The 55,712-nt window shown below is 54.9% G+C and carries 56 protein-coding genes and 6 pseudogenes (1 of these 62 running past the window's edge); 19 read left to right on the forward strand and 43 right to left on the reverse strand.

Translation table 11 applies throughout. The features are described 5' to 3' along the window. From Q5Y75_RS21395 to Q5Y75_RS21425, 7 genes are all read right to left on the reverse strand, one after another. On the reverse strand, positions 1–362 hold a 362-nt coding region (locus tag Q5Y75_RS21395; protein WP_306201404.1), incomplete at its 3' end, for a hypothetical protein. Between the two features lie 198 nt (positions 363–560). After that, a complete protein-coding gene (locus Q5Y75_RS21400) occupies positions 561–2,021 on the reverse strand; it encodes a cytochrome-c peroxidase (RefSeq protein WP_306201406.1) in 1,461 nt (486 codons plus the stop codon). A gap of 332 nt (positions 2,022–2,353) precedes the next feature. Further along, positions 2,354–2,740 carry a hypothetical protein gene (locus Q5Y75_RS21405; protein WP_306201407.1) on the reverse strand — a complete coding sequence of 129 codons (387 nt, stop codon included), beginning with the start codon at positions 2,738–2,740 and terminating at the stop codon, positions 2,354–2,356. A gap of 8 nt (positions 2,741–2,748) precedes the next feature. Further along, on the reverse strand, positions 2,749–3,072 hold the full coding sequence (locus tag Q5Y75_RS21410) for an alpha/beta fold hydrolase (RefSeq protein ID WP_306201409.1): 324 nt from the start codon (positions 3,070–3,072) through the stop codon (positions 2,749–2,751). 305 nt (positions 3,073–3,377) lie between these two features. Next, positions 3,378–4,073 carry a calcium-binding protein gene (locus tag Q5Y75_RS21415; protein ID WP_306201411.1) on the reverse strand — a complete coding sequence of 232 codons (696 nt, stop codon included), beginning with the start codon at positions 4,071–4,073 and terminating at the stop codon, positions 3,378–3,380. Positions 4,074–4,224: 151 nt separating this feature from the next. Then, positions 4,225–4,893 carry a calcium-binding protein gene (locus Q5Y75_RS21420; protein WP_306201413.1) on the reverse strand — a complete coding sequence of 223 codons (669 nt, stop codon included), beginning with the start codon at positions 4,891–4,893 and terminating at the stop codon, positions 4,225–4,227. A 498-nt stretch (positions 4,894–5,391) separates the two neighbouring features. Next, positions 5,392–6,345, reverse strand: a complete 954-nt coding sequence (locus tag Q5Y75_RS21425; protein WP_306201415.1) for a LysR family transcriptional regulator — start codon at positions 6,343–6,345, stop codon at positions 5,392–5,394. A 120-nt stretch (positions 6,346–6,465) separates the two neighbouring features. On the opposite strand from Q5Y75_RS21425, the gene Q5Y75_RS21430 reads away from it, so the two are divergent. Further along, positions 6,466–7,500, forward strand: coding sequence for an alpha/beta hydrolase (locus Q5Y75_RS21430; RefSeq protein ID WP_306201417.1), 1,035 nt, complete (start codon positions 6,466–6,468; stop codon positions 7,498–7,500). Between the two features lie 98 nt (positions 7,501–7,598). Beyond that, complete coding sequence (locus Q5Y75_RS21435) at positions 7,599–8,474, forward strand: hypothetical protein (protein ID WP_306201418.1); 876 nt, start codon at positions 7,599–7,601, stop codon at positions 8,472–8,474. Between the two features lie 230 nt (positions 8,475–8,704). Here the strand turns inward: Q5Y75_RS21435 and Q5Y75_RS21440 are convergent, their stop codons facing one another. Together Q5Y75_RS21440 and Q5Y75_RS21445 are read right to left on the reverse strand one after the other, a co-directional pair. Next, positions 8,705–9,088, reverse strand: coding sequence for a RidA family protein (locus Q5Y75_RS21440; protein WP_306201419.1), 384 nt, complete (start codon positions 9,086–9,088; stop codon positions 8,705–8,707). Then, positions 9,070–10,266 carry an MFS transporter gene (locus Q5Y75_RS21445; RefSeq protein WP_306201421.1) on the reverse strand — a complete coding sequence of 399 codons (1,197 nt, stop codon included), beginning with the start codon at positions 10,264–10,266 and terminating at the stop codon, positions 9,070–9,072. Before Q5Y75_RS21445 ends, Q5Y75_RS21440 begins: the two co-directional genes overlap by 19 nt. Positions 10,267–10,332: 66 nt before the next feature. Here Q5Y75_RS21445 and Q5Y75_RS21450 point away from each other — a divergent pair, with 66 nt between their 5' ends. Further along, positions 10,333–11,160: a LysR family transcriptional regulator gene (locus Q5Y75_RS21450; RefSeq protein WP_306201422.1), complete on the forward strand. Its 828-nt coding sequence runs from the start codon at positions 10,333–10,335 to the stop codon at positions 11,158–11,160. Positions 11,161–11,582: 422 nt separating this feature from the next. On the opposite strand, the gene Q5Y75_RS21455 is transcribed toward Q5Y75_RS21450, so the two are convergent. The 3 genes from Q5Y75_RS21455 to Q5Y75_RS21465 are packed head-to-tail and all read right to left on the reverse strand — an operon-like array spanning position 11,583 to position 14,225. Continuing rightward, on the reverse strand, positions 11,583–12,932 hold the full coding sequence (locus Q5Y75_RS21455) for an ATP-binding protein (RefSeq protein WP_306201424.1): 1,350 nt from the start codon (positions 12,930–12,932) through the stop codon (positions 11,583–11,585). Next, positions 12,932–13,591, reverse strand: coding sequence for a response regulator transcription factor (locus Q5Y75_RS21460; RefSeq protein ID WP_306201426.1), 660 nt, complete (start codon positions 13,589–13,591; stop codon positions 12,932–12,934). Before Q5Y75_RS21460 ends, Q5Y75_RS21455 begins: the two co-directional genes overlap by 1 nt. A gap of 37 nt (positions 13,592–13,628) precedes the next feature. Beyond that, on the reverse strand, positions 13,629–14,225 hold the full coding sequence (locus Q5Y75_RS21465) for a PepSY domain-containing protein (RefSeq protein ID WP_306201427.1): 597 nt from the start codon (positions 14,223–14,225) through the stop codon (positions 13,629–13,631). A gap of 101 nt (positions 14,226–14,326) precedes the next feature. Here Q5Y75_RS21465 and Q5Y75_RS21470 point away from each other — a divergent pair, with 101 nt between their 5' ends. Further along, on the forward strand, positions 14,327–15,496 hold the full coding sequence (locus Q5Y75_RS21470; RefSeq protein WP_306201429.1) for a hypothetical protein: 1,170 nt from the start codon (positions 14,327–14,329) through the stop codon (positions 15,494–15,496). A 245-nt stretch (positions 15,497–15,741) separates the two neighbouring features. Here Q5Y75_RS21470 and Q5Y75_RS21475 read toward each other — a convergent pair whose 3' ends face one another. The 9 genes and pseudogenes from Q5Y75_RS21475 to Q5Y75_RS21515 form a co-directional block, all read right to left on the reverse strand. Continuing rightward, on the reverse strand, positions 15,742–15,927 hold the full coding sequence (locus Q5Y75_RS21475) for a hypothetical protein (protein WP_306201431.1): 186 nt from the start codon (positions 15,925–15,927) through the stop codon (positions 15,742–15,744). Between the two features lie 231 nt (positions 15,928–16,158). Next, complete coding sequence (locus Q5Y75_RS21480) at positions 16,159–16,536, reverse strand: hypothetical protein (RefSeq protein ID WP_306201433.1); 378 nt, start codon at positions 16,534–16,536, stop codon at positions 16,159–16,161. A gap of 854 nt (positions 16,537–17,390) precedes the next feature. After that, positions 17,391–17,860, reverse strand: a pseudogene (gene tnpA / locus Q5Y75_RS21485) (IS200/IS605 family transposase). Positions 17,861–18,125: 265 nt separating this feature from the next. Next, on the reverse strand, positions 18,126–18,812 hold the full coding sequence (locus Q5Y75_RS21490) for a D-lyxose/D-mannose family sugar isomerase (RefSeq protein WP_306201435.1): 687 nt from the start codon (positions 18,810–18,812) through the stop codon (positions 18,126–18,128). Next, entirely contained in the window at positions 18,809–20,086 is a 1,278-nt protein-coding gene (locus tag Q5Y75_RS21495; protein ID WP_306201438.1) for an amylo-alpha-1,6-glucosidase, read from the reverse strand. Before Q5Y75_RS21495 ends, Q5Y75_RS21490 begins: the two co-directional genes overlap by 4 nt. 12 nt (positions 20,087–20,098) lie before the next feature. Next, the gene (locus Q5Y75_RS21500; RefSeq protein WP_306201440.1) at positions 20,099–21,139 is read right to left on the reverse strand and encodes an ABC transporter ATP-binding protein; all 1,041 of its coding nucleotides are present in this window, start codon (positions 21,137–21,139) and stop codon (positions 20,099–20,101) included. A 23-nt stretch (positions 21,140–21,162) separates the two neighbouring features. Continuing rightward, positions 21,163–21,999, reverse strand: coding sequence for a carbohydrate ABC transporter permease (locus Q5Y75_RS21505; RefSeq protein WP_306201441.1), 837 nt, complete (start codon positions 21,997–21,999; stop codon positions 21,163–21,165). Continuing rightward, the gene (locus Q5Y75_RS21510; RefSeq protein ID WP_306201443.1) at positions 21,996–22,841 is read right to left on the reverse strand and encodes a carbohydrate ABC transporter permease; all 846 of its coding nucleotides are present in this window, start codon (positions 22,839–22,841) and stop codon (positions 21,996–21,998) included. The genes Q5Y75_RS21505 and Q5Y75_RS21510 overlap by 4 nt, the downstream gene beginning before the upstream one ends. Before the next feature lie 74 nt (positions 22,842–22,915). After that, a complete protein-coding gene (locus Q5Y75_RS21515; RefSeq protein ID WP_306201444.1) occupies positions 22,916–24,184 on the reverse strand; it encodes an ABC transporter substrate-binding protein in 1,269 nt (422 codons plus the stop codon). Between the two features lie 212 nt (positions 24,185–24,396). Between Q5Y75_RS21515 and Q5Y75_RS21520 the strand changes: the two genes are divergently transcribed. Beyond that, the gene (locus Q5Y75_RS21520) at positions 24,397–25,407 is read left to right on the forward strand and encodes a LacI family DNA-binding transcriptional regulator (RefSeq protein WP_306201446.1); all 1,011 of its coding nucleotides are present in this window, start codon (positions 24,397–24,399) and stop codon (positions 25,405–25,407) included. Positions 25,408–25,581: 174 nt separating this feature from the next. On the opposite strand, the gene Q5Y75_RS21525 is transcribed toward Q5Y75_RS21520, so the two are convergent. The 4 genes from Q5Y75_RS21525 to panB are packed head-to-tail and all read right to left on the reverse strand — an operon-like array spanning position 25,582 to position 29,550. Next, on the reverse strand, positions 25,582–26,439 hold the full coding sequence (locus Q5Y75_RS21525; RefSeq protein WP_306201448.1) for an HpcH/HpaI aldolase/citrate lyase family protein: 858 nt from the start codon (positions 26,437–26,439) through the stop codon (positions 25,582–25,584). Then, positions 26,439–27,569: a dimethylsulfoniopropionate demethylase gene (locus tag Q5Y75_RS21530; protein ID WP_306201450.1), complete on the reverse strand. Its 1,131-nt coding sequence runs from the start codon at positions 27,567–27,569 to the stop codon at positions 26,439–26,441. Before Q5Y75_RS21530 ends, Q5Y75_RS21525 begins: the two co-directional genes overlap by 1 nt. Positions 27,570–27,602: 33 nt before the next feature. Then, positions 27,603–28,688: a Rieske 2Fe-2S domain-containing protein gene (locus Q5Y75_RS21535; protein WP_306201452.1), complete on the reverse strand. Its 1,086-nt coding sequence runs from the start codon at positions 28,686–28,688 to the stop codon at positions 27,603–27,605. Position 28,689: 1 nt separating this feature from the next. Next, positions 28,690–29,550: a 3-methyl-2-oxobutanoate hydroxymethyltransferase gene (gene panB / locus Q5Y75_RS21540; RefSeq protein ID WP_306201453.1), complete on the reverse strand. Its 861-nt coding sequence runs from the start codon at positions 29,548–29,550 to the stop codon at positions 28,690–28,692. Positions 29,551–29,669: 119 nt separating this feature from the next. Here panB and Q5Y75_RS21545 point away from each other — a divergent pair, with 119 nt between their 5' ends. Continuing rightward, complete coding sequence (locus tag Q5Y75_RS21545) at positions 29,670–30,155, forward strand: MarR family winged helix-turn-helix transcriptional regulator (RefSeq protein WP_306201455.1); 486 nt, start codon at positions 29,670–29,672, stop codon at positions 30,153–30,155. A gap of 278 nt (positions 30,156–30,433) precedes the next feature. Here Q5Y75_RS21545 and Q5Y75_RS21550 read toward each other — a convergent pair whose 3' ends face one another. Further along, entirely contained in the window at positions 30,434–31,318 is an 885-nt protein-coding gene (locus tag Q5Y75_RS21550; RefSeq protein WP_306201457.1) for a LysR family transcriptional regulator, read from the reverse strand. A gap of 95 nt (positions 31,319–31,413) precedes the next feature. Here Q5Y75_RS21550 and Q5Y75_RS21555 point away from each other — a divergent pair, with 95 nt between their 5' ends. From Q5Y75_RS21555 to Q5Y75_RS21585, 7 genes and pseudogenes are all read left to right on the forward strand, one after another. Then, complete coding sequence (locus Q5Y75_RS21555) at positions 31,414–31,740, forward strand: DUF2218 domain-containing protein (protein ID WP_306201459.1); 327 nt, start codon at positions 31,414–31,416, stop codon at positions 31,738–31,740. A 13-nt stretch (positions 31,741–31,753) separates the two neighbouring features. Next, a complete protein-coding gene (locus tag Q5Y75_RS21560) occupies positions 31,754–32,032 on the forward strand; it encodes a hypothetical protein (protein WP_306201461.1) in 279 nt (92 codons plus the stop codon). Positions 32,033–32,047: 15 nt separating this feature from the next. Next, positions 32,048–32,224, forward strand: a pseudogene (locus Q5Y75_RS21565) (ester cyclase); the annotation flags it as partial. Positions 32,225–32,290: 66 nt separating this feature from the next. Next, positions 32,291–32,782: a nuclear transport factor 2 family protein gene (locus Q5Y75_RS21570; RefSeq protein WP_306201463.1), complete on the forward strand. Its 492-nt coding sequence runs from the start codon at positions 32,291–32,293 to the stop codon at positions 32,780–32,782. A gap of 24 nt (positions 32,783–32,806) precedes the next feature. Then, positions 32,807–33,349 carry a luciferase domain-containing protein gene (locus Q5Y75_RS21575; RefSeq protein WP_306201465.1) on the forward strand — a complete coding sequence of 181 codons (543 nt, stop codon included), beginning with the start codon at positions 32,807–32,809 and terminating at the stop codon, positions 33,347–33,349. Positions 33,350–33,589: 240 nt separating this feature from the next. Next, positions 33,590–34,075: a protein-methionine-sulfoxide reductase heme-binding subunit MsrQ gene (locus tag Q5Y75_RS21580; protein WP_306201467.1), complete on the forward strand. Its 486-nt coding sequence runs from the start codon at positions 33,590–33,592 to the stop codon at positions 34,073–34,075. Positions 34,076–34,089: 14 nt separating this feature from the next. Continuing rightward, complete coding sequence (locus Q5Y75_RS21585; RefSeq protein WP_306201469.1) at positions 34,090–34,383, forward strand: PepSY domain-containing protein; 294 nt, start codon at positions 34,090–34,092, stop codon at positions 34,381–34,383. A 371-nt stretch (positions 34,384–34,754) separates the two neighbouring features. On the opposite strand, the gene Q5Y75_RS21590 is transcribed toward Q5Y75_RS21585, so the two are convergent. The 5 genes and pseudogenes from Q5Y75_RS21590 to Q5Y75_RS21605 form a co-directional block, all read right to left on the reverse strand. Beyond that, positions 34,755–36,203 (reverse strand): alanine/glycine:cation symporter family protein, encoded by a 1,449-nt coding sequence (locus Q5Y75_RS21590; RefSeq protein ID WP_306201471.1) that lies wholly within the window; start codon positions 36,201–36,203, stop codon positions 34,755–34,757. 427 nt (positions 36,204–36,630) lie between these two features. Next, positions 36,631–36,714: pseudogene (locus tag Q5Y75_RS21595) on the reverse strand (ATP-binding protein); the annotation flags it as partial. Then, positions 36,693–36,794 (reverse strand): annotated as a pseudogene (locus Q5Y75_RS28660) (IS6 family transposase); the annotation flags it as partial. The pseudogenes Q5Y75_RS21595 and Q5Y75_RS28660, both read right to left, overlap by 22 nt. Before the next feature lie 67 nt (positions 36,795–36,861). Further along, positions 36,862–37,146, reverse strand: a complete 285-nt coding sequence (locus Q5Y75_RS21600) for a DUF2934 domain-containing protein (protein WP_306201473.1) — start codon at positions 37,144–37,146, stop codon at positions 36,862–36,864. 527 nt (positions 37,147–37,673) lie between these two features. Beyond that, positions 37,674–38,597, reverse strand: coding sequence for a LysR family transcriptional regulator (locus tag Q5Y75_RS21605; protein ID WP_306201475.1), 924 nt, complete (start codon positions 38,595–38,597; stop codon positions 37,674–37,676). A gap of 101 nt (positions 38,598–38,698) precedes the next feature. Between Q5Y75_RS21605 and Q5Y75_RS21610 the strand changes: the two genes are divergently transcribed. From Q5Y75_RS21610 to Q5Y75_RS28565, 3 genes are read left to right on the forward strand one after another with little or no spacing between them, the layout of a single operon-like run. Beyond that, positions 38,699–38,989, forward strand: a complete 291-nt coding sequence (locus tag Q5Y75_RS21610) for a putative quinol monooxygenase (RefSeq protein ID WP_306201478.1) — start codon at positions 38,699–38,701, stop codon at positions 38,987–38,989. 23 nt (positions 38,990–39,012) lie between these two features. After that, positions 39,013–40,026 carry a zinc-binding alcohol dehydrogenase family protein gene (locus Q5Y75_RS21615; RefSeq protein ID WP_306201480.1) on the forward strand — a complete coding sequence of 338 codons (1,014 nt, stop codon included), beginning with the start codon at positions 39,013–39,015 and terminating at the stop codon, positions 40,024–40,026. Position 40,027: 1 nt separating this feature from the next. Further along, positions 40,028–40,240 (forward strand): VOC family protein, encoded by a 213-nt coding sequence (locus Q5Y75_RS28565; protein ID WP_371933297.1) that lies wholly within the window; start codon positions 40,028–40,030, stop codon positions 40,238–40,240. 117 nt (positions 40,241–40,357) lie between these two features. On the opposite strand, the pseudogene Q5Y75_RS21620 reads toward Q5Y75_RS28565, so the two are convergent. Further along, positions 40,358–40,780: pseudogene (locus Q5Y75_RS21620) on the reverse strand (DDE-type integrase/transposase/recombinase); the annotation flags it as partial. 553 nt (positions 40,781–41,333) lie between these two features. On the opposite strand from Q5Y75_RS21620, the gene Q5Y75_RS21625 reads away from it, so the two are divergent. After that, positions 41,334–42,557: a hypothetical protein gene (locus Q5Y75_RS21625; RefSeq protein ID WP_306201482.1), complete on the forward strand. Its 1,224-nt coding sequence runs from the start codon at positions 41,334–41,336 to the stop codon at positions 42,555–42,557. A gap of 109 nt (positions 42,558–42,666) precedes the next feature. Here the strand turns inward: Q5Y75_RS21625 and Q5Y75_RS21630 are convergent. The 11 genes and pseudogenes from Q5Y75_RS21630 to Q5Y75_RS21680 all read right to left on the reverse strand — a co-directional run. Beyond that, positions 42,667–43,311: pseudogene (locus Q5Y75_RS21630) on the reverse strand (IS5 family transposase); the annotation flags it as partial. Then, the gene (ppk2, locus tag Q5Y75_RS21635) at positions 43,280–44,071 is read right to left on the reverse strand and encodes a polyphosphate kinase 2 (RefSeq protein WP_306201485.1); all 792 of its coding nucleotides are present in this window, start codon (positions 44,069–44,071) and stop codon (positions 43,280–43,282) included. The gene ppk2 and the pseudogene Q5Y75_RS21630, both read right to left, overlap by 32 nt. A gap of 254 nt (positions 44,072–44,325) precedes the next feature. Beyond that, on the reverse strand, positions 44,326–44,688 hold the full coding sequence (locus Q5Y75_RS21640) for a hypothetical protein (RefSeq protein ID WP_306201486.1): 363 nt from the start codon (positions 44,686–44,688) through the stop codon (positions 44,326–44,328). Between the two features lie 109 nt (positions 44,689–44,797). Further along, entirely contained in the window at positions 44,798–45,568 is a 771-nt protein-coding gene (locus Q5Y75_RS21645; RefSeq protein WP_306201487.1) for an SDR family oxidoreductase, read from the reverse strand. Next, complete coding sequence (locus tag Q5Y75_RS21650) at positions 45,565–46,605, reverse strand: zinc-dependent alcohol dehydrogenase (RefSeq protein WP_306201489.1); 1,041 nt, start codon at positions 46,603–46,605, stop codon at positions 45,565–45,567. The genes Q5Y75_RS21645 and Q5Y75_RS21650 overlap by 4 nt, the downstream gene beginning before the upstream one ends. Next, on the reverse strand, positions 46,602–47,702 hold the full coding sequence (locus tag Q5Y75_RS21655) for a mandelate racemase/muconate lactonizing enzyme family protein (protein ID WP_306201492.1): 1,101 nt from the start codon (positions 47,700–47,702) through the stop codon (positions 46,602–46,604). The genes Q5Y75_RS21650 and Q5Y75_RS21655 overlap by 4 nt, the downstream gene beginning before the upstream one ends. After that, entirely contained in the window at positions 47,699–48,697 is a 999-nt protein-coding gene (locus Q5Y75_RS21660; RefSeq protein WP_306201495.1) for an ABC transporter permease, read from the reverse strand. The genes Q5Y75_RS21655 and Q5Y75_RS21660 overlap by 4 nt, the downstream gene beginning before the upstream one ends. Before the next feature lie 3 nt (positions 48,698–48,700). Then, a complete protein-coding gene (locus tag Q5Y75_RS21665) occupies positions 48,701–49,678 on the reverse strand; it encodes an ABC transporter permease (protein ID WP_306201497.1) in 978 nt (325 codons plus the stop codon). Next, positions 49,663–51,198 carry a sugar ABC transporter ATP-binding protein gene (locus Q5Y75_RS21670; RefSeq protein ID WP_306201498.1) on the reverse strand — a complete coding sequence of 512 codons (1,536 nt, stop codon included), beginning with the start codon at positions 51,196–51,198 and terminating at the stop codon, positions 49,663–49,665. The genes Q5Y75_RS21665 and Q5Y75_RS21670 overlap by 16 nt, the downstream gene beginning before the upstream one ends. Positions 51,199–51,265: 67 nt before the next feature. Next, a complete protein-coding gene (locus Q5Y75_RS21675; protein ID WP_306201500.1) occupies positions 51,266–52,240 on the reverse strand; it encodes an ABC transporter substrate-binding protein in 975 nt (324 codons plus the stop codon). Positions 52,241–52,293: 53 nt separating this feature from the next. Beyond that, entirely contained in the window at positions 52,294–53,760 is a 1,467-nt protein-coding gene (locus Q5Y75_RS21680; RefSeq protein ID WP_306201502.1) for an aldehyde dehydrogenase family protein, read from the reverse strand. A 239-nt stretch (positions 53,761–53,999) separates the two neighbouring features. On the opposite strand from Q5Y75_RS21680, the gene Q5Y75_RS21685 reads away from it, so the two are divergent. Together Q5Y75_RS21685 and Q5Y75_RS21690 are read left to right on the forward strand one after the other, a co-directional pair. Further along, complete coding sequence (locus Q5Y75_RS21685) at positions 54,000–55,028, forward strand: LacI family DNA-binding transcriptional regulator (RefSeq protein WP_306201504.1); 1,029 nt, start codon at positions 54,000–54,002, stop codon at positions 55,026–55,028. 10 nt (positions 55,029–55,038) lie between these two features. Then, on the forward strand, positions 55,039–55,712 hold the 5' portion of the coding sequence (locus Q5Y75_RS21690; protein ID WP_306201506.1) for a GMC family oxidoreductase. 934 nt of this gene lie beyond the right edge of the window; 674 of the gene's 1,608 nt are visible here — the first part of the coding sequence; it begins with the start codon at positions 55,039–55,041; the stop codon falls past the right edge of the window.

Genomic DNA, 55,712 nt, shown 5'->3' on the forward strand with positions numbered 1-55,712 from the left:
CCGCCACCGCTCGCAGCGAACCATTCACCCAGGGTGATGTTTAGCTCTCTTCCACGCGGCCACGGACCGATATTTTCCGTTTGCAGTGGAGTATGCGGCACTGCGACGGCAGGAGCGTAAAGAGGCGCATCCATGTCACGCGTGGCCGCGGTTGGGCGAAACACTTCGCCAGAGCCTGGTTCACGTTCGTAGAACACATCCTGTTCCGTCAATTCCTCATCGATGTGGAAGACAAAGCTCAGGGTCATTGTGTGCTGCGCGTCGTAAGCTGCCATCATGATGTTGGCTTGGGATGAATCTTCCGCATGGCCCGCTATGGCGATGCTGCACAAAAGAGAAGAAACAAGTAGTTTGAGTTTCATGGGTTTAGCCTTTCAGTTTGCCAAAATTGAGTTTGAAATCAGGTGTTGAGCTTGCGGACAGGTCGGGTTTGAATTGGAGCCAGATCCAAATCCCTCAGGGCATGGTCTTCGAAAAAGCCATCCCTGTCGGAATCGCCCACCCTGCCCGGCTTGGTTGCCAAAAGCCGCACTGGGCGCCACTTCTGCATTATTTCTGAGTCATTTGCTCGCTCCTTGATGCCGTGTGGGCTGTGGAGCCAAGCCTGACGGGACCGACGCTGGTATCAGGTCGACGAGGTCCAATACAGCTGGATCACTTGCGCTCTCGAGGAATTCCAGAATTGCGCTAATCTGGGCGTTCGATAGGGTAATGGGCATGAGATCGTTTGCACCCGCAATGTGACCGCGAAGTTTTCCGGAAGACTGAACCCATTGATCTCGAAGAAAATATCCGCCTGCCCGCGCCGGATTCAGTGGTCGGAAGATCAGTTGCGATCCCTCACCGGTCTGTTCGATCACATCGTCCAGGTGCGGTAGAGAAACTGGGTCATAGGCATGCAGCGAAGCGACAGGATTCAGATGATGCTTAACAACGGCTTCAAGGGTATTGTAGGCTCCGCTGTGACCCCAAGGCCCAGTGAGCGACACATTGATGAGTGAGGGTGTTCGAAACGCGAACTTGTCCTTCGGATCAAAAGTAACTCTGAAACGTCCCTCATCCTCGACACGGTCCATAAAGCCGGAAGCGCGCCAATATCCCGTATCACTGCCGTGACCTTTTCCTGGGCCGACCTGGGGCATCGCGACGGCGTGGAATTTGTGGTCGGTCAACAATGGTCCTGAATGGCAGGCAGAGCATCCTGCCTCGCCAAAGAAGAGCTTCATGCCTTCCCGCGCTGCGTCACTTAGCAGAGTTGGGTCATTGTCCTTCAGCGCCTGAGAATATGGGCTCTCGTGGGAACGAAACGCCTTGCTCTGGAATGCCGCTAGTGCGTTTGCGGCTTGTACGAATGTTACTTCCCCATGACCAAACGCTGCTTTGAACATCGCGCGATACTCGGGGATTTCGGCGAGCCTGTTGGCCAGATGTGACCATGCGTCTGTCGGTCGGCCTTCCGCCACAGCAGTGGCAACCGGGTTTTCTCCCTTTTGGCCGGCCATCTCAACCGGCGAAAGAACGGGAAACATGGCTTGGGCCGCAAGCAAGTTGTCCAGGCCTTCAGGGAGATGTTCGCGCGCCGGGCTCCAGAAACCACTTTGGAATGTTCCCAATGGATCAGGCTCAAGCCGTCCGTCATGAAAAAAGGATGTATATGACTTTGCACCAACGTTGTAGAGTGGCTGGGCATTGCGCGGAACACGTCCAATGACACCTTCTGGACCAGTTCTGCGGGACTTGGCGAAACCCTGCCCGCCTTCACCGATCGACAAAGAAATGCCGTCACCGGTTCCATGTGCAGGCGAGTGACAGGTGCCACATGAGATGTTCAGGTTACCAGACAAGATCGGATCAAAAAACAGCATCCGACCCAATTCGAAGACCTCCGCATCCGGGCTACCCTCATACAGGAAATCACTGTCAGTCAGAGGTTCTGGCAAGTCGCGAGCTTGAACACAGCTGAATGACGCCACCACGATTGCAGTCGACAACCGTGTGCAATTGATGATCCGAGTTTTCATTGTTCTTCTCCTGCCCTTCACGATTGCTGCCGCAAGATTGGCAAACTGTGATGGCAGTGAACTACAGAGCGAAGCGGGATGAGACTTGATACAAACATGAGAATTTCCTGAGAAGTTATGAGGCGTCCTCAATTGAGATCTGCAAGTCGCGGCAAAAGTGGGCCCAACTACCTGCCTGAAACATACAGTTGCTGAACAGCCGCAATTCAACGACCAGACGGCTACCGGGCTGGCAACAACCGTTGATCTTGGAGCAATCTCATTGCCGGAGAAGACATCCCGATGGTCCTATGACCATCGGGGTTGGTCTCGGGGGCACAACGCGCTGGCGTCTACTGCGGTGTCAGTTTGTCAAGGGCTAAGCCGTCTGCCCATGTTCCGTGAAGCGTGCCATCTGCCATTACCACATATACAACCGGGTGCTCGGATCCCCAGTCGACTGTAACAACCCTGCCATCGATGGATCCTGCACCGCTGACGACCTGGGAACCGGTCCTCCATTCGAAATTCACGAATGACCCGTCCTGCTGAACCGTTGCAAGCCCCTGATAGATCTGGCCTTCGACATTGCGTCCTTGAACCGAATAGCTCCCGGCAATCGCCTCGTCGGCGGCAAGTATCTGTGGCGCTAGAAAAGTGGCCCCTGCAATAGATAGCGCTGAGAAAAAACTCCTTCTCATCATCGTCTTTTTCCTTTTTCTGAAACGGATGGCGGTCACGCGGACCCCTATATGTAGTCGAAACCGCCGCCTGCGATGATGAGGTCGTTCCCATCATTCCCATACCCGTCGGCAATCGCGTGCGCGCTGGTGCCACCAAACGAATGACCCACAAGGTGAACGTTTGAGCGGCGGAAGTCGATCAGAGAGGCCACTTTTGAAACCAGATCTTCGTTTGGCTCAAAGAGTAGATCTGCATTGCCGCAATAGCCCGGCACATCGAGGGCCTGAAGGTCGTAACTGCCCGCGCACGCCCGTTTTAGCGGCTTCCACATGCTGCCGGAACTGGCGGTGCCGTGGATCGCAACAATGAGTGGTTTGGTACTAGACACTGTGTTTCTCCATCAAAACAGGTGTTGTTGGCCGCAATGCGGGGGCCGCTTGTGGGTCAGTGTCACAGACAGAAGAAACTCATGCTGGGTGAGAATCTGGTGATGTTCTGGGGGGATCGACTATCCGGTCGTAATAAGTCTATTGGCGAAACAGAAACTAGAGTCAGGTCTTTGCAAATCGACTTCACCCGTATCGCAACCATAGTATCAGGACCAAAGAAACCGCCCGGCGAACTCGCCGGGCGGTCCGAGCAAGTGTGTCATACTGAAGACACGTCGTTGCTGAAGGCTACGGCGACCAGCGGTCAAGCGAACAAGAGGTCGCTCTCGTGCAAGATCGGGACGTCGTCCAGCTGGACGTAACCCTCGGCAAACAAGAGCACTGTCTTATCTGCAAAGCCAAACATGTTCGCATCATCTGTGTTCAGAGCCCCATCCCCATTGGAATCGAGATCCCCAAACCCTGCAACTTCCCTTCCGTTGGTGAGGTGCAGGTTTTTCAGCATCAGGTCGTCCTCGAACGCTTCGAAGTCAGTGACCCTGTCAAAGCCAATGTCGCCCTTGCTCCCATCGAAAATGAAGACATCCGAACCGCCCCTGCCAGTAAGAACATCCGAGCCTCGACCGCCATCGAAATGGTTGTCAAAACGGTTCCCTGCTAGAATATCATGGCTATCCGTCCCGGCCACCTTCTCAATGCTGTCGCGGATTCGGTGCACGCTGATCTCCGACCCATTCGCGTCACGAACCGATACAAAATCGGTGTCCGCATTGAATCGGATCGAGCCTTCCAACCTGCTGTAGTCCACCGTGTCAAAGCCACCGTCGAACCCGATGCGTACGTCGCTAAAGTTGTCTTGCCCCAAGGAAGCGCAAAAGACATCATCTCCATAGCCACCCTCGAACCACTCAGTCGCTTCCACGTCGGAACTACCTTGAAAGCTGTCATTGTGCTCAGATCCGATGAACTGCTCGAAGTTCTGAAAGTTGTCCACGAACATCGTGGTTTCAGTTTGCTGATCTCCTGCGTCAGTCGTGGTCTCAACCGTACGAAAGCTGACAGCGCGCCCCGTATCCGCATTGATATGCACACCCAGCTTAGATTGTATGTCATACCCTACCCAACCGAGCGACGCGTCGTTTGACCCACCGTCAAAGAAGTCTGGCAGGTCTCCGGCTTCGACATACCATGGGTTTTCTTTGACAATAACCCTGTCGGTGCCTGAACCCGCATAGATCCGGTCGTTCCCCCCACGCGGTGACTATGGTGTCCCAACCGGCTCCACCATAGACAATGTCGGTCCCACCGCCCAACTCGGCATAGTTATCGCCATCGCCCAGGCTCCAAACATTGTCCTCGTCGTACACTGATACAAACTTGTCCGCGAATTTTGAGCCAACGACATTTTCAAAGTTGGAGAAGACAGAGATCGGTTCTTCCTCGTTTATGTCCGAGAAGCGGTTCTGCCAAAAGCTGATACCATGGTTCGCCTTCGAGAAGTCCAGCCGGTCGACACCCGCGCCGCCATCCAGATCATGGGTTCCCATCTCCTCGACATAGACCCGGTCCAGCCCCGACCCGGCGTCGACTTCGACATTTCCTAAGCCGCGGACATAGACATGATCGTGACCCGATCCCAGGTCCACTTCGTAGTCGCCATGGCCGTAGAGCCACAACCTGTCATTCCCGCCGAGCAGGTTCACGGTCGTTGTGTAATCATGATTCAACAAGAAATAGTCGGTACTATTGGTTCCGGTCACAAAGGGACCAAGATCAAACCCCTGATCGAAAATTCCCCCTGGGCCAAACAAGGTAGGCATACTCACTCTCCTTCACCCCGCCACTTGCGAGTAACTGGTGTTGGCCGGTGAATTCCGGCAATGAGGGTCTGTGTAGGGCGCTGTGCGAGTTCGGGCTTTGGGACCATCTGGTGAATTGCTGGGGAAATTTTGGTCCTGCACGAAGAGAAGGCGGATGCACTGCTGAACCCGCAAACGCGATCGAGTTCCGTATGTCGAGGGCGCGGGAAGTAGTTTTCCGGCCCACAACAGACATTCATCCCCTAGTTCTGATGCTGCAGTCGCAGCCCACATTGCGGCCGTTCGATGTAATCGCCAAGCTGGAACGTAGTCGAAGATCTGGAACACCACTCTTGGCTGAGATGTAACAGTAACCATCGATGTTGCAGCTCAGCCCAACAAACCTGCGGTCTATGGATTGTGGTTTCAGTAGGACCTAAGAGCAGCTGGTGATTAGGATGGCTTCTCTGTACTTTGAAATTCTCACGTTCAAACCATCATCGCCACTCGAATATCTGATCAGTCAAATTTGGTAATCTTCAGTGCTTGTTCCCTCAGCCAATTGATCGCCGGATTGAAGCGGCTGCGCTCGTGGCGGATCAGATAATAAGGGAAGCCGCAACGCGGCTGAAACGGCGCTGAACAAAGAGAGGTCAATTTCTGAACTTGCTTTGCCAGCCGCCTGGGGACAGCTGCAACCGCATCCGTCTGTCCGACCAGGAAAGGCAGCGTGGTGAAGTAGGGCTGTTGGAATACGGCATTCGAACCGTCTCCGTCTTTCCGCATAATCGTATCTGGTTTCAGACCCGTGGTGCCCGGAAAACTGAACTCGATTAACCGGTAAGGGGACACGTCTTGCGGAGTAAGGGCCCGCTTAGGTGCTGCGTGTTCCTCAAGCGGATGGCCTTGTCGGAAAAGGACTTCGTAGGTTTCATCAAATAGTTTCTGAACAAGCAAATCGTCTCTGGCATCCAAATCCGCGTATAACAACAGATCAATCGCTCCCTTTTCCAGCTCGCTAAAGCTTTGCGGCACCAGTGGCGAGACATCAAACCTTAATGCTGGTGCGGTAACGGCAAAGTCGTCCATCATCGGTCCCAGGACAGCTGCGACGCCATAATCTGTCGAGGCAATGCGATAGCAATGGTTGGACTGTGCCGGATCGAAGGCGGAAGGCCTGAAGACGTCAGCTATCGCCGACAGTGCTGCATCGACAGGTTCCTTCAAGCCCAGAGCATGATCCGTTAACTTGTATCCAGACTGCGTTCGGATCAGCACTGGATCTCCTATCAGATCCCGTACTCGGGCGAGAATTCGACTGGCGGCGGGCTGGCTGATCCCCAGATGCATTGCCGTGCGTGTGACGCTGCTTGTGCGAAGCAAGAGCTGCAAGAACCGCAAAGTCCGCATATCCAGAGAAGTTAGACTATCATTCATGTTGTGCATGTCCATCATGCTCTTTTCGTCATCCAAATTATGCTGATCGCAAGCTAGCTGACAAGCGAAGCCCAACCCGGCGCGCCCGATCAGACGTTCTGTCCATGATCTCTTGGGGGCGGAGACCGTCAAACTCAGTACGAAAGGACACCAGCAATGATTACACGTCGCAAGTTCAATTCAATTGCGATTGTTTCTTCCATGAGCGGAGTTTTCGCTGCCGGGTCCGCCACCGCGGCGTCGTCCGGGGACACAGGTCAATCGGCACCTGGCTCCTACGATGTTCAAACGGTGTCCTTTGACAGCTCTGGGGAAACTCTTGTTGGAAATTTGCTGGCGCCTGCTTCGGACGGACCTCACCCGGCAGTCGTGATCATCGGGCCTGTTGCGTTCGTAAAGGAACAGTCACCTGTTCAATATGCAACCCGCCTGGCATCGCGCGGGTTGGCTGTTCTGATATTCGACCCGCGCTATCATGGAGAAAGCTCGGGCGCACCCCGGCGTTACGAGTCTGGCGAAGCCAAGGTTGAAGACTGCCAGGCGGCCCTCGGTTTTCTCGCCGCTCAGGAAGGTATCGACGCAAACCGGCTGCATCTTCTCGGGATTTGCCAGGGCGTCAACTGGGCGATTGAAACAGCGGTGACAGACGATCGCGTGGCATCACTCGGGGTTGTTGCGGGCCATTATCTGACCGCTGAGACCGCCAGAATGTACCTCGGCAGCGATGCCGCAATAGAAGCGCGTATGGAGCGCGCGACCAAAGCAGCCGCCGATTTCGAAGAAACGGGGGAGGCAAGCTACATTCCAATTGTCGGCTCTGAGGATGCCCTTCTGACGGCGACCGCCATCGCGGACTGGTACCTGCCCTGGGACAACAGGGCCCCTTGGCTGACTTTCAAAGGGGGTTGGGAAAACCGTATCACCGCGATGAGTGAAGCCAGTATTTGGGGCTGGCGGATCGACGAAACAGCTCCTCAACTGAGCCTGCCCGTATTGATGATCCATGGCGACCGAGCTGCAAGCGGTCAGGACATTCCCCGCCGCATTTTTGAAAAAATCGCATCAGAGCAGAAGACGCTGCACTGGATTGACGGTGCCAACCAGCTTCAGTTTTACGAAGACCCACTAACCATTGACGCTGCCGTCACGGCACTGGCCCCGCACTTTCTGACCTTCGCCCAAAGCTCATGATGCAGACCGCTTGGTTCGATACGGCCGCCCCAGAGCAGTCATCGCAGCCAAAACGGGTGGCAACATCGAAGCGCAGCTACACAGGAGATTTATTTGAGATGAAAGCTCATTCGCTACTCATTGCCTGCACTGCAGCCTGCCCTGCTGTCGCCGAACAGAAGCTGCCACCTTTTACCGAAGCGGTTTTGCCGATAGGGAACGATGTCTATGCCGTATCGATTGGACCGGGTGGGCCAGATGAAGAGTTCGGCTCGGACGCCACTAATGGCGGACTATACAAGCTCACTCCCGACGGCACGACCGAAGAAATCAAACTCTCGGACGGACAAGGCCTGCGCAATCCGACCGGGATGGTGCGCTCTAGTAACCAGATTGTCATTGTAGATGGCAATGAGATCATCTCGACTGCGTTGGATGGCACAGTAAACTGGCGGCAGGCTCTCGATGAAGATGGTGTTTTTCTCTACGATATCGAAGCTCTCGACGAGAACACTCTATTTGTGAGTGATTTTGGGCGGGGCGCATTCCTGTCGGTCGCAACCCAGACCGGACAAATTCAGCCTTACCTCAATGATCTGCCTGTCAGTGGGCTTGCCCGCTTTGCGATCGCAGAGACAGGAATATATGCTGTGTCCTGGGGCAGCGACGACGCCTGGGACAGCGCTTTGTATTGGGTTCCGCATTCCAGCAACGGGGATAACGCCGTAAGTCTTGCAGACGGCTTCGGTAACTTGGAATCCGTTGAAATCGTAAACGGCACAGTTGTTGTCGGAGGTTATCGGGGTCACGAGAAGTACCCGAATGCGAGGCTCATGCGCGTTGAAACTGATGGAAACATTCTTCCGCTGAGCGCCGGGTCTCACTCGCGTGGGATTTCCGATATGCTCTTCGATGGGTCGTCAATTTGGCTGACTTATTTCTATGACGCATCTTATGCGGAATTGCCGTCTCAGGCGGCACAAAATCTTGACTAATAGACGCACCTACTCTGGTTCCAATGGCGCCAGGCTTCCGCCTGTACCATATGCACCGAAGGCTATCCACGGCCCAAAGCGGACTCTCGGCGCAACTGCCGGATGCTGCAGTCGCAACCCGCTTTGCTGTCATTCGCTTCATACGCGAAAACGGAAGCTGCTCCTACTCACGATCAGGGGTACATTGCGGTCGTTCGTGCCAAGTCCGCTTGTAGAGACGGGACGAGGGGTTACTTCTCGGCAATGGCGTCGATTTCCAAAAGCCAACCGTCTTCAAACATTCCGGCCAGTACGACTGTAAGCGCGAAGGTATGGCCGCCCAGCATTGCCATCCGAACGTCCCGGTTTGCATCGCGGTGTTTGCGATCAACCAAAAAAGTTGTCGCCTTCACGATGTTCATAGCGGACATGTCTGCGGCGTGTAGTTGGGCCAGGATGTTTGTCCACACGGTCTTTGCCTGTTCCTCAAAGGTATCTGGCAAAATGCCGTCTGCCGCAATCGGTGCCTGACCACTCACATACAGACGCCTTGTTGTGCCCATTACCTCAAGTGCTTGCGCATAGGCACCAACGGCTTCAGGTCCATCTCCCGCATTTATTTGTCTGATTGGCATGTTTGGTCTCTCTTCTGGTTTTCTGAGTGTTGATACGAGGACCATGCAAGTATGGCAGCAGACGCAACAGCAAACACCGATCCTGTGAATATGACGGTTTGGAAGTCCGATACCTGCGCAATTAGGCCCGTAGCGGGCCCGGCGACGACAAGGGCAATCATCATAGTATTCCAGTACATCGCTGTTGCGTGAGCTGGCCGGTCCCGTGACAGAGATTGCACAAAGCTGATCGCGAGCGTTGAGAACAGGCCGAAGTACAATCCTTCGGCTGCAGCACCAAACAACATGTGTGGGAAGGAGCGAACCGTCGCGAGAACCAGAATTGCGACAATGGCGAGTTGAGCCGTGCCCATCAACGCAGTGCGCAGTCCAAAACGGACGATCAGATATGGTGTGGTGAAGATTGCGAAAAGCTCGGCAATCGTCTTTATGCTGAATGCCACACCCGGAGCATAGCCAGGAAGGCTAACTTCCTGAACGAAAAAGAGCGGAAGAGCGGAAAACGTCAAAGAATGAGCAAGCGCAAGGCAAAACACAAACAGAATAGCCGCCCAAAGCTCAGGATTTCGTTCTCGTTTCTTCATTTTTGCTTGTACGACCGATGGCGGTATACTGGCCCCATCACGCGGAGCCGTTCGCCACCACAGAACAAGCCAGATTAGGCTGATCGCGAAAGCAGCCTGAAAGACGACCTCCGGGCCGAATTGGTCGGCTAAAGTGAAGCTTAACGCCGGTCCAATCATCCATGATGTTGATGTGGTCGCGCGCATATATGCGTTAAACGTGCTGCGCTTCATGCCGTTGCGCTCGGCAATGTCACCGCCAAGCGAGAACATGGTCGACATCGCGCTGGAGCCGATGCCGAAGCCGGTCACACCAGCGGTCGCGACCGTCAGAAAGCCGGGCGACAAGGACAGTGCAAATGCTGCCATGCAATAACCAGACGCAGCCAAGCCTATCATCGGAAACGGGTTGGCTCCTCTGTCCATCTGCTTGGCGAAGGCGCGGTTGGAGAGGATGACAATCAAGGCGAAGGCACCGGTGTAGACGCTGATGTTCCAAGGCGCCCGTTGAAGGCTCTCGACGATGTAGAAGCCCATGAACGAGACCGCCATGGCATTGCAGACGGTTCCGACAAATAGGAGAGGCAGAAATGCGACGGGAACGGATTTGGTCATGCGCTCTAAGGCTAGCCAGCATCATTCAGTTGCAAAACAACGCGATTTGAAGCCATCATTTCATTGATGAGCGAATATCCGAAACCTCGTGACCACATCCGCTGGGATGACCTTGCGGCTTTCTTGGCTGTTGCGCGAGCGGGTGGTCTTGCTGCTGCTGCCAAGGATGTAACATCCAGCGCCCCAACCCTAGGCCGGCGGATGCGAGAGCTAGAGCGCGCGATGGGTCGTGAACTCTTCGTCCGTCGAAGCCATGGCTATGATCTGACAGACGCGGGCATTGAGTTGATGCATGAGTTGGAAGGCGTGGCCTCAGACATCTCGCGGGCGACAACAAAGCCTAGTGAAGGCAATCTGCCATTGATCAAGGTATCGGCGGGAACATGGACATCGCTTGCGCTAGCGCGACAGTGGCAAGACATCATCGGCGATCCCGCCGATGTCAGGCTGCGTTTCATGACTTCCGAGGCTGTCCTCAGCATTAAGAGGCGCGAAGCGTCAATTGCGATACGTAACAGCCGCCCGACTGAGCACGGGCTTGCAGGGCGCAAACTGGCCCGCAATGAATTTGCAGTATTTTCAACCTGCGAAGCTCGCGAAAGCTGGATCATACACAGTGTCGATACGCCATCCTCGCGTTGGGCCAGGGCGCGCGCTGGTCAGAATGCCAGTCTGGAAGCCAGCTATCCAAGACTGGCCCTCGATCTTGCTTTGGAAGGCGCGGGGCAGATCGTCCTACCCACATTCATAGGCGACAGGGATGCGAGACTCGAACGACGCTCTGAGGTTATCCCTGAATTGTCGCACGATGCTTGGCTGGTTGCGCACGACGATGACAGACATCTGCCGGAAATACGCCGGGTCATCGACCGTATCACCAAGCTCCGGGCATGAATTGCCGACAGAGCGTCTAGCTGCAAAACCAGACTTTTGTTGCAGCCTAACGCAGGCTTAGGTTAGGCTCGCTGCAGACCTCGGAGGCAGCGCAGCATCATATCACCGTGCACTATAGTCGTCGGCTTGTGCTCGCGGCTGATTATGTTGAAAAACAAAGTGTTGCAGGCGCAGAGAGTAGAGAGCCACGCGGATGATGGCTAACTCATTCAAACCGATTAGCCATTTGGGTTCTCGTGTTAATCCCTTACAGAAAGAGTTCTTCAATAATGCCTATTGGGATCCTCGACTTTATCTTTTGCAATCTCAAGCCGCATTGGCACAACGCAATGCGTCACACCAGACCCAAACGGCTATTTGCTGTGAGCCCACTACTAACAGGAGTCTGAAAGAACCCCCATCAGAGAGTGAAGCGCTATGGCCTATGTTTTTACGCCTTTGTTGACTCGCTGAATAGTCACAGTGCATTTCAACCCACCCAGTGCGGCTGAGCTGCCCAAGTCGAACTTTGCCCCGTAGGCTGTCAGCAAATCGACCGCAATTGCCAGCCCCAGGCCACTGCCGGTAACCGAGGTGTCCAAACGCCCACCGGATCGCAGGGCTTCGCGTCGAGCGTCTTCGGGTATCCCCGGTCCATCATCCTCGATGAGGATTTCAATATGGCCCTGTTCTTGTCTAGCGATTAGCAAAACGGAGTTGCGGCACCATTTTACCGCGTTGTCCAACAAATTGCCTAACACCTCTTCGATGTCCTGCGTGTCCATACGAACCCAAAGATCTGGGTCACACCTGACATCCAGTGTTTTGCCTTCCCGTTCGGCCATTTTGGAAAACAGCCGCGCCAGCCGAGCAATAGAGTTTGAAAGGTCGGTTCGTGAATGGCTTAGTTCTGCGGTGTTCATCGCCCGCATTCTTGCGAGCGACCGGGCAAGCTGTGCGTCAATCCGATCCAGCGCTTCTTCTGCAGTCGCAATGGAAGCCCCACATTCGGACAGGACTGAAAGTTCATTTCTCAGAATGGCCGTTGGGGTCTTGAGTGCATGGGCCAAATCGGCCGCTTGCCGCCTGGAGCCGGACACGATGTCCCGATTGCGCCCCAGGAGCTGATTGAGGTCTCGGACGAGAGGAGACACTTCCTCTGGGTAGTGTGAAGGTTTGAGGTCCTCATCCCCGTCCCAGCGATGGGCCACATCTGTTCGCAATTTTCGAAGTGGCCTCAGAATTATAGAGGTCAGGAGCAATGAACCAGCGACACCAATCAACCCGACCAACGCAAACACAGGCAACAAGCTCAGTTGTGTGACACGTCGTTCCTCAACCAGTTGGGTCTGGCTTTCGGCGACGCTGATGCCCCAGACTGTTCCATCCTCATAGGTAATCTTCTGATAGACGCTGCGAACAGATTCGTTTTCAGGACCCTGAGTGTTCCAGAATGTCGGTGTATCTGGAGAACCGCTCGGCTCTTCAATGGTCTCGCCAAAAAGCGACGGAGATGTAACGACCTCTCCATCGCGGCTGGTTACTTGCCAATACCGTCCCGAATATGGTGCGCCATACGAAGGGTCAAACATCAGGTCGCGCAGCGCTTCCGGGTTTTCCGTGGTCACACTCAACCCTACGACAAGCTGCGTATGACGATCCTGCAGCGTGGTGTCGAACCGGTTTGAAACTCTGGCATCAATATACGAGAATACCGCGAGCGTACCGACGCCAACGGACAATGCACCGGAAGCGATACCTCCCAACAATGCCCGTTGACGCAGGGATAACATCAGGCTGAATCTATCATGTATCCGCGACCGCGAGCTGTCGTGATGAGGTCAGACCCCAGTTTCTTGCGCAGGCGGGTAATGAAGACGGCAATCGTGTTCGAGTCGCGGTCCCCATCATACTCGTAAATATGTTCGGACAGCTCGGTTCTCGAAATCATACGTCCGGCATTATGCGCCAGATAGGTTAGCACGGCGATTTCCTGTGCGGTCAGGTCAACAGGAATTCCATCTACGGTCACCCGGCCATTGCGGGTATCCAGGATGACATCTCCCATCTCGATGACTGGATTTAGCTGCCCGCTTTGGCGCCGCAGGATCGCCCGCACACGCGCGGCGAGTTCGGGCATATGAAACGGTTTGGTCATGTAATCATCGGCGCCGGCGTCCAAACCGTCCACTCGTTCGCTCCAACCGTCACGAGCCGTCAGGATGAGCACCGGAGTTTTTACACCTGCACGGCGCCATTCACGCAAGACGGAAATACCATCGCGTTCCGGCAATCCGATATCGAGGATGATCATGTCGTATGGCTCGGTTGAGCCCATGTGCAAAGCATCAACACCGTTATGGACGATGTCGACGACGCGTCCTTCGGCGTTCAGGAGCTTTTTGATCTGCCCGCAAAGATGTGGCTCATCTTCTGCCAGTAATACTCTCATGTCACAAAATCATAGGTGCTCTAGTGGGGCCCATCTATCATTTTTTGCCTCCGCCTTTGCCCCCTGAGTTTCCTCCACCATTCCCGCCACCGTTGCCTCCGCCATTGCCGCCAGAGTTTCCGCCACCGTTGCCTCCGCCATTACCACCAGAGTTTCCTCCGCCATTGCCGCCAGAGTTTCCTCCTCCGTTCCCGCCGGAGTTACCGTTGCCATTGCCACCACGATTTCCGTTGTTGCCTTTCGTGCCTTTGTTGCTGGCATTCCCGTTGGATTTGGCAGTGTTCGATTTTCCGGGGCTTGAGCGAGCGGCTTCCGAAATCTGGCGGCCCACGCGCGATCGGTTGGAGACGACCTTCCCGGTTTGTGCATTGACAATGACGCTGATGATTTTGCCGTTCGGTTTCTTGACCAGGATGCGATAATAAACTTCGTCTGCCTCGAACGCCCGCGCATCAACAGGGGTACCGCCAAAGACCCTTTCAACCCCTCTGATGACTTTCTTCAACCGGATAGCGCCACCCGAGGTGGTCGCCTTACGCAGTTCGGACTGCTCCAGCTCGCGTGCGGCAGCGTTCCCTTCTCCGGTCAAGAGAAGAGTAACCACACATGCAATCGCTAGAAGCTCTCTCATCATTGACACTTATTACCGCGTAAAACTCCCTTAAAACTACCGATTTCAAAATGAACTGTCGATGAACAAACAGTTACGGCTGAATTCAAGGATCATACGTTCAAATGGGGGTGTTCACCGACTCGAACGCCTGCCAACTGTTCTCGCATAGCGAGATTGGAGGGGTTTGGAGCCGCAAGCTTAGCAAGCGATCTGTGAGGGCCGACATGAAGACTACGGGAGCAAGAGCATTGAAAGCCTCCGCCATCGCAATTGCCCTGCTTGGGTCAGTTGCGATCGTTGCAACGGTTACCGTCCCAGATTTTGCATATGCAAAAGAGGGCAAGGGGAATGGCGGCGGTAAAGGCGGTGGCAATGGCAACGGAGGTGACAAGGGCGGAGGCAAAGGCAATAGCGGAGATAAAGGCGGTAAGGGCAATAGCGCCGGTGGCAAAGACGGAAAAGGCAAAAGCGGCGGCTCAGGCGCTGCCAAAAACGATGGCAAAAAAGCCTCTGCAAGGCCTGACCGCGCAAGCTCCAAGCCAAAAGGGTCTGGCACGAAATCCTCAAAGAGGAAGGGGTTTTCTCTGAAAGAACTGTTTGGCGGTAAAAAGAACCGCACCAGGACGGCGAAAGCCAGACAGAAAACCGTCCGCACAACACGCAAAGCCGTGGAAACCGTTGCGGTTACAAGATCAATTCGGCCAGAGGCGAGGGCACCCGGGGACTCAATCGCCGAACTTCTCGGTGCGCATCCTTCGGAACTGGGGGCGCTTAACGCTGCCAATGCCAGCGAAACGGCGCTGCGGAATGCCTCTCCTAATTCACGTGTCGGTCGTATCGCGGCCTACCGCGACACGGTTCTTGCCGGGGACGAACTACGCGACGACCTGCAAGAAGCAGAGGACCATCTCGACGGTCTGGAGCCGCCTGACCGACCCTCTAGCGAAGTCGAGAGCGATCTTGACGTCGCTTTGGACGACGTCCAGCGGAACAAGGAAAGGGTGGCCGAACTAGAACAGGACCTTGCCGATGCTGGTGGTTCTGACCCCGAGATCGAAGCAGATCTTGAAACTGCCAAATCCGACCTGCAAGACTCTGTCGACATCGCCAAAGACCTGAAAGAAGAACGACAAGCTGCCGTTGAATATGAGGACAAAGCTGCTGAGGTCGAGGACCTGACCGAATTGGTAGAGGATCAGGCGGACACTGAACGCGAGGCGCTCGAAAATGCGGCCAACAAACCGGTGACCGACGAAGTTGAAGCCACAGTAAAATCAATTTTGGGCCTCTAGCGCTCAATATCTTCCGCCCTGCCACTCACGGAGGCGTAAGGGGCCGGGTCAGCCGAGCAGCTAGTTCAATCTGGCATGGCTGACCCGGCCTTTTTGTTCGATCCTTCGTTCCAACAGACCGAATAGCTAGCGGGCTGCACTGCCTAACCACACAAAAATAGCCCGCTCCGATTTGGAGCGGGCCTTGGCTATTGGCATCACCCGAGTTGGGGGGGCGGGCGAAACCAGGAACGCTGCTAAGGGGTTCAGACGTTCTTCTTCGCCTCATCAAGTCGCTTGTTTTTAATGATCTCCGAGAGAGAATTTTCGATAGGAGGGAAGCGACCACTGCTCGAATTTGTGGTTTTTGAGAGCCCGCTATGCAGCGCAGACTTTGAGGGTTGCAGTTCTGCGGCATGTAGCGACGGAGCCTCAATGGCGCTCTTGTTCATGCGTTTCCCCTTCCATGACGTCGAGCGTTTGGTGGCTCACCCGGCCCAACGAGGATCAGTATGTCCGAAACTGCTTGAACGTTCACAGAACGCACCATTCACATTCCGTTAATCTTCTTGCTGGCGCTCTGGCGGTATCGCTTGACACCAGAAACGAAAGAACGTGTGGCCATCAATCACCACCCAATCAAGCAAAGCCTCAATTTGCTCGACCCCGGCCGTGACCACGTATCAGTTCAGGATATCCGCAACCGCGCCTATCAGGTTCAAGACCTTGTTGGTATCACGACTGACCTCATAGACATAACCGCCTGCCTGCACATAGTAGCCATTCGGGCGCAAACCCCACCGGCGCGGATCGCTGAGAACAGAGTAGTCGCTATAGATATAGTCGCCGATCCCATAGCGCTTTAGCTGACCGGGTGGGACACATGGAACGGCCTTTTTGGCAAGCCCAGGTGGACAGTTCGCGCGGCCGGGCTTGACCGTCACAGGCAGTTGCACCGCTTGGCTTTTGTGACTCTTGGCTTTTCCTTTGCCGTTATTTGCAAACGCCGCCGGAGCTGTCGCCAATATGGCCATGGCAAGCATCGAAACCAGTATTCTCATGTGTCCAAACTCCGCTGACGTTAGGTCCGCCCAACCTGCACGCATAAGTTAGTCAGTTAGCGGTCGCTTTTAAGCCCTTGCATCACGAAAGTGTTGGAATGTCGCCTGAGAACTCTGAAGCTGGCCTGCAATGTTACACCTATACTTTGGGCAAAACTCGCGAGATGCGGCCTCGGCCCTTACCGCAGCATTCCCTGGTCGACCGGAAGTTAACGTGACAACACCCTTGACTATGCTATCGGCTGGCTTGTCTCCGCAGAGCATCGCCCGCCAAGTTGGCTTTTCCACCGGCCTGGTCGACACACGTACGCGCTCCATTAAGACCAAGTTCAGGAGCAACACGATTGAGCAGACTGTCGAGCGCGCTGTGGGTGTTGGAACGCTACAGCGGACCGACTTTTTCGCAAATCCAGTTTTAGAAGTCGTCGATCGGGACCAACGTGTTCTACTTGGTGGGATAGTGTACTGGAATCGCAATACTTGCGAGATCATTTCCTTTGATTGAGGTCGGCAGGTTTGGGACCTTACTAGCTTTGTTCCGGTCGAAGCGGTGACCTTGTCACGACGGTTTCATGTTTGTGTCGAGGCCATAAATGCCGCATTTGGTGAAGATGCTGATCGAAAAATCTGGGTTCGAAATCTATGAGTGCATTTAAGCGGCTTTCGATCAAAATTTCCGGCCGCTCAAGATTGAAAGTAAGGATCAACTGCCAGCTCTTGGACGTGGCAGGTCACTCGTGATACTCGGCGCTAGCTCTGGCGTAGACAGGGCGTTGGCAATTGCGATGGCTGGAACAGATTCAGGCGCGGTGAGCGCCGCAGGAGCCCTCGTACTGACGCATGTGAAGCGAAGATTATGAGTAGAACAATGGGCAGGTAAGTGTTGCGTCAAACAGCGGACTGAACGACAACCGACTGACGTCGGTAGGATCAGCGATGTGGTTTTCGAGGTATTGCAGGACGATGTCTTCGGTGATTGCGCCGCTGGTGGTGGAGAAGTAGCCCCTACCCCAGAACCGACGGCCCCAATAGCGCCTGCGGATCGCGGGAAACTCCCGTTGCACTTCGTGGGACGAACAGCCCTTCATCCTGGCACGAGATCGGAAATGGCGATCTTCGGCGGCACCGACACGAACATGTGCACATGATCGGATGACAATACCCCGCGCAGGATGTCGACCTCGTTCTCGCGGCAGACCTGACGGAGGATGTCGCGCACCCGCATGCGCAATGCCCCGGTCCACACCTTGTAACGACATTTCGTCGACCAGACGATGTGATACCGATGATAGAAGACGCAGTGCTTGCCGGTGTCGTATGGCATGATCTTACCCTCAGGAAAATGAGCCTTCGACCCGGCTGCGGCCCATTTTCCTAAGGGTAAGATCATAAGACGGTTCCTTCACACTGAAGCAGGTCCAACTGGAAGTCGGAGGGTTTAATCCAAAGCGTGGATACCAAAAGTAGTAGAGCTCTCCCCTGCCGCCCGTCTGCCCCTGTGAAAATCTGGTCCATTTGGCCGCTACAAAGTCAAACGGCGAACGTTGCACATAACTTCGCTTCTGCGTGCAAAGCATGAAGCAGCAATGTTAGAATAGCCATTTGCTATAGTCGCTCACCAACAGATGTGTTGGAGCAACATCTTCCTCAACCTCTGCGAAACGACCAATCGGATCGCGAAAGATGTTGTCGGTCTCATCGTCGTTGACGGTCGAGACCTCACCAATCAGAACATCCCCACCTTCGCCCCAGAACGCGTGCCAATCACCGGGGCGCAAAGTGACGCTTTCACCGGGCGCCAGGCGTAGTTTCTCACCCGGGCCAAAGTCGTGGCGGATGCCATCCATCCAGACCACACCGCCGCGGTCGTCCGCGAATCCGCCCGCGTCGTCCGAACCGAAGAGTTCAACGACCAGGCTTGCGCCGCCGCGGTTGATGATATCTTCGGCCTTGAGAACATGCGTGTGCATGGGCGACAGCTGATCCTGCCGTGAAATCAACAGCTTCTCGGCGTAGCACATGCCACCGCCTTTGGCTAAATCGCTCTGTAGACCGTTGCGCAGGGTAAAAAGGAATAAGCCCACCCGGTCAAAATCCCCGTCACCATAGTCAGTGATATCCCAGCCACAACGCGCGTCGATTACGTGACGGGCGTCACATTCACGAGCCTTGAACTCCTCAGGTGTCCAATAGGCAAAGGGCGGAAGCGTGAAGCCGTGGGAGCGGATTACTTCATCTGCATGCGCCATAACCTCGTTGATGCGTGAGCGTTTCATGCCGACACTCTTTGTACCTTGAGGATTTCGATAACCATTGCAGCCGTCCAGGTAAAATCTCCGCCGCCACATGGTTCTCCGCTGATTGGATCATAGTATTCCGCAAAGCCACTCTTCTCGATGAGGCGCAGGCTGTCAGCCAAAATGCGCTGCGCCATCGCCCCCTGCCCCGATCTGGTCAGGCCTTCAGCGATCATATAGTTCACAACCAACCATGTCGGCCCACGCCAATATCGTTTGCTGTCAAAGGCGTCATCCGCCGGATCGTGGCTGGGCACCAGATAACCGCATCGCTCGGCCAACAAATTGATCCTTTGCGCGAGCGCTTCAGCGCGTCCGTTGGGCACGTGCGCAATCGCCGCAAGTAGGCCACCGACCGTTGGCGTGTTCTGCAATCTCCCCGCGGCGCGGTTGTAGCACGTATATTGCCCAAGCTGCGGATTCCACAAGTTCTCCAACGCTGCACGGCCCTTAGTAGCCATACTACGGGCTTCGGAAGCCATCGACGGAACGCCCAAGATTTCGGCCAATTCAGCGACATCGTCGCAGGATCTTATCAGGATGGCGTTAAAGCCCGGGTCAACCAGTCGGAATGGTGAGGCGTCATGCAGTTTCGCATTGTCCCATCCCAATTCGCGGAAGTGTTCAACCAACCAGATATACCTTTGATACTGATCATCAGTCGGGCGGTGATCGGGATTGGCGTGTGTCGTATCGCGCCGGGTAAACGGGGTCACGCCCTCAGTCGGCACGGCCTCCAACCCCTCGTCCCAATCTACAGAATTGTCTCGACCAGACTCCCATGGGTGCAGGATCGCCACCAGCCCAGTGCCTTCGGGGTCACGGTTGCGATAAAACCACTGATGCCACGCATGGACTTTGGGTAAGAGCTTGCCCAAACGCACACGCGCAGCAGCTTTGTCATCAGAACGATCATAAAGCTTACGTAAAGCAAAGCCAGCAACCGCAGGCTGGGTGATACCGGTCGTAGGCACAACCTGACCGGTTTGCCAGACATCAGGACCGGGGAAGTACCCGTCATCAGGTTCGTGGAATACGATATGGGGCACCATACCGTCGTCCCACTGATGCGTCATGAGAGTCTCGACTTCGACCCAAGCCCGGTCCAAATCGAAATGCGAAAAGCCAAGCGCAGACAAAGCGCTGTCCCAGTTCCATTGGAAGGGATATAGGCCGTGGGTCGGCACTGTATAGCTGCCCCGGTCATTTCCTTCCATGACGTTGCGGGCCCGATCAATCAGCGCTTGGCTCATCCTGTTTCTCCTTTAGGCGACAGCCAAGGTGGTTTCCGGGTCAAACCACCGCCCCCGGCCCTCTTGCGGTGCCAGCGTAAGTACGTCGCCAGGTTTCACGTTTAGCTCACTGTCCAGCACGGCGCGGAACTGATGGCCATCCACGTCACAAGTCACGAGCAAATGTGCGCCCAAGGGCTCAACAACCTTTGCGCGCGCCCCAAAGCCCGCATCGGCGATGCCCAGATCTTCCGGGCGAATGGCCCATTTCAAATCTTTGCCACTTGCCGGCCCGTCAAAGTTCTGCCCCGCAACTGTCCAGCGACCGGAGCCCGCAGCTTTAGCGGGGAGGAAATTCATCGGCGGGTTGCCGATGAAACTGGCCACAAACTCGGCCGCTGGATCCCTGTAAACCTCTATGGGCGACGCTGCCTGCACTATTTTGCCCTGATGCATAACGCTGATCCGGTCGGCCATGGACATAGCTTCGACCTGATCGTGTGTCACATAGATGGCGGTGGTCTTGCTTTCGGCTAAGACGCCCTTCAGTTCGGCCCGCATCTCCATCCGCAACAACGCATCAAGGTTCGACAGCGGTTCGTCCATCAGGATCACATCGGGTTCCATTGCCAATGCACGGGCAACGGCGACCCGCTGGCGTTGACCACCGGACAACTCGCCTGAATAGCGTTTGAGAAGCTGTTCGATATGCATCAGCCCTGCGGTGCGCTCGACTCGACGCTTGACTTCGTCGTCGGGCAATTTTTGCATGCGAAGACCAAAGCCGATGTTCTCAAAGACTGTCAGGTGCGGGAAGACCGCATAGTTCTGGAACACCATCGAAATGCCGCGATCCTTGGGCGACAGGTGATCCACGCGTCGCCCTCCGATCCAGACTTCACCGGTTGTAGCCGTCTCAAGTCCAGCGATGATACGCAAGAGCGTAGACTTACCACAGCCAGAGGCCCCAAGAAGCACCATGAACTCCTGGTCTGCGATGGTCAGGTTGATGTCGTGAAGAGCCTGGTAAGATCCAAAGTTCTTGGCGACGTTCTTGATCTGTATTTCAGCCATAACAGTTTCCTTTCAGCCACCGCTCAGCGGTTGGCGATGCCCCACATGGCAAAGAGATATTTGCGCACAGCGAAGATGAAGATCAGTGCGGGCACCACGAGGATAAAGCCGCCCGCGAATTTAAGGTGCAACGGAGCTTCGCCCAATGTCTGCAATAGGAACGCGGGAAGCGTTCGGTTCTCGATGGTCAGCACGGCAGCCGCGAATACTTCGTTCCACGAAATCACGAAGGCGAAGATGGCTGAGGCCGTGATACCTGGCAACACCAGAGGTAGGATCACCTTGGTAAATGCGGTCAGGCGCGTGCATCCCAAAGTCCAGGCAGCTTCCTCCAGCTCCAACGGAATGCCCGAGAAGAGCGAGAAGGTGATAAGCACCGCGAACGGAATCGCCAGGGTCGTGTGCACAAGAGACAGGCCAAAGGCCGTGTCATCCAACCCTGTGCGTATGAAGAGAACCGCAAGCGGAAGCGCCAAAAGCGGAAGCGGGAAAGCCCGCGTCAGCAAGATCAGCAGCCGGAACAGCTCTTTCCCGCGAAATTCAAACCGAGAGAGAGCGTAACCTGCCGGCGCTCCGATGGTGATTGACATCACCATTGTCAGCACAGCAACCACAACCGAGTTCCACAGAGCCATCAGAATCCCCTGGAACCCCATGAAGAAGTTCAGGGATCCCATATTGAACTCCGGAATGAAGCTTTTTGGGAAGCTGTTCACCGTTTCCGGTGAAGACATTGTGTTCACGAACAAAAGGTAGAGCGGGACAATCACCCAGGCACACAGCAAGATCACTCCGGTCCGGTAGACCCCCCTGCCCGCCTTGCGGGCATCCGGGGCTACAACATCAGCAACAGCCGTCATATCGTGGCTCCTTTTGGGACGCGCAGAGCGCGCATGATGATCAGAGTGAAGACGATCGAGATAATCAAAACGATGATCGCCAGTGCTGCCGCTGCCCCACCATTTTGCAGGTCAAACTGATAGGCGTAGATTTCGCCCATTAACACCGGGAAGAGCGTGCCACCGAGCGCCGCCACCACAGCAAAGACTTCAAAAGCCAGAATGACTCGCAGGATCAACGCTGTTTGCAGCGATGGGCGCAACATTGGTAGGGTGATCCGGGTGAATTGCTTCCAACGAGAGGCTCCAAACACATCGGCGGCCTCATAATACTCTTTGGGGATCAGACCGATACCCGCCACCAGAATCACAAGCATGATCGCGGTCGCACGCCAAATCTCGGCTAGCATAATCGCTAGGAATACCATCCAGGGCGTTTGATAGCTGAGCAAGCTCACAGGTTGGTCCGTGACACCAAGTCCCACCATCATCGAGTTCAGGAAACCCGACTGCTCGAAGATCGCCAGCCAGATGATACCGGCAGCAAGGTCAGAGATGCCAAGCGGAATGGTCCAAATGTACAGAACCAGATCGCGGCCCTTTTGCATCTTCGTGACCATCGTGGCCATCAGAAGGGACAGTGCCAGCTGGATCGGTACTACAGCTGCGGCCAGAAGGAATGTATTCTTCATCGAGATGGGGAACTTCCAGTAGCTCACAACCTCGCGAAAGTTATCCAGTGAGAAACCGTTCTCCGTTCCAAACGCCTCCTGTGCAACCAGCACAAACGGGTAGAGGAAAAACAGACAGAGAAATAGGGTCACCGGGAGGATCAGAAAGTATGGCAATAGCCGCGCTTCCATCGGACCGCTCCTTTGAATTGGGAAAATGTTGGGAAATGGGCCGCCGTCAAAACGGCCCAGTTATTTGTTTGGATTTATTCGACGGGACACGGACCGTCGGAAGGCGCATCTGGGGCCCAGCAGGGAGCGCCAGTTTCATTCATGATCTTTTCAAGCCGCTTCTTTTGATCTTCCAGAACCTGCTCGATAGGTTGCCCCGCCAAAACAATGCGCTCGAACGTGTCCACATAGACACGGTTGAAATCACCACCCATGCTGCCGAGACCTGCAGGCAATAGTCCAGGATTGGCGTCTGCCGAACCGCTCATTGTGGCAACCGCTTCGCCTGCTGCCTTGACCGAAGGCGGCAGGTCGTCTGGCAGTTCGACATCAACAACAGGGAAGAAGTTCGTTGCCTTTAGGGTCGCGATCTGCGTCTCAGGTTGCATCAAATAAGCCACCAAGGCTTTTGCACTTTCCGCATCTGGCGCGGTACGCGGGATGGCAACACCTGCCAGTACAGGCATGAAACCGCGACCGGTCGGACCCGCAGGTGCCGGGAAGGCAACGAAGTCGTCAGGACGCTCATTAAAGGCTTGCGCCAGGCGCGAAGTGTGATCGAAAACGATCCAGGCATCGCCGTTCAAAAGCTGTTCCTGCATGAAAGAGAAGTTTGTCGATGCAGGATTTGTGTGGCTCCACAGCTCTTTAAATTTCTCCCACGCCGTGACGGCCTCAGGCGACGCAAAGGTACGCACAACTCCATCTGTGTAGGACGGATAGAGGTAGCCTTGGAAGAATCGGTGCTTCAGTCCCTTGGGACCTGCTGGAAAGCCGAATTTCTTCTGACCGGTCGCGTCTTCAACATTAGCTGCCCAAGCAATTAACTGGTCATAGGTCAGAGCATTAATATCTGCGCCTTCAGGCAGGTACTGCAGTGCCTCAGTGTTCGCGGCCATGATGTAGCTCGCTTGCATCCAAGGCATGTAGTGAAGGCTGTCAGTTCCCAGCATGGCCAGATCATTAAAAGTGTCTGAGGCCGACATGACGCCCAGATCGCCGAGATCCATAAGATCTTCGGGGTTCATCGCCGAGAAGTTACCATGCAATGAACCCAGCAAATCAATGCTACCCGAACCAGCCTGCAGTTCGGCTTGCAGACGTGTCAGCCACGGCCCATCTTCGTTCGGCTGGTAATCGACCTCGCCATCAAAGCCGCCGAGAACCTCGGTCCGCATCGCCTGCGCTTCTTCGGCAGGTCGGGCCTGCGTCGACCAGAACAGCGTCTCCGCTTGTACGGCAGCGGCGCCAACAAGCATGGCAACACCGGATACGGCACCCGCCAGTTTCGAATGAATAGACATGTTTTCCTCCGTTATGCCTGAGGTTGATCGAAATCAGACAACCTCCCTCCCTCGCCGACGAACTTGCATTAGCCTATGGCGAATGAGGGCAGTATGATATATCGTTTTATCTTGAGTCAAGCCAGTAATCTCAAGTCAATCGATATATTTTACTTGATAATCCAAGTCCCGCTTGCAAGTTTAGACAAACGTTGTAGCAAGAAACGATTTCCATGGCCAAAAAACCCACCCTGTCTAGCGTTGCGGAAGAAGCGGGCGTTTCTGTTCCAACTGTAAGTCAAGTCATGCGCGACACCGGCCGGATTTCGGAAAAGACACGTCAGAAAGTCTTAAGCGCGGCCAAACGACTTCGCTACGTTCCAAACCATGCAGCTGCAACGATGCGATCTGGAGAGAATCGCGAAATAGGATTTATTCTCAATAAGTTAGCTAACCCGTTCAACTCTGAGGTTGCCAGTAGTGCCGTTGACTTCCTTGAGGCCGAAGGTTTCATGGTGTCAATACTAGATGCGCAAGGCAGTCTTCAGCGTCAGGACCACCATTTGGAAGCATGCATTAGATTTGGGCGCGGAGGATTGATATGGGTTCCGGCTCTCGAAACAAGTGAAGATTCAGTGGAACTGCTTAAGGCTCATAGTGTTCCCGCCGTGACGTTTATGCGAAAAGTCTCGCGATCTCTTGATCATGTCGGAATTCTCAACACTGAGGCCCTGACGGATGCCACACAGCATTTGATGGATTTGGGGCACAAGCATATCGCCTATTTTGGCGGTACAGAACAATCGTCTGTAAGGGAGGAACGCATCACCGGATACCTCAACGCGCTAAAGCAGATGGATGGGGTGCAGCCGATTATTTGGCCCTGCGATGAAAACAAGCGCGCTGGCTTTGACGCTATTACCGCCCTCCGCAAGCAACACCCGGAGGTGACAGGTATTGTTTGCAACGGGGATGTTGTGGCGCTCGGGGCATGCTTCGGCTTGATACAGACTGGTCTGAAACCAGGGCACGATTTTTCTGTAGTAGGTTTTGATGATATCGAGGATGCTGACGTCACCACCCCAGGCTTGACAACCATGGCGATCAACCCAAGAAAATTAGGCGCGCGGTTGGCCGAAATCCTACTAGAGCGGATACGCACTCCTGAACTGCCTGTTCGTCATTTCGAGTATGCTGCCACTTTGAAAGTTCGGGGAACATCGGGCGAGGCTCCCAAAAACTGAACCACTTGTGTGATTTCCACTGCTGGCGCAAGACCTCACGGGTTTCTATAAGCGCGGCATCTAGACTCGCCTCGAGCAGCCATTGCGACAGTAGTCCAGCCTACAGGCCAATCGCTACGACGCCACCGGCCATAGTTTCCAACTGACCCAGCCCCCCGAAGTAATATGTTTACACTACGTTTCCACACGATCAGCTATTGCAACTATGCGGCGCATTTCACGCAGTACCGGTTTCTCAATCAGTTTGCCGTCAATTACGACAAGGCCAGTATCGGCTTTCTCAAAGTCGGAGATAACTCGGCGCGCAGTGGAGATCTGTGCATCCGTCGGCGTGAAGACCTCATTCAGCTGCGCAATTTGTTTGGGATGCACGGATCCTTTTCCTGCAAAGCCCAGTTCTCGCACCAGTTCAGCCTCCTTTCGCATTCCATCCGGATCGTCTAGGTCAAGAAACGGAACGTCGATCACGTCGAGGCCGGCAGCTGCAGAAGCGTGAACCAGGCGAGATCGAGCATAAATCAAGGACTGGAAGTCGTTTTGGCATCTTAGCTCGGCCGCCATATCAACGCCCCCAAAAAACATCGCATCGATCCGATCTGAACTTCGGGCAATCTCAAACACCGCCTCTAGCCCTTCATTTGTTTCGATGATGACGTGCAGCCGTGTTGTGTGGCCCGCTTCGCTCAAAAGCTGGTCCAGAATAACGACCTCGTCAGGGGTCCTGACTTTTGGCATCATAATGGCCGGTGGCGGAGTATTGGTAGATAGGATCGCGTTCACATCCTCGATTCCGCACCGTTCGCGCATGGAATTGATCCGAACAACACGCTCGACACCGTCGTCGGCTTGCGGGGTTTCGAACAAAGCCAGTGCGTTTTTTCGCGCTTCAGCTTTGTCTTTCGGCGCTATCCCGTCCTCCAACTCGATACAGACGATATCAGCACCGCTTGCCAGCGCCTTCGGGAACATGTCTGGGCGCAGACCCGGCGTAAAAATGAAACTCCGACGCGGACGGGCAATACGTGCGGCCATCAAAACCTCCCCCAAAACTTCTCTTTGACCGTTGCTTCGCGCAAACCATCGGATGTAAGTATCTCGAGAGCAGTGCCCGGTTTCCAATGACTTCGGTCAATCAAACCGATTGCCGCGTTGCAGTCGAAACTATATGCGCGGCATGAAGACGAGATCCGTCCGACAGGACGGCCATCAGCGATCACATCCCAGAACGCGCCCTGAGGCGGCAGCGGATCACCGGCGATTTCGATGGGGCGCAGCTGACGATCCGGCTCTCGCTTTTCGCGCAAGGCCGCCCATCCAAGGCAACCAATGTCGCGCTCTGTTTCACACAGACTTCCCAGACCAGCCTCGAATGGCGTCATATCGAAGGTGATATCTGCCAGGAAAGACAGCATTCCGGACTCGATACGCTCGGATTGGTGCGGCGCACCTGCCCGCACGTCCAGATCGCGCCCAGCTTCCATAAGCCGGTTCCAGACCACATCACCGCCCTCAGCGCCTTCGAAGTAAAGTTCAAAGCCACCTTGTGTGGAAAAACCTGATCGAGCGAGGATCATTTGCGTGCCGTTCACGTCCACGCGCATGTGGCGGAAGAACCTAAGATCGCGGATTTTGCCACCCCAAACACGCGCGGCCAATTCGTCAGCCTTCGGACCTTGAATTGCCAATGGCGAGACCTCTGGCTCGAAAACCTCTACATTGAGATTCCATGCAGCAGCAATGCCCTTGTAGTAGAGCAAGAGATCGCTGTTGGAAATTGAGACCCAAAACCGGTCCTCGCCCAGACGCAGCAGAACTGGATCGTTGGTCATATGACCTTTCCCATCGACAGTGGGAATATAGAAACATCTATCATGTGTCATCTGGCTGATGTCACGTGGTGTCGACATCTGAATGAGTTTCGCGGCGTCCGCACCGATCAGCTCAATCTGCCGTTCGCAACCTACATCCCAAAGCTGCACAGCCGATTTCAAGTGGTAGTACTGTTGCTCCGCATCGCCAAAGGTGGAGGGGATCAACGTGTGATTATAAACCATGTAGCCGTTGGGATTATGGGCATCGCTACTGGTCCAGAAAGCCGAGCGCTGCTCACGCACAGTCAGCGGCATCTGCGATGTTGTTTTGGTGGCTACTGTGTTGAGCATGATTACATTACTCCTAAGACAACATTTGACGTGTCAGAGAGGTCGACCTTCGGCCTTGAGTTTCTTGTTCAAAATCTGGCGGACAAAGATGCCAGCGCCGTCAGCGCCCAATGTGACTTCAAGAAAATCGAGCCCGCGCGGATCCTTGCTGATCTGCTTTTGCATGATTTCCAGCAGATGTTTGTCCTCGTCGAAAGCGACAACGATGCTGGCCTTGGTTTTTTCGGCCACGTCATCGGTTATTGACGGCACATCAAAGGCCGCACCCCAAAAGTAATGTGTTTTTCCTCGGACCGAGGGAATCACAATATGGCAGCCCCGCATAACGAATTCAGCGCGTGCGTCGGGTTCTGGCGTTGGATCATGCACAACCCAGTCCGAAAAAGAGATAGCCAACGACGGCATCCGCCCCTTCTGCGTGCGCTTGATTGGCTTGTCCTCGGGCAAGCCCATACCAGCACAGAAAAGCGGTGAGAGCGGGGCAAGGTCAAAGTCCTGCTCGTAGCAGACAGTGTCGCCTTCCATGTAATGATCCGGTGGGGTAACCCAGTCATTCTGCTTGAACGTGTTCTTGTGCAGGAACGCAATATGCGTCAGATCCATCACATTCTCGCGTATCAGCACCCAGTTGGCCGCGACTTCATAGTAACCGTCAAGGAACGACCAATTCGGATCGACCTGATAATCCACCTCGGGCGGGTCGCAGTCGATGCTATCCTGCTCGCCCATCCATATCCATATGAAAGCACCTGCTTCGCGTACAGCAAACGAGGGTATCTCAGCCCGTTTGGGCTTCATATGCTGGGTCGGTGCTTTGGTGCAAAGCCCCTCCGAATTAAACTCCATGCCGTGGTAGGGGCAGACGATCTTGTCACCATCGACGTGGCCTTCGGACAAAGGGGCCCACCGGTGGGGGCAACGGTCATACAGAGCGGCGGGCTTACCGTCTTCAAGCCTGTAGAGAACAACCGGTGTCTCTAGAATCCACCGCGCTAGCGGTTTGCTCGTCACCTCGCGACTATGTGCAGCGACCCACCACATGTTACGGGGATAGTTTTCCTGAAGCATCCCATTGGGGATACGCTGACCGTTCCGGGTGATTGGTTCGTTTCCGTCCATGTCATCCTCCTATGGCGCGTAGCGCTGCAAAGCGCTCGATTTCTTCGGGTTTCATCTGGTAACTGTGATCGGCGTCAGGAAAATTTCCGGACCGAACGTCTTCGGCGTAATCAGCGAAGGCCGCAGTGGCGATCTCAGCCAGGTTTGCATACCGTTTTGCGAATTTTGGTTTGAATGTGTCAAACGCGCCAAGCAGATCGTAGCCATTCAATAACTGACAGGTGCCAGCCGATCCTGCTCCGATTGAAAACGTGAAGATTGACACCGCTTCGTCTACGGCCTTCCCGACTTCATAGGGCATTGCCTCAATCTCAAGACCAATGGCTCCTGCCGCTTCAATAGCGCGTGCGTCTTCTAGAATCTCCATCGCGGCCTCTGCCGTCCGCCCCTGCATTTTGAAACCGCCAAACAAATGTACTTTGTGCGGCAAAAGTCCTACATGGCTCATCACCGGGACGCCCGCTTCCGCGACAGCGCTTATGATATGCGCTCCTTCACGACCCATTTGCAGCTTGAGTGCATCGGCCCCGCTTTCTTTCATCATCCGAACGGCGTTTTTCACTGCAACGTCTGGCGTCGCGTAAGACCCGTAAGACATCGACACTATATTCATGGTGTTCGGCGCGCCCCGACGTACGGCTTGCGTATGCATTATCATCTGGTCGACCGTTATCGCGAGAGTATTTTCATGCCCGTGAAGTGTCATACCCAGACTGTCGCCAACTCCTACAATGTCCACACCGGCGCGCTCCGCCCAAGTGGCAGTCAGCACCTCACCAACGGCCACCATAACCAGGCGTTCACCTGCAGCTTTCTTGGCCGCGAGGTCGGGAATGGTCAGCCGACTAGGTGCATCAGACATGTTGTCGCTCCCGCCGGGTCAGATTCCAAATTATTCTATTTTGTTCCAATTGGAACAACTTGCACCGAACCAACAATTCTGGCAAGCCCGGAGATGTCGAGAAAGGGAACGAACGCGAGATGCAAGAAAAGCGGAGCAAACCAGACGAGGATTTTATCTCGCTTTTTGAGACGATTGGCTTCCCTGAAGCTTACCGGATCACTTATTTGGCCGGATCAATCGCCGGGCCTGCCTACGATGCGATCAAGCGAGACTTTGGAATCATTCGCGCTGAGTTCGTTCTACTCGCCTGTCTGTCGCATTTCGATGAAATGAAGGCGCAAGACATCGCAGACATATCACGCAGGCCTCGTAATACAGTATCCCGGGCCGTTCACCGGATGGTGGCGGAAGGGTACATAGAACGTTCACCCGATGCTGCGGACGGACGGCAGGCCCTACTCATGATCACACCCGCCGGACGAGCCCTACAAGACGAGGCCGCGCAATACCTCAAGACAAGGCAAGACAAAGTCTTGGCAGCGCTCAGTGCTGATGATCGCAAAGCTTTTTCGGACCTACTCCTCAAACTGGCAATCAATGCCTCGAAGTTGGACGATGTATAATGACTGGGCGGGATTCTGACCAATTAACAATGGTCGGATTGGCTTGAAAAAGGGTTTCAATAAATTACTGCCGCAAATTTTTTGGATAGCGCCGAAGTTGAACATCGGATCAAGAAAGTCATTTTGATACAATACTCTACCCATTCACTCGAGTTGTCGAGTCCGCGAAATCTACATTGATAAGGTCGATCCAAGGTCAAACTGTAGACAGGTTTGCACCAATGCCTTAATCCTCTTGTTTATCTGCGAACCTTGGCTCTCTCGGCCTTACAACCAGATCAACTTTGATATGTCGCCGCCAGAAACCGTACAAAGTGCACAGTCAGGTTCTCGCGCCGCGATTGATCTGGCCACACCGCGTAAATTCCGAGTGGTCGGAGTTTCCAATCGGGCAGAAGCTCTACGAAGTTCCCCAATTTAAGGCCGCGTTCCGCCAGATAGTGAGGCAACACGGTAATACCAAGGTTCTGCTGTGTAAGGTGGTGCAATGCATCTACGTTATCGACCTGAATCTGGGATTTGCCAGCCACCCTCGCGATCTTTTCGTTCGACGAAACAAACTCAATGGTATCAGATCGCTGGGCATAGCTGATCCAGTCCCAGTCCTCCAACTCATCGGGGTGCTTTGGTTTTGGCCGAGACGCTGCGTATCCGGCGCCAGAGACAAGTGCGCGCCCGATTTCACCAAGTTTTCGAGACATCATCGAGCTGTCGTCGAGCCATCCTACTCGGATATTCAGGTCAAATCCGTCATCGATGAGATCTACGGGGCGATCGGTAAATGACAGCGTCAACGCTACATGCGGATGCGTTCTTGCGAACTTACCCATTGCCGTCAAAAGTGCTGACGACGACATAAAAGCAGGCACGGAAACCCGTAGCGCTCCGACAGGTTCCACTGACAACGTGTTCAACTCGTTCAACCCGGTTTCAGCACTGCGGATCATTTCCACCGCACGGCCATAGAACACGCGCCCTTCATTGGTCAGTGCGATCTTTCGGGTTGTCCGATAGAGCAAGGTGACGCCGAGAAAGTTCTCTAGGTCTGTCACCGTTTCGCTGATCCGTGACGGTGCCAGGCCAATGCTCTTCGCGGCGCCACGAAACGATCCTTCGTCGACCACGCGCGCGAAAATCGCCATATGTCTGAGATGATCAATCACTGTTCTGTTTTTCGGAATTATTTTATCGGCAACCAGTCAATTCTCAAAACAATGCAGCGGAAATACTTTGGGTGCAAGCCTTACGGAGCCAACCGATGCAACTGCACTCAACATTTTCAACCCAACGAGGCGGGCGATATCTGTCAGCGCTGTGTCACCACTTCGGTCGCAAGGTCGAAGCATGGTGCGACGCGGATACCGGTTGGGTGACATTCCCATTTGGTCGGTGTGATCTCAAACAGGACGTATCGGGTCTGCGCTTGGTGATCAGTGCGACATCTCAGGCGGATCTGGATCGGGTGGTTCAGGTCGTAACCAGCCATCTCGAACGTTTCGCCTTCCTCGAACACCCGGAATTGGAATGGAACCACCCGGCGGAAACATCGCCGAGTGCCATGAGTGAACCCACCCCTCATCATTGATCTGGAGCATCACATGACGATCAAAAACCTGGCGCTTTCATTTGCGTTTGTTTCAGTTGCAGGCGGAACATGGGCGGACGACACCGCGACCGTGCAAAACTTCTACGACCTGTTGAGCAACCCAGCGTCGCAAGATCACGTGGCGGCCTTTGAAGCTTCAATCTCTGACGATTGGGAAAGCATCGGCGACTATTCGGGCTCGAGCAAATCGAGCGACGCTTTTCTTGGCCAGATTGGTGGTTTCGGAAAGCTCATTCCGGACCTCGAATGGTCGGTGCAAGCCATGTACTAGGCCGGTGATTTCGTCACCGTCCGCAGCCGAGCCATCGGAACACCCGTTGGACCGATGTTCGGTGTCGACGGTGAGGGCCGGAGCTTCGACATCATGACCATCGATATCCACGAACTGGACGACGGCAAGATCGTCCGCTCTTACCACGTCGAAGACTGGGCGGGTGCGCTGCAACAACTCGCCGGTCGCTAGTCCGACAATCCAGACAGCTTGGCTTCTGAAAAATGCCGGGTTGGAGGCTATGAAAGGAAACCGAAAATGGAACGAAGAACTGCGCTGAAGGCCTTAGGTCTTTCGGCTTTGGCGGCTGCCCTGGGTACTCAGGTGACGGCGGCTGATGGAAATGAAGACACGAAGGCAAGTCTTGAGACAGTCATGGCGTTTATGGGCGCTATGGGTAGCGGCGACATGGAAAGCATGACCAATCTTATGGCTGACGACATGGTCTGGCACAATGAAGGCGACACCACACTACCCTGGGTGGGTGGCGCCGAGGGCAAAGAGGCAATTTTTGAGTTTCTCGGTGTATTCTCGTCCAACTTTGAAACCACGATGTGGGAGAATACCGATGCTTTCGCGTCTGGCGACACGGTTGCAGTCTTCGGTAAGATGAACGGGAAAACAACGAAGTCCGGCAAGGATATCGGCGAATTTACGTTCGCAATGCGCGCCAAGGTTCGCGACGGTCAGGTGGTTTTGTGGCATTGGTTTGAAGACAGTTTCGCAGTCAGCCAAGCTTATCATGGCTAACGCCTGCCAAAGGGAGATTGAAACATGAAGGTAGATCGCCTGCTTTGTATAGCTTCCCTTGTATGCGCGTTTGGGGCGTCCCACGCACTTGCTGACCTTACAACCCTGCCAATGCGTGAGACACCCATTCCAAGGACAACGGATGGTGTGCCGCATATTCAGATCGGGGTAGAGCCGGTGCCGGGAATTTCAGAAGCGCTCCTGAAAAGAGTTGCTGGTTTGCCGGGCGTTCAGATCAAGCCGACGGTTGTATCCCTGTCCGGAGCCTTGGGTTTCTGGATCAGCGAAGATCAGGCGCTGGCACGACCGGAGGTCATTGTAGGCGGTCGCGAGTTTGCCCACATACATCCTGACGGCAGCCTACATGCGTCGCTGTCGCCAGCGCTCGCCGAGATGGCAACTGAAACAGGCTGGGCTGTCAGCCATCCTTGGGCAGACCAACGACCGGGCTGGGACGGTTTCGTAATGATCTTTACGCCAATGAACACGGCGGAATTGGACGTCGTCTTCGACTTGGTCGAAGCATCTTATGGTTTTGTGACAGGCTTGGGTTCTTCTTCAAACTGAGTTGATCATCAGTCTCTTCATTCTGCATAGAAAACCATAGCCGCGCGAATTTTCGACGGAACGTTGCCGCTGACGCGTTCAACGAAGAATGCGTTCGCTCAAACCATGAGGCTCTCAGTGCTTAGGCAGATACTAAACTCTCGTTGTCTTGTGTGGGGTCTCATTGCGCTGCCGTCGATTCCGATGGTTCTTGTCTTGGTATCCTGTAAACCTGGGAGTGAAGGTGAGCCTGTTACTGAGATGCTATTACATCCGACGGGTGAATTCTCCGCCCGGTTCCTGATCATCACAATGATGCTCACTCCGATGCGCATGCTCTTTCCGGCCTCTGGGCTCTGGAATTGGATGATGAAGCGACGCCGATATTTTGGTGTAGGGGCCTTTGCCTATGCGGCGTTTCATACTGTTCTCTATCTGTTTGACATGGGCAGCTTGCAGGCGGCCCTCGGAGAAGCACTGGCACTGGGAATTTGGACCGGTTGGCTCGCATTCTTCGTTTTTGTGCCGCTTGCTATGACTTCGAATGACTGGTCTGTCCGTACATTGGGCCCGGCTTGGAAGTCGCTTCAACGCTGGGTCTATGTGGCGGCAGTCGCAACGCTGATGCATTGGATATTCGTCCACAACAACCTTGGACCTGCTCTTGTACACTTCGTGCCTTTGGCGGGACTCGAAGCATTCAGGATCTGGAAAAATCTCAACCGCAAACGCACTCGCACCGCCTGAGGAAAGGACAATAAATGAAAACGTGGATATTGGTGATTTCGATTGCATTGCCGACAATGGCCCAAGCAACTGGCATGTATCAATGCGAAAACGTCGCAGCCGAGGATTGGCTTACGGAAGAGCAACTGACCGAAAAGATCACCGCGGAAGGTTGGACGGTGAACCGGATGAAGCAGGATGGCGGATGCTGGGAGGTTTATGGGAACATGCCAGATGGCAAGCGTGTAGAAGCTTACTTCCATCCTTCCACTGGCGAAGTGCGTCTCATCAATCAGAGGGGCACAATTCTCTACCGAGCAGAGAATTGAAATTGGGGGCCGTGTTGCATGGAATGGCGTTGTGAAGTAGGAGGTTGAAGATCAGCCTCTGAGTTATGTTCAAGCTTACCCGGAAAATGCAGGATCATACCGATGTTATTCGGGTAGGCATCCGGTAGCTCTTCTGGATCAAGACTGCGGCTTGGTCGACCTCCTTCAGCACCTTCAGCGAGCAACGCCTCTACTTCGGTTAACGCTGTTTCGGCTCCTCTCTCCGCCAACTTTCGGGCCATTGGTTGATTTCCCAAAACCCGCGCATAGCCCTAAGGCGTCTTTCCCTCAAAGCGACCGTTGGGACTGCACAAGGCGCAGCATCATGTTGTTTGTTCAACCTGTGTGGGAACATTTTCGGGTGTATTCCCTTAATTGACAGCTCGATCTTCGGTCGCTGATGGCGCGTCTGGCCATGCTGTCGGATCAGTGTCCAGATCCTCGAAATTAGCGGGATCGAAAACAGGTTTGGCGACGCCGCTCGCCACTTGATCCTGAAAGTCACTGATAAGCCGCAAAGCTACCGGGAACAGCATCATCAGAGCAAGGAGGTTTACTACAGCGAGAATACCCATCATTGGGTCGGAGAAGGAGAAAACAGCCGTTGCTCCCGGCGCAACCGCACCAAGAAACACGATACCGATGATTGCAATCCTGAGCACCAAAATGGCCATGGGATTCTCTGAAAGGAACGTCATCGCGTTTTCACCCAAGTAGTAATTGTACATGATGGATGAAAAGGCAAATAGCAGGATAGCAAAAGTCAGAAAGTACTGTGCCCATCCTCCAACGTGGCTCACCATGGACTGCTGTGTTAGTGCGACGCCATCCACGCCCTCCGCTCCGGGTTGGTAGACATCCGCCAAAAGGATCACGAATGCTGTACAAGAGCAAATGATGATGGTGTCGATAAACACCGAGAATGACTGTGTGATGCCTTGACTGACAGGATGCTTAACATAGGCGGTTGCTGCCACGTTCGGGGCTGATCCAAGGCCAGCTTCGTTCGAGAAGAGACCTCGACGGAGACCTTGGGCAATTGCGGCGCCCATTCCGCCAGCCACCGCTTCGCGGAAACCGAGCGCATTGGCGACTATGTCCCAAAGCACAGCTGGAATGCTGGTGATGTTGATCACGATAATCAGCAGGGCCATGCCGATGTATCCGAATGCCATGACAGGAATCACTACATCAGCGGCCTTAGCGATCCGGTGAATGCCGCCAAAGATGATGAACGCGGTGATGATCGATAAGAAGGCACCCGTATAGACGCGCGGTACGTTCAGGCTGTCGAGGGCCGCACCGGCCACCGTGTTGCCTTGGAAAGCATTGAATCCAATTGCAAATGAAGCAATCAGACAGACTGCGTAGATCACGGCGAGCCAGCGGTAACTCTCGCCAAGACCGTGGATAATGGTGCGTGCAGGACCGCCGCGGTAGTCTCCGCTTGGTGTGGTCCTTTTGAAAGCTTGTGCGAGAGTTGCTTCGATTAGTGCCGTACACATGCCAACCAGCGCAATCATCCACATCCAAAAGACGGCACCTGGACCACCTGCCGTAATAGCAACCGCCACGCCGGCGATGTTACCGCCACCTACACGCCCGCCGACAGAAACAAAAAGGGCCTCTCGGGCGCTAATCTTCGTCGGGTCAGAATGCTCGTCGCCTTTGAGGACACCAAACATCCGACGGAAGAACCGCAACTGCACAAAGCCACTTGCGGTGGTAAAAAACACACCAAAGATTACGAGAATGGGAACCAGTGCCCAACCCCAGGTCAGATTATTGACCAGGTCAAAAATGGAATTGAAGAAACTCATTTGGTCCTCGCAATACGGTTATGTAGCGTCATCCAACTGTTACATCTGGGAGACCGTCTGTATAGCCGCAGGCTCAAACATCAAAGTCTATGACATGTCGGAGTTGCCTGAGATGCATAAGCATTAAGCTAAGTAGGCAGGAATTGGAACTCGTGAGCGGCAGTAAACAAGTCGTATCAATCAATCCGACCCGTCTTGTGTGATCGCATGGCATTACCACTCAGGATGAGTGCAGGATCTGTCGCAAACTTTGGTCGGGATGTTGCGCCTTGGCGGGATTTGATCCAACTGGTGTTTTGTCAATCGACTTTGAATGCTGACGCCCCGTCGGTGTCCAAGATTGGCCCCTCTGGAGCGGCGCAGGCCCGGCGCTGCGTAGTCCTCATGTAACGCAGCTGCGGCGAGCCTGTATGGTTGCGGCTTCGCGTTATGCCCGGATTTTGACGCGCCAGCTTTCGTTGCCGGCTTCTACAATTTCGCAGTGATGTGTGAGGCGGTCGAGGAGTGCAGTTTGTCCGTGATGATCCGCTTGGGAATGAAACCAAGACGCTTTATCAGGCGGCGCAACAGTCGGTTTGCCGCCTGTTTCTCACTTGCCGCGCCTTGGCATTTGGGAGTTAGGTTAGGTTGCCCATCGCGACCGCAGATCGGATTAGATTCAAACCTTTGCGGTTTTTGCCGCTTTGGGAGCACGCGGCTTCTTGGGAGCAGTCTTTGTTTTTGCCTTGGGCGCCGCTCCTGTCTTTGATGGAGCTTTGCTTTTTGCTGCGCGCGTTTTCGTGGGCGCTTTGCGGGTCGACCCGGCCTCTTTCGGCGTCGGCATCAACGCATCAACGGCTTTGAGCCAGTGCTCCCGATCACGTCCCTCTGGCTGACCTTCGTCAAGCCAAAACTGATAGGCGGTTTCGCGGATTCTTTCTTCGTCGACAGTGAGCATTGTCATGGTGTTATCCTAAAAAAGGCTTCAATCAGACATTGGATTGTTAGCGCTATCTTCTATCCTCATTGCTGCAACTGCACAATTGCGATGGCCGGAGAATTTGAGAAATGTGGCTTCTCTGCACATGCCGTGCCGCAGATCCCCCAATGAGAGTCAGCGAGGCAGTGTTACACGGATGGTTTTGGGTTCTGATGGAATGGACATCCCCTGGCCACTCATCTGATAGGTTTTGGGGATGGAAGCCATCAGTGCCGTCCTAGCTTGAACTGACCACTGCAGATCATATGCTCCACGACCCGTGCAAGGGCTCCGTCAAGTGTAACCGGCTTCTCTTTCCCACCTTGGGCCAATATCTCAGTATCCCACGCCATTTTGGCGGATGGCTAACTGACCTTCTGGGAGGAAAGATCGCAATCACTCTTTTGAATCACCCTATTTCGCACATTACTTTGCAATTAATAAAGCTCAGCGACCGGTGCATCTACAAGTGATCTAAGGGGCGGGAATGGGTCGAGTGACACCCATGACTTTCACAAATCGATGTGTCTGAATGGTCTATTTCCATATCTCGAGTCAGGAACAATGATGCGAAGATGCTCGGCAAATGCCGTAACGCGTCGGGGTTGTGCTCTGCCTGGCGGGAACATCACCTGTAATGGGTTCGGGGGTGGCAAGTACTCAGTGAGCAATGACACCAAAGCTCCAGAGCGAATGTCCTCCGCCACGTCAAACTCTGACTTCAGGACGATACCGTTTCCTGACAGAGCCCAGGACCGGATAAGCCAGCCGTCATTCACGACCCGACTTCCACGAACCGTTACGCGGTGTCGCTTTGGCCCTTTGCCAAACTCCCATACGTTGTCCAATGTTTCTCCAAAGCGCATCACAAGGCAATTGTGATCTGTAAGTTCGTTAGGTGATCGTGGGGTGCCGTGCTTTTCAAGATACGCTGGCGCAGCACAAACGAGACGCTGAAAGGTCCCGAGGCTTCGCGCCCTCAGAGTGGAGTCGACCACATTGCCGAAGCGCACTGCCATATCAAATCCCTGACCGACCAGATCGACATATCCGTCCGACAAAGACAATTCGATTGTGACTGCTGGGTTCTCTTCCATGAATGTCGATATGGCTTGCGATATGATCGAACGCCCCAGATCAATGGGTGCTGAGATGCGGATCAGCCCGGAGAGTGTTTCGGCCCCGTGACGAATGCGTGTGTCGAGGTCAGCAACTTCACTCAGAACGGATTTGGCTCCGTCCACAAGTGTCCGACCTTCCTCGGTCAAACTGATGGAACGAGTCGTGCGGTTAAACAACACCACGCCATAGTGTGCTTCCAGCGCCGCCAAGCGTTCCGAGACGGTGGTTGTGGACATGCCAGTTTCACGGGCTGCTGCAACGAGGCTGCCTTTCTCAGCAATGATCATGAACACGCGAAGATTATCGAGAAGCATTAGCCGTATTTTCCGGATTATATTTTCGGATAATACTTGTTTATCCCGAATGAGCGGCTTCGTAAATTCCCAAAACAGAGATCAATTAAAGGATGATTCCAATGGCTAAACTGACCATAGTCGCCAACATCAAAGCCAACCCCGACAAGATCGACCTTGTGAAGGCTGAGCTTCTCAAGCTCATCGACATCACTCGGTCTGAGGAAGGCTGCATCAACTACGATCTGCACCAGGACAACGAAAACCCTGCGCACTTCCTGTTCTACGAAAACTGGGAAAGCCGCGAGTTGTGGCAAACTCACATGGGTGCCCCCCACTTGGCCGCCTACATGGAAGCAACCGATGGGGCTGTCGAAGAGTTTAAATTGAGCGAGATGAGCATCATCGGCTGATCAATGAGCCAAAGAGGCACGCTATGAAAGCTGTTGGATATACTGAGACTGGCCCGATTGATCGACCCGATGCGTTGATCGACTTTGAGGCTGATACGCCAACCGCGACTGGCCACGATCTGTTGGTGAAGGTGGAAGCGATTTCGGTCAACCCAGTGGATACCAAAATCCGGCAGCGGCGTGCTCCAAAAGGTGAGACACCTGATATCCTGGGATGGGATGCCGCTGGTAAAGTTGTTGGCGTGGGTGAAGCCGCCACCAATTTCTCGATCGGCGACAGGGTTTACTACGCAGGTGCAGTGCACCGGCCTGGCACAAATTCTGAGTTTCATCTGGTGGATGAACGGATCGTTGGCAAAGCGCCAAGCTCGATCTCAACTTCTTCGGCGGCAGCGATGCCACTCACAACGCTCACCGCCTATGAAATGCTGTTTGATCGGCTGCGTATCAATAGCCCCGTGCCCGGTGGTAAGAAAACCCTCTTGGTGATCGGCGGCGGAGGTGGCGTAGGGTCCATTACCATTCAATTGGCCCGTGCTCTGTCCGACATGACGATCATTGCGACGGCCTCCCGGCCAGAAACGAAAGCATGGGTCGAAGAACTCGGGGCGCATCATGTCGTCAGCCACGCCGAACCGCTTTGCCGGCGGATCGAGGCCCTCGGCGTTGGGAGCATAGATTTTGTCTACTCGACGACCCACTCGAATCTTTATTCCGCAGAAGTCGCCGGGATCATGACGCCTCAGGGCCGATACGGGCTGATCGACGACCCAGAGACATTCGACATCATGCCCTACAAGTCCAAGGCCATATCGGTCCATTGGGAGTTCATGTTTACTCGTCCGATGTTCGAGACTGCAGACATGCAGCGACAGGGCGACATCCTGAACGAGGTCGCTGCGTTGATCGATGCAAGCAGGATCAAATCCACCGTTGCGGAGAGCTTTGGCACTATCAACGCCGCCAATCTGATCAAGGCTCACGCACTGCTGGAGAGCGGTAAGTCAAAGGGCAAAATCGTGCTGGAGGGCTTTTGAGATGCCCATTCGGCGGCTGGATCACGTGAACGTCGTGACATCTAACCTGGAGGAGATGGTCGCCTGGTACGAAACCGTCCTTGGGCTGCGTTCCGGGCCTCGGCCAGACTTTTCCTTTGGCGGAGCGTGGCTCTGCGCTGGGGATGCACCAATCGTTCATCTTGTTGATGACACCGGACCAGAGCGTACCGGGTCAGAAGCCGCCTCAAGCTGAAGCATTTTGCGTTCTCGGCGACAGATGCTTCGGCATTCGAGAGGATGCTGGATGAGTACGGCGATCGGTGTTGTCACGTTAACTTCCGGTCGACCAGGGAATGCTGATGCTCGGGCTTCAAGCTGCTTGGGTGGCGGCCTTCCAGGCGTCAAATGCCTCGAGACGGTGGTATCGAATTGTTAAGACGGAGCGGCGGCGAGCGGGGACGCTGAAACAATTGCGGGTGGCTGAGTGGGTGGCCACAAACCGCTGCAGACCTCCCGGAGATCGATGGCCCTGCATTATCCGTTCTCGCTTTCGGAAAGGGAGACGACTGTTTTCAGCTCGATTGGTAAGGCCCTTGTGCGACCAATGATCCAACCCCGGCGTGACCTCACCTTTGGCGGCACCATACGAGCGCAGTATGTCCGTGATGATCCGCTTGGGAATGAAACCAAGTCGCTTTATCAGGCGGCGCAACAGTCGTTTTGCCGCCCGTTTGTCCCGTTTCGATTGCAGGATTTCGTCTAGTACAACGCCTTGCTGGTCGACCGCCCGCCAGCACCTGAAACCATCATCCCGATGGATCACAGGCCGACGATGCACTAACAATCAGTTTGGACCAGTCAGATGTGACCGCTCAGCCGCACTTGTCGCTTTGGGCTCTCACCACAACTTCGCCCCCTCTCGCACGCACGTCGTTTCAAAGAGGCCCAAGGTCATCTAGTCCGCGTAACCTCAAAAAGGTAGCGGCCTTAGAAATGATCGCGGATGGCCAGTTTCAGTGGACTTACGGCGACGGCACCGCCGCGCCAGCATTAGGCGGCAGCGAGCCGAAAGACGACAATGCTGGGTTGGCTACGAACCGGCGCTTTGCCGACCCAGCTGTTGTTCGCCGCTGTAGAAATATCAGGTGCTGTCGGCATCATGCGCCCGAACTGAGAGCGAAAAGCGGAATTTCCCGTCTGGCTTGGCAAAGATCATCCTCGTATGAGGGCCGCTGCTTTCTTGCCTCCAAATGCCATGCTGCATCGGGCAGCGTTGGCGTTTGATGGCCAGTGTGCGAATTTGGAGCCGTTTGTTATAGTTGATCTCAAGCTATGGAGGCTGAAACTTGGTCGACATCACCAACCAGAGCGATTTGGAGCGTTGGCTCGAGAGCAAGCCCGACTGCGATTGCGTGGCTTTGGCGGCACGCGCGGCGCTTCGGAGCTATCCCGTGGTTATGCTAGAGACTCTGAGATCAGATCCAAAGGCGGCAGAGTTTCATCCACTTAGGGCCGGACGTGCAATTATTACCTCAATGGTGGCCACCGTTTGGGATGAGATGAGACTGGACGAAGTAGCGCGAACGCCAGTAGGCACATACCCGTTCGTTGTGAAATCGGAATCTTCTTCCTACGCGGCGGCTTCGGCTGCCTATTCGGCAGCGGAGGCGGCGGATTCCAACCGTGCGTCGGGGCCGGCTACTTATGCCATTGCGACGTCGGCAAGAGCGATCGAAGGCGCAAAAGCGGTTGCACTCGAGGCTGCTCGACTGGATGTAAAACGTGCGGAGAATGCGAGTCTGGAACCCGAAGATATCTTCCGGTTACCGCTCTGGCACGGGTCCGGCCAGCCAAAATCGATCGATGCAGCCCTGAAAGCAATCGGGAGAGATAGCTCTATTCGGTCCGGACCGTGGGCCTTCTGGCTTGACTGGTACCAAGCGTTTCTGAATGGCAATCCGATGAACTGGGAGATGCAGCGTGAGATTTCGCTGATTTCTCACGAGGACTGGCAAACCGGCGCGGCGCATATCGCCGAACTGATTGATGAAATCAGAAGTCGGTACGGAACCACCGCGCCCGGTCAGGCGCAGCTCGCTCAGCATATCCAAACGCTTATTCGAAATGCGGTTACGACAGAATTGGTTGCAGAAAGCACTGCTCTGCAAATCGAGACTGCAGTAGCTGATTTTCTGCGAGAAGCTCAGTTGAACAGATTGCCAGACGAGCTTGAGCTCTTGCACGACCTGCCTCCGCTGTTTCTGCGAATGTCGGCAACCGTTTCCTCCAGCGAAAGAGAAAGCGACCGGGAGGCTGAGTTGCGGGCAGAAATCGACGCCCTGCTCGTACGCATCGAGGAACTGGAAACCAATCTCGAAGCGGCTTTGCAAAAAACGCTGACGGGAACGATTTCCCGCAACGCGGCCGAAAGTTTTGGAAAAACCCTCGGAAGCCCCTGGTTCATAGGCGCTTTGGCGTTGGGGATCTGCCATTTTCTAGGCGCTACGCCGAGCGATATCACACTCGAGAATCTGCGAGCGTATACCGGCGAAGTGATCTCTGGGCGCTGAGTCGCGTGACACTCTCTTTCGATTGCTGCTCATTGGCTTTCGCGATGGCGGGCGGTACTGTCGCAATCTTTGGCCGGCCTGTTGCACGTTCCTGCGGTTTGATCCAACTGATGGTCGGGGCGGAATTTCGATCGATGATGGCGCTGTAACAGCGGCGCGTGTCGTAGGCGCCGTCCGCGATCACAGTCCCGGTCTCGTCATCCGTCGGGATCTGGCCGAGCAACTCTGGCAGGAGCGGACTGTCGCCATCTCGGCTGGAAGTTAATTCGACGGCGCGGATGTCGGAGGTAGCCGTATTCATGGCCAGATGTACCTTGCGCCACTGGCGGCAACCCCGAGCGCCATGCTTGCGGGCTTGCCACTCGCCATCGCCTAGAAACTTGATACCCGTGCTATCCACCAGAAGGCTGAGCGGGCCGTCAGCACGACAATACGGGATCTGAACAGCTTAGGTTTTCTGTCGACGGCACAGGGTGGAAAAGTCTGGCACAGGCCAGTTCAGCCCGGCCATACGCAAGAGGCTGGCGACCATGCCCGCTGTCTGTCTCAGTGGCAGCTTGAACAGCACCTTGATCGACAGGCAGAATTGGATCGCCGCATTCGAAAAGACCGGCGGACGCCCAGGCCGACCCTCGTGCGCCGCAAGCCAGGTCATGTCTTTGTCCAACCAGACAAGAAGAGACCCGCGTTTCTTGAGCGCAGCATTGTAGTCAGACCCGTCCCTATAATAAGGTAGCGTGGGCTTCCGGCACAAAGGTCTGATCGTCCATGGGTGGTCTAACGTATCCACGCTGCGCCGGTCGCTCTTCAAGTATTACTGGCGCGCGCTCAATCTCTTCGTAGGGAATAAGTGACAAGAGATGGCTGATGCAATTCAAACGGGCGTGTTTCTTCACATCGGAATTCACAACGTACCAAGGCGCTTGCTTGATGTCCGTATGCGAGAACATGTCGTCTTTTGCTTTCGAGTAATCTACCCAGCGCTTCCTGCTTTCCAAATCCATCGGGCTTAGCTTCCACTGTTTTGTCGGATCGGTGAGACGCTTTTGGAAACGGCGTTCCTGCTCCTCATCGCTGACAGAGAACCAGTACTTGATCAGTTGAATGCCGGCACGGACCAGCATTCGCTCGAATTCCGGACAGCTTCGCATAAATTCTTTGTACTCTTCGTCCGTACAAAACCCCATCACGCGTTCGACGCCAGCCCGATTATACCAGGAGCGGTCGAATATGATGATCTCACCCGCTGTAGGCAGGTGGGCGACGTATCTTTGAAAATACCATTGCGCCTTTTCCCGCTCTGTAGGTGCCGGAAGTGCAACGACCTGGCAAATTCGAGGGTTCATCGCCTCGGTGATACGCTTGATGGTTCCGCCCTTGCCAGCGGCGTCGCGTCCCTCGAAGACTATTGCAACCCGATGGCCGGTATGTTTGACCCATTCTTGAAGCTTCACCAACTCAATCTGAAGCCGCGCGAGTTCTTTTTCGTAGGTTGAGTTCGAAATCTTGTTCATTTGGATCTCCAAAACTATTCAAAGCAGGGCGGCGGGGTAATCTGGACCGTCGGCTTAGACTCTAAACTTAGCGGATACTCTGCCTGTCATACTGGACCGTTTTCTGGGCTTGTGTCAGGTTTTTCTTTTGCTCAGCGACGCTCGGAAGGGTGGCTCCTGTTGTTGCGTCGGCATATGTGGGTGGTCGCCGTGCCTGGCTGCCGGTTCCAAAATCACTGTCGACAGACAGGCCACAAGTGCCGCCGTGTGATTGTTCAAGATTTCGTCTCATTTGGCACTGGAAGGGGTTGGCCGCAGGATTGGCAGCGACCACTTCTGGATTGCATTTCGACGCGAACCTTCTCGCGGATGTAACTTGCGGCGCGATGTGAAAGTCCCAAATTCTTACGCAGAGCTTCGATATCCTTTTCTTCAGCCTCACAGATATCGCCATCGTCCAGGGCAGCTCTGAACTCGCGCTCCAGCCTAGCACGGCGTCTATGCAATTGATCAGGCTGTGATCGAATGGACATCCCCTGATCTCTCATCTGATAGGTTTTGGGGATTAAAGCCATCACAGCCATCGGTAGCGCTTGTAGCAGATCGATGATGACTTCATCGATGTCACCTACGTCCAATCACGGCCATGAGAACCGAGCGACAGTTAACGTGACAACACCCATCGGCAAGATGATCGACCTGTTGGATTGCCAGAGCAACAATTGTCAAAAGCTTGCAACAGAACGCTTAGCGTCCCATCCATCCCCCGTCGACAACCAGGATTTCACCGTTAACAAAGTCCGATGCTGCTGAAGACAGAAACACAACCGGCCCGGCGAAGTCGGCAGGCGTTCCCCAACGCCCTTGAGGGGTGCGTTCGAGGATTGACTTCGCGCGAACTGGATCGTCCTTCAATGCCTGCGTATTGTCTGTGGCAATATACCCCGGGGCGATAGCATTCACATTCACACCTTGCCCAGCCCATTCATTGGCCAGCGCTTTGGTCAGTTGTCCGATCCCACCTTTCGATGCTGAGTATCCCGGAACTGTGATCCCGCCCTGAAAAGTCAGCAGCGAGGCGGTGAAAATGATCTTGCCCGATCCGCGCGCGAGCATGTCCTTACCGATCTCTCGGGACAGCACGAACTGGCACGACAGGTTGACTTCGATCACCTCGTCCCACCATTCATCCGGATGCTCGGCGGCGGGTTTGCGTTTGATGGTTCCGGCATTACTCACAAGAATGTCCGGAGTTGCTCCGTCCGATCTGAGTTGGTCGATGAACTCACGCAGTGCGGATCGATCGGAAAAGTCGCATCGATAGGCACGGAACGTCCGGCCCAATTCTTTGATCGACTTTTCAACCTCGGACCCTGAAAGTTCCAGCGAGGCGGATACGCCAATGATGTCGGCACCGGCCGATGCCAAGGCCTCAGCCATGCCCCGCCCGATGCCACGCTTACAGCCTGTCACCAGCGCGGTCTTCCCGGTCAGGTCAAAGCTTTGTAAAACATTCATGAACTGGGACCTACTTTGATGAGGCTTTTCATCGCGGTCGGACTGCGATCCAGCGCATCAAATGCAGCCTGAATGTCCGACAAGGGACTGACATCTGTGATCACGACATCCGCATTAACGGCGCCGGAGGCTACGACAGAGACTGCCTTTTCGTAATCTTCCGGCTCATAGACCCTGGCACCGATCAGTTGGAGCTCGCGCCAGAAGAACTGAAACAGGTCGATCTGCGGTTTTGTGGCATGGATGGCCACCATCACTATGCGGGCCCGTGTAGCGGCGACCGCCGTCATCGCATCTACGCCTCGTTGTGTTCCCGATACCTCGAAAACCACATCGGCCCCTTTATTCTCGGTCCGCGCATTCATAGTGTCGACCAGATCGGCTTCGGTAGGATTGATCGTATCAAAGCCAAGCTTTGTCGCAATTGCCAACCGATTGGGGTTTACTTCGGAAATGACCACGTTGCCGCCCGCATCGCGTGCCACCATGGCGACCAGAATGCCGATTGGTCCGCCACCGATCACAACCACATCTTCGCCATGCTGCAATGCCGACAGGCGCACATCATGGCATGCCACCGCAACGGGCTCGATAAGCGCAGCGTGATCCATCCGCAGGTCATCAGGCAATAAATGCAGCGTATGTGCCGGAACAGTCCACAGCTCCTGCATTGCGCCATCCGTATCAAGGCCCAAGAACTTCAGGTTCTGGCAAATATGCCTGTGCCCGCGCCGACAGGCTGGGCATTCACTACAGTGATCCAGTGGTCGCACGACAACCTTCTGACCCGGTGCAACCGTATCGACCCCGTCTCCGACCGCCTCGATAATCCCGGACATTTCGTGCCCGATCACTCGGTTCAAGCCGACCCGCGCGTCCATATTGCCGTGGTAGACATGCATATCCGTACCGCAAATCCCGCAATAGGCGACGCGGATCGTGGCTTCTCCCGGTCCCGCTGGCGTGGACTGCGTGTCTGCCACGGCAAAACTCTTGTCGCCCCTGTAAAACGCCGCCGAAATCGTTTGGCGCGTCATAGATGCATTTCCTTGTGTTCTTCATTCAGCTTGTCCCAGTCAAACACCACGCCCGTACCCGGTGTTTCCGGAGCAACTGCCAAACAGTTTTCTACGACCAATGGGCGGGTGGTGTATTGATCGATTGGAAAAGAATGCACCTCAAGCCAACCTGAATTCGATTGTCCCGCAACCAAACTCACATGGAGTTCCTGCATACCGTGGCTGCAAACGGGTATCCCGTGTTGATGGCTCAGGGCCGCGACTCGCAGCCAGCCGGTAATTCCACCGCAATTCGACGCGTCCGGCTGGACAAAGCTGAGGCGAGCATCATCGAACGCATATTCAAACTCATGGATCGTATGCAGGTTCTCTCCCATCGCCAGCGGCACGCCGGTTTCCAGCGCAATGCGCCCGTACCCTTTGTAATCATCGGGAATGGTCGGCTCCTCGAACCAGAGAATGTCGGTTTCTGCAAAGCCGCGTGCCGCTACAATAGCCTGCTCGACCGTCATCGAATAATTTGCATCGACCATAAAATACCTGTCGGGACCTAGCATGTCCCGAACGGCTCTGGCACGCGCAAGATCATCGGCCAGATCGGGTTGGCCGACCTTGATCTTCACCGCGTTAAATCCGCGCGCCAGATAGCCCTCGGTTTGTGTCAGCAGCTTGTCCAGGGAGAAGTTCAAATCAATGCCGCCGGCATAGGCCTTGCACCGATCCGACGCACCTCCGGCCATTTTCCACAGCGGCGCGCTGCGCTCTTTGCCGCGAATGTCCCAGAGCGCGATATCCACGGCCGATATCGCAAAGGAGGCGATCCCGCCGCGTGCCACATAGTGCACATGCCACTGCATGGCATCGTAAAGCGCCTCAACATTGCTAGCCTCCTGCCCGATCAGGAACGGTGCCAGATCGTGTTTGATCATCGCAAGAATGGCGTGCCCGCCTTTACCACCGGTATAGGTGTAACCAACCCCGTCGACCCCCTGATCCGTCCGGATCGCGACAGTAACCAACTGGAAAAACGTGTGATCCCCGTGTTTGGCGTCCACTAGAACCTCGGCCAGCGGAACATTGAAAAGCTGCGCCTCGACGGATGCTATGTGACTCATGAGCCAATGACCTTTTGTTGTTTCGCGATGACCCGGGATTGCAGCAGGATGACCGCAAACAGGAACCCCCCTCGGATCACCATCTGCCAATAGGCGCTGAAACTGATCGTGCCCTGACCGTTTTCAAAGTTCAGAACGTTGAAGACGAGGCCAAGAAGTAATGCGCCAGCCACCGTCGCCGGGATCGATCCCATACCCCCGGTCAATAGCGTCCCGCCAACGACAACCGACGCGATGGCGGACAACTCCCATCCGATGCCCTCCAAGGGCTGACCAGCCCCGAAACCGGATGCCAGAAACAGCCCCGCCAATCCTGCGCAGCCACCCGAAAGCAGGTAGACAAACGCCTTGGCGCGATTGACCTTCAAGCCCATGAGGTTGGAGGCATCTTCGCTGCCGCCGATTGCGAGGACCGTTCGGCCGATCGTTGTTTTCTCAAGCATAAGCCCGAGAACCAGTGTCAACCCGGCGACGATGACAATGGCCCATGGGAACAAGCCTAACGCCTGCCCCATCCCGAGCTTGGTAAAGTTCGAGCCCCAGTCGACCGAAATTGTCTGCGCCCCAGAAATCACCAAAGCACCCCCCTTTGCCGCAAGCATGGTGGCTAGCGTCGCTATGAACGGAGGGATTCGCAGAACGATGATGCAGAACGCATTGATGGCTCCAAACCCGATGCCAGCAAGGACGGCGCCGGGCAGCGCGACCTGTATTCCGTAGGGGCTGAGATAAGCCGCCACAACAGAGGTAAAGGCCGCGACAGATCCGACCGACAGATCGATCCCGCCGGTCATGATCACAAAGCACATTCCCAAGGCGATCGCGATGAACATGGCATTGTAGTTCAGGAAGGACGAAAAATTATAGGCGCTGCCAAAGTTGTCGTATCGCATCAGTCCGAACAGGATCAGGGCCAGCAAGGCCACCCAAACCGTGACCGAAGCAGAATTGCGGCGCAGATATTTGCGGAGATCAAAGGCCATTTCATCAAGCATTGATCAGGTCCTCCGGAACTGCTGCATCCACACGGCGAGTATGATGATTGCGGCCTTTGCGATCAGCGCGACCTCATCCTCTACCCCGTTCGCAAGAAGCGTATATTTCACGAGTTGAATGATCACTGCGCCCAGAATGGCGCCGAAGATCGGCGCTCTGCCACCCTGTAGCAGCGCGCCTCCGACAACCGCGGCGGCAATCGCGTCAAGTTCCATCAAGTTGCCGTTTCGCGCAGCGTCCGAAGCAGAGTTGATTGCCACCACGATCAGCCCTGCAAAGCCGGAGAGCACCGCGCAAATAACATAAGCCCCGATCTTTACCCTGCGCACCGGGCCACCGGACAGGAATGCCGCGCGTTCGTTCCCCCCGATCGCCAGCAGGTAACGCCCCCAGGTGGCTCTGGTGATCACCCAGAACAGGACACAAGCAATCACAAGGGCCAACCACCCTTGGAATGGCAGCCCCAATATCTTGCCTGTCCCGAGATAGCTAAAGGACGGGTTTGAGAAGGTCTGCAGGTTCCCGTTGGTGAGGACCTGTGCGATGCCACGGCCAGAGATGAACAGAATGAGCGTTGCTATGATTGGTTGGACGTTCAACACGGCCACCATGACCCCATTGAAGACACCGCAAAGCCCGGCAACCAACAGCGGCAGCATGATCGCCAGAGCCACGCCCAAAGCTGGATTTGCCGCTCCGAGGTCAGAGAGGAAAATGAGCGGTGCAAGCGCACCGGCCAGAGCCATGACCGCGCCGACGGACAGGTCGATGCCGCCGGTGGCGATCACCAGTGTCATTCCCATTGCGACGATCGCGATGGTCGCGACCTGGCTGATGTTCACGAACAGGGTCTGCAACTGCAGGAAATTCGGCGTGAACAGCGAATTGAAAACCAGAAGCGCAGCTAGAGCAACGATCCCGCCATGGAAACGCAATGGCATTGATGCGACCCGTTTCGGAAGCTTCATTGTGCGTTCCATGTGTCGGCTCCTGCGTCGTGATGCGCAAGTGCGCCCACCAGTATGTTCCCTGTGATGCCCGGGTTGGCCAGTTCCGTCACCGAGCGGCCTTCATGCATAACGACAATACGGTCAGCACCTTCCACCAACTCCTCGAACTCGGAGCTGATGAGTACAACACCGAAGCCTTTGTCGACATAGGAGCGGATAAAGGACTGTATCTCGCGTTTTGCGCCCACATCCACGCCACGGGTCGGTTCATCCAATATCAGGATGTCTGGTTCGGTCGCCAGCCAGCGGGCCAGCAGAACCTTCTGCTGATTGCCGCCGGACAGTTCGCGGATGGGCTGATCCATATGGGCGGCCTTGATCCCCAGATCGCTGATAAACCCGTCAACGATTGCACGCTCGCGTTCGAAATCTATCTGGCCGCGCTTAGCCAGTTTGGGCAACAATGCGAGGGTCATGTTCTCGCGCACGGACATGTCAGGGATGATCCCTTCGGCCTTTCGGTCTTCGGTCAGGAACCCAATCCGCTTGCTGATTGCTTCGTCGGGGCCCGAAGGCTGTCCGGTATGGCCATCAAGTTCGATGACTCCGTCTTCAAGCGCGTCTACGCCAAAAAGCGCGCGCGCCGCCTCTGTTCGGCCCGAACCCAGCAACCCGCCGAGCCCGACGATTTCGCCGCGGTGAAGGGTCAGATCGAAATGCGTCAACCGCGGTCCGCTACAGACATTCTCGGAACGCAACAGAATGCTGCCCCGCTTCGCTTTGGCGCCAGCAAAATCTGTCATGCCCTCGGCTGCGATCTCGTCTGTGTTCCGGCCAAGCATATCTGCAATCATTTCAAGCTTTTTTGTCTCGCTGACGATGCGGGTGCTGACGGTACGGCCATCTCGCATGGTCGTAACACGATCACAAATCTGAAAAAGCTCGTCGAGGAAATGCGAAACATAGAGAACTGACACACCCTGGTTCTTCAACTCCCGCACCACACCAAACAGAACCTCAACTTCGCTTGCATCAAGCGAGGAGGTTGGCTCGTCCATGATCACAAGTTTTGCTTCAAGCGACACGGCCCGCGCTATTGCCACAAGCTGTTGAATTGCAGTCGAAAAATTGCCCAGCGGCTCGGTGACGTCTATGTCGATCCCGAAGCGCGCAAGCACTTCACGCGCTCGCTTGTTGCCTTCGCGCCAGTCTACGAAAAGCCCCAGGCGTTTGGGTTCGTATCCCATGATGATGTTTTCGGTAACGCTGCGCAGCGGCACCAAGTTCAATTCCTGATAGATCGTTGCGATCCCTGCCTCTTGCGCCTCGCGAGGGCTTGATATCTCGCTCTCGCCGCGCCCAATCACTACGCTACCGCTATCCCGCCGGTACACCCCAGTCAGGACCTTGATCATTGTCGATTTACCGGCACCGTTCTGGCCAATAAGGGCATGAACCTCACCCGGCGCAATCTCAAGGCTGGCTTGGCTAAGCGCAGGTACGCCCGCAAAAGACTTCTCGATGCCCGACATCGAAACAAGAGCATTCATGATATCTCGAACTCCAGAAAATTGCGGGCGGAACCGACGGCTTGCCGGCCCCACCCACCAGGGAGGATCAATAAGCCTCGTCGATGTGATCGGCAGCATTGTCCTGGGTAAAGACACGGTCTTCGACCTTTACCCATTCGGGAATCTGCTCACCGGCAGCGTATTTCTTCATGACCTCGCAAGCCAGCGGGCCAAAGAACGGTGAGCTTTCAACCGTTACTCCCATCTTGCCGTCGATGATAGCCTGCAGAGCATCACGTGTTCCATCGATGGATACGATGGTCACATCCTCGCCCGGCTTCCGGCCTGCCAGTTCCAGGGCCTGGATTGCCCCAATCGCCATCTCGTCATTATGCGCATAAACAACGTTTACGTCAGGATGCGCCTGCAGCAGCGTTTCCATAACCTGACGGCCCAGGTCGCGAGCAAAATCGCCGGTCTGCGAAGCAACGATCTCGAACCGGCCATCTGCCGCTATAGCATCGTCAAAGCCCTTCTTGCGGTCATTCGCGGGCGACGAGCCGGTCGTACCTTCCAGCTGCACAATGATGCCCTTGTCGCCATCAAAGTTTTCCATCAGCCATCCGGCTGCGCGATTTCCCTGATCGATGAAGTCCGACCCAAGGAATGCAACGAAGTGTTCGCCGGGCTTAGCAACAGCAGGGTCTACCGAGCGGTCAACGAGGAATGTGGGAATACCCGCAGCACGCGCTTTCATCACCGCCGGGATCAAGGGCTTTTCTTCGCGCGGCGGCAAGAAGAGCACGTCGATGCCCTGAGCGATCATGCTATCGACATCGGCCACCTGCTTGGCAGCGGAACCAGCCGCGTCCGTTGCGATAAGGTCCCAACCGCAGGCTTCGGCGGTATCATGAAACGACTTGGTTTCCGCGATCCGCCAGGGGTTGTTCGATTCCATCTGCGCAAATCCGACCCTGTAACGGTCTTTCTGCTCCAAAGGTGGCAGATCCTGAGCCAGCGCCGTGGTGCCCAAGAGCGCCCCAGCGATAACCGATGAGATCAAGAAATGTCTGCGTTTCATAGTTTTCCTCCACTATTGATGCGGTCTCCTCCGTTTGACCGCGGATTATCAGGTCATGCCCAATTCAGGTAAGTTGTCTGCTTTCTCAGGTAGCCGTCGAACCCATATGCTCCGTCTTCGCCACCAATGCCCGACAAGCCCCAACCGGTGTGAAAACCCTGAACCGCCTCGCCATTGGAGCGGTTAAGGTAAAGTTCCCCGAATTTCAGACGGCGCGGCGCCTCCATCAGCCGCTGATGGCGCGACGTGAAGAGATAGGCCGAGAGGCCAAAGGACGTATCATTGGCATGGTCGATGGCCTCGTCAAAATCACCGATACGCGTTGCCGCAACAACCGGGCCAAAAACCTCCTCTTGCATGATGGTGTTTTTGTTGTCCGACACCTCGAGAACAGATGGTGACATCCAGTGACCCCTTCTGTAGTCGCCAGCGGTCAGCGGCCCGCCCGCCAAGAGAACCTCTGCCCCTTGGGCGACGCTGCGATCAACAAGTCCGGCAACCTTGGCCACTTCAAGCTTACTGACCTTGGGGCCGATATCGTGATCAGCCATTGGATCTCCGATAGTCAGAGCCTTTGAAGCCTCAATAAACTTTTCAAGGAACTGATCCGCGATAGCTCGGTGCAGATACATGCGCTCATTACAGGTGCAGATCTGACCGCAATTGGTAAACCGCGCAACGATTGCTGCCGCGACAGCCGCGTCGATATCGGCATCTTCCATGACAATAAATGGCGCCTTGCCGCCCAGTTCTAGCCGCACAACTTTTATCTGCTCTGCCGCATTCCGAAAGATCTCGCGACCTGCGCGTGTGCTACCTGTCATTGTAATAAGTGCAGTATCGGGATGTCCGACAAGACGTTCGCCAACGATGGGCCCTTTGCCGGTCACAACGTTCAGGACACCAGGGGGGAAACCTATTTTGTCTGCCAGTTCCGCGATTGCGAGGCCGGACAAAGGCGTGATTTCGTGCCCCAGCAAAACGACTGTATTCCCGGCAACCAGCGCCGGTCCGATCTTGCGCGCCGCAAGCGCCAACGGGTAGTTCCAGGCGGTCAGGGCAACAACTACGCCATAGGGGTGTCGCCTGATCTGAATTTCTTCTGACCGGTTATCCGACGTCACGATGTCACCGGAAATTCTGCGCGATTCTTCAGCAGCATGGCGCAAGAACGTGACGGCCGCAGCCACTTCTCCTTTGGCCTGCGATATTGGCTTGCCTTGTTCTGCAGTGACCAGGACGGCTAGTCGCTCAACTTCTCTCTCGATCGCATCCGCCAGTGCCGCGACGGCTTTCCCACGCTCGATGGCCGGTTGCGCGGACCATCGTGGAAAGGCGTCCTTGGCGGCTGCCACTGCCATATCCGCGTGAGCGGCATTTCCATCAGGGACATATGCAACAACGGCCTCGGTCGCGGGATTCTCCACCGAAACCAGCGAGTCATTCAATTCAACGAACCGACCGCCGATGTACATCGACCGTTGATCCGCGTTTTCGACAATGCCCGACGCTGGCTGCATTGTCTGACCTCCCTGCTTGCGATGGATGAGTCGAAAAACGACTGCTATCACTAATTCGAACATTAATATTATCTGCCAGTCAATACTAATATTAACTGCAACTGCTAATATTAGTTGCGAACGCTGTGTGCGAGGGGTACTAATATTTCAGGGAATCAGGATACGAGATGAACGAACAGCCAAATAAGTCACGTCAACACAGAGGCGTCGGTAAAGTCGCTGGTCGACAGAGAGTAACCATGCATGACATCGCGCGGGTTGCCGGATGCTCACAAACAACAGTGTCTATTGTTCTCAACAGGAACGACTCGGTCAAGATTTCGGACGAGACGAAAGCACGCGTTCTGGATGCTGCCAAAACGCTGGGATATTCGGTGCCCATTCAAAACACCAAGCCGAGCTCCAAAGATCAAAGGTCGCCCATTCTGGACAATGCGATTGCATTTGTTGTGGATGACTTGGCGAGTAGTCCTGAAATGGTCAACGCATTCAGCGGCGTCAAGCAAGCGATTCGGGAGACCGGAAATCTTGTGCTGTTGGCCGAAACTCAGAACGACCCGGCAGTTGAGCCAAGTACGCTGCAATTCTTTTTGGACCAGAAAGTTGTCGGCATAATATACGCCACCGTTTTCACGCGCCGCGTGGTTGTGCCGGAGATCCTGCGTCAATCCAATACGCCGGTTCTGTTGCTAAACTGTTTTTCCGACGATTTGTCGTTTCCCGCAGTCATACCTGGGGAAATTGCAGGAGGACATTCGGCAACCAATGCGTTGATCAGAGCCGGTCATGAGCGCATCGCGACGATCACGGGTGAGCCATTCATGGAATGTGCTGCGGGGCGGACAACGGGCTATCGCAACGCTTTGGCTTCCGCTGACATCCCGTTCGATGAAGACCTTGTCGTAGAAGGAAACTGGCTTCCAAGCGCGGGCTATGCGGCCACCAGGGATTTGATGAGGCTGCCCAACCCACCTACAGGTATTTTTTGTCAAAACGACAGAATGGCTATCGGATGTTATGAGGCGTTGAAAGAGCTCGGGCTCGCAATTCCGGAAGACGTGTCCGTGATTGGCTTCGACGATGATGAAACCGCGCGCCATTTATCACCGCCACTAACATCGATGATCTTGCCAACCCGTGCGATGGGGCGTTGGGTGATTGAACAGCTGTTTCACGGGCCAACCGGGGATCAACGGCACCCGCTGGTAAAGCTGGAATGCGAACTCGTTGAGCGCGATTCGATCACCAAACCCAAATCGCGCGGCTAAGGGCAGTATCATGACTGAGACTTTCGATCACATTGTCATCGGAGGCGGTTCTGCCGGGGCCGCTGCGGCCGGACGACTGGCAAAAGATGGCAAACACAATGTACTTGTTCTAGAGGCTGGACACTCCAACCGCCACCCGCTTCTTGATATGCCGCCGGGCATTTTCAAGATGATCAATGGCTCAAAGTTCATGCGGTATCACCGTACTGAACCACAAGAGCATCTGGATGGCCGGATTCATGATATCCCTCAAGGACATGTCCTAGGGGGCGGATCATCGGTCAATGCACAAGTCTATATGCGTGGCCGACCTTCGGATTACGACGCCTGGGACGACTTGCTGCGTCAAAACAACGATGGCGTTGGATGGGGCTGGGATGACGTTCTGCCTTATTTTGTTGGAATGGAGGGTAACAATCGCTTCGCCAACGACCTTCATGGCACGGATGGCCCGCTACTGGTTTCGGACCCCGGGCATATTGATGACATGTCGCGATGGTTTGTTCAGTCCGTACAGGCGCTTGGCGAGCCGTTCAATCCTGACTTCAACGGGCCAACCCAGCGCGGCGTTGGCTTTTACCAATTCACCAATCGATCCGGCCGACGTAGTTCATCAGCCTACGCCTTTCTAAGCCCGTTGGCGTCCGACACGGCTCTCACCGTGCGCCTGCATGCGGAAGTCAC

This window comes from Ruegeria discodermiae (assembly GCF_030758345.1).
In the GTDB taxonomy this organism is placed as follows: Bacteria; Pseudomonadota; Alphaproteobacteria; order Rhodobacterales; family Rhodobacteraceae; genus Ruegeria_C.

Bases quoted from the DNA above. Each gene is read 5' to 3' on its own strand.
- Q5Y75_RS21400 (WP_306201406.1), bottom strand. From the start codon at position 2,021: ATGAAAACTCGGATCATCAATTGCACACGGTTGTCGACTGCAATCGTG.
- Q5Y75_RS21415 (WP_306201411.1), bottom strand. From the start codon at position 4,073: ATGTTCGTGGACAACTTTCAGAACTTCGAGCAGTTCATCGGATCTGAG.
- Q5Y75_RS21420 (WP_306201413.1), bottom strand. From the start codon at position 4,893: ATGCCTACCTTGTTTGGCCCAGGGGGAATTTTCGATCAGGGGTTTGAT.
- Q5Y75_RS21430 (WP_306201417.1), top strand. From the start codon at position 6,466: ATGATTACACGTCGCAAGTTCAATTCAATTGCGATTGTTTCTTCCATG.
- Q5Y75_RS21435 (WP_306201418.1), top strand. From the start codon at position 7,599: ATGAAAGCTCATTCGCTACTCATTGCCTGCACTGCAGCCTGCCCTGCT.
- Q5Y75_RS21440 (WP_306201419.1), bottom strand. From the start codon at position 9,088: ATGCCAATCAGACAAATAAATGCGGGAGATGGACCTGAAGCCGTTGGT.
- Q5Y75_RS21445 (WP_306201421.1), bottom strand. From the start codon at position 10,266: ATGACCAAATCCGTTCCCGTCGCATTTCTGCCTCTCCTATTTGTCGGA.
- Q5Y75_RS21450 (WP_306201422.1), top strand. From the start codon at position 10,333: ATGAGCGAATATCCGAAACCTCGTGACCACATCCGCTGGGATGACCTT.
- Q5Y75_RS21455 (WP_306201424.1), bottom strand. From the start codon at position 12,932: ATGTTATCCCTGCGTCAACGGGCATTGTTGGGAGGTATCGCTTCCGGT.
- Q5Y75_RS21460 (WP_306201426.1), bottom strand. From the start codon at position 13,591: ATGAGAGTATTACTGGCAGAAGATGAGCCACATCTTTGCGGGCAGATC.
- Q5Y75_RS21465 (WP_306201427.1), bottom strand. From the start codon at position 14,225: ATGATGAGAGAGCTTCTAGCGATTGCATGTGTGGTTACTCTTCTCTTG.
- Q5Y75_RS21470 (WP_306201429.1), top strand. From the start codon at position 14,327: ATGGGGGTGTTCACCGACTCGAACGCCTGCCAACTGTTCTCGCATAGC.
- Q5Y75_RS21475 (WP_306201431.1), bottom strand. From the start codon at position 15,927: ATGAACAAGAGCGCCATTGAGGCTCCGTCGCTACATGCCGCAGAACTG.
- Q5Y75_RS21480 (WP_306201433.1), bottom strand. From the start codon at position 16,536: ATGAGAATACTGGTTTCGATGCTTGCCATGGCCATATTGGCGACAGCT.
- Q5Y75_RS21490 (WP_306201435.1), bottom strand. From the start codon at position 18,812: ATGAAACGCTCACGCATCAACGAGGTTATGGCGCATGCAGATGAAGTA.
- Q5Y75_RS21495 (WP_306201438.1), bottom strand. From the start codon at position 20,086: ATGAGCCAAGCGCTGATTGATCGGGCCCGCAACGTCATGGAAGGAAAT.
- Q5Y75_RS21500 (WP_306201440.1), bottom strand. From the start codon at position 21,139: ATGGCTGAAATACAGATCAAGAACGTCGCCAAGAACTTTGGATCTTAC.
- Q5Y75_RS21505 (WP_306201441.1), bottom strand. From the start codon at position 21,999: ATGACGGCTGTTGCTGATGTTGTAGCCCCGGATGCCCGCAAGGCGGGC.
- Q5Y75_RS21510 (WP_306201443.1), bottom strand. From the start codon at position 22,841: ATGGAAGCGCGGCTATTGCCATACTTTCTGATCCTCCCGGTGACCCTA.
- Q5Y75_RS21515 (WP_306201444.1), bottom strand. From the start codon at position 24,184: ATGTCTATTCATTCGAAACTGGCGGGTGCCGTATCCGGTGTTGCCATG.
- Q5Y75_RS21520 (WP_306201446.1), top strand. From the start codon at position 24,397: ATGGCCAAAAAACCCACCCTGTCTAGCGTTGCGGAAGAAGCGGGCGTT.
- Q5Y75_RS21525 (WP_306201448.1), bottom strand. From the start codon at position 26,439: ATGGCCGCACGTATTGCCCGTCCGCGTCGGAGTTTCATTTTTACGCCG.
- Q5Y75_RS21530 (WP_306201450.1), bottom strand. From the start codon at position 27,569: ATGCTCAACACAGTAGCCACCAAAACAACATCGCAGATGCCGCTGACT.
- Q5Y75_RS21535 (WP_306201452.1), bottom strand. From the start codon at position 28,688: ATGGACGGAAACGAACCAATCACCCGGAACGGTCAGCGTATCCCCAAT.
- panB (WP_306201453.1), bottom strand. From the start codon at position 29,550: ATGTCTGATGCACCTAGTCGGCTGACCATTCCCGACCTCGCGGCCAAG.
- Q5Y75_RS21545 (WP_306201455.1), top strand. From the start codon at position 29,670: ATGCAAGAAAAGCGGAGCAAACCAGACGAGGATTTTATCTCGCTTTTT.
- Q5Y75_RS21555 (WP_306201459.1), top strand. From the start codon at position 31,414: ATGCAACTGCACTCAACATTTTCAACCCAACGAGGCGGGCGATATCTG.
- Q5Y75_RS21560 (WP_306201461.1), top strand. From the start codon at position 31,754: ATGACGATCAAAAACCTGGCGCTTTCATTTGCGTTTGTTTCAGTTGCA.
- Q5Y75_RS21570 (WP_306201463.1), top strand. From the start codon at position 32,291: ATGGAACGAAGAACTGCGCTGAAGGCCTTAGGTCTTTCGGCTTTGGCG.
- Q5Y75_RS21575 (WP_306201465.1), top strand. From the start codon at position 32,807: ATGAAGGTAGATCGCCTGCTTTGTATAGCTTCCCTTGTATGCGCGTTT.
- Q5Y75_RS21580 (WP_306201467.1), top strand. From the start codon at position 33,590: ATGCTATTACATCCGACGGGTGAATTCTCCGCCCGGTTCCTGATCATC.
- Q5Y75_RS21585 (WP_306201469.1), top strand. From the start codon at position 34,090: ATGAAAACGTGGATATTGGTGATTTCGATTGCATTGCCGACAATGGCC.
- Q5Y75_RS21590 (WP_306201471.1), bottom strand. From the start codon at position 36,203: ATGAGTTTCTTCAATTCCATTTTTGACCTGGTCAATAATCTGACCTGG.
- Q5Y75_RS21600 (WP_306201473.1), bottom strand. From the start codon at position 37,146: ATGACAATGCTCACTGTCGACGAAGAAAGAATCCGCGAAACCGCCTAT.
- Q5Y75_RS21605 (WP_306201475.1), bottom strand. From the start codon at position 38,597: ATGCTTCTCGATAATCTTCGCGTGTTCATGATCATTGCTGAGAAAGGC.
- Q5Y75_RS21610 (WP_306201478.1), top strand. From the start codon at position 38,699: ATGGCTAAACTGACCATAGTCGCCAACATCAAAGCCAACCCCGACAAG.
- Q5Y75_RS21615 (WP_306201480.1), top strand. From the start codon at position 39,013: ATGAAAGCTGTTGGATATACTGAGACTGGCCCGATTGATCGACCCGAT.
- Q5Y75_RS28565 (WP_371933297.1), top strand. From the start codon at position 40,028: ATGCCCATTCGGCGGCTGGATCACGTGAACGTCGTGACATCTAACCTG.
- ppk2 (WP_306201485.1), bottom strand. From the start codon at position 44,071: ATGAACAAGATTTCGAACTCAACCTACGAAAAAGAACTCGCGCGGCTT.
- Q5Y75_RS21645 (WP_306201487.1), bottom strand. From the start codon at position 45,568: ATGAATGTTTTACAAAGCTTTGACCTGACCGGGAAGACCGCGCTGGTG.
- Q5Y75_RS21650 (WP_306201489.1), bottom strand. From the start codon at position 46,605: ATGACGCGCCAAACGATTTCGGCGGCGTTTTACAGGGGCGACAAGAGT.
- Q5Y75_RS21655 (WP_306201492.1), bottom strand. From the start codon at position 47,702: ATGAGTCACATAGCATCCGTCGAGGCGCAGCTTTTCAATGTTCCGCTG.
- Q5Y75_RS21660 (WP_306201495.1), bottom strand. From the start codon at position 48,697: ATGCTTGATGAAATGGCCTTTGATCTCCGCAAATATCTGCGCCGCAAT.
- Q5Y75_RS21665 (WP_306201497.1), bottom strand. From the start codon at position 49,678: ATGGAACGCACAATGAAGCTTCCGAAACGGGTCGCATCAATGCCATTG.
- Q5Y75_RS21670 (WP_306201498.1), bottom strand. From the start codon at position 51,198: ATGAATGCTCTTGTTTCGATGTCGGGCATCGAGAAGTCTTTTGCGGGC.
- Q5Y75_RS21675 (WP_306201500.1), bottom strand. From the start codon at position 52,240: ATGAAACGCAGACATTTCTTGATCTCATCGGTTATCGCTGGGGCGCTC.
- Q5Y75_RS21680 (WP_306201502.1), bottom strand. From the start codon at position 53,760: ATGCAGCCAGCGTCGGGCATTGTCGAAAACGCGGATCAACGGTCGATG.
- Q5Y75_RS21685 (WP_306201504.1), top strand. From the start codon at position 54,000: ATGCATGACATCGCGCGGGTTGCCGGATGCTCACAAACAACAGTGTCT.